This window comes from Mycobacterium tuberculosis complex sp. N0072, assembly GCF_030323725.1.
GTDB classification, from domain to species: Bacteria; Actinomycetota; Actinomycetes; order Mycobacteriales; family Mycobacteriaceae; genus Mycobacterium; species Mycobacterium tuberculosis.
This window is the reverse complement of record NZ_CP040689.1, coordinates 1,609,893-1,667,563: the sequence shown is the minus strand read 5'-3', so window position 1 is coordinate 1,667,563 and position 57,671 is coordinate 1,609,893. Positions and strand designations below refer to the sequence as shown.

Sequence of the window (57,671 nt, the reverse complement as noted above, 5' to 3'; positions counted from 1 at the left end):
TGCGGCCATCATCCGATCGGCGCGGCGCAACATGTTCTGGGCCGCAACGGCTTTGGTGGCCTTGGCGCCCAACTTGGCGGCCTGTGCACGCAGCGCGGCCGCCTTGCGTTCGGCGTTAGCGCGTTCCCGGATGCGACGTTGCTCGTCGGTGGCCCGAGCGTCGACGTAGCGCTGCCAGCCCATGTTGTAAACATCGACCTGGCCGCGCACGGCATCCAGGAACCACACTTTATTGACGACATCGGCCACCAGGTCCACGTTGTGGCTGATGACCACCAGCCCGCCCGTATGCAAGCGCAGGAAGTCCCGCAGCCAGCCCAGCGAATCAGCGTCGAGGTGGTTAGTCGGCTCGTCGAGCAACAAGGTGGTGGAATTTCCAGCGCCACTCTCGGACGCGGCGAACAAAATGCGGGCTAGTTCCACCCGGCGGCGCTGACCTCCGGAAAGGGTACGCAGCCGCTGGGTCAGCACCCGCTCGGGCAAGCCTAGGCTGGCGCAGATGCGGCCGGCTTCGCTTTCGGCGCCATAGCCGCCCAGCGCGACGAATCGCTCCTCGAGCTGACCGTAACGGCGGATGGCGCGGTCACGCTCGTCCTCGTCGGCGACCTCGGCCATCAACGCCTGCTGCTTCTCCAGATCAGTGAGCAGGACGTCCAGTCCGCGGGCGGACAGCACCCGGTCACGGGCCAGCACGTCGAGATCGCCAACTTTGGGATCCTGTGGCAGGTAGCCGATTTCGCCGGCACGGGTAACCGACCCGGCATAGGGTTCGACCTCCCCCGCCAGAATGCGCAGCGTGGTGGTCTTGCCGGCACCGTTACGTCCGACCAGCCCGATACGATCGCCGGGCTGCACACGCAGGTCGGGGCCGTCGGGTGCGAGCAGGATGCGCGCGCCAGCGCGGACCTCGAGGTCCGTAGCTGTGATCACATTCGCTCCCTGGTCGTCGGTTGTCTTGGGCGCTGTTACGTGTCATCGGTGAACACCGGCGCCCGCTGCTCGGCCCGTGCGGCAACCGCTTCTTCGAAGTTGGCGGTGAGCAGCCGGACGAAGAGCTGCCCCAAGCCCTCGGCCTGCATGTGCGCCTCCAGACTGGCGGCGTCCAGTCCACTCCACAGCGTACGTTTGGTCAACTCAATTCCCGGCCGCGAGAATCCCGCCATCCGTGCGGCGATCGCGTAGCAGGCATCTAGCAGCTGTTCATCGGGTACCTGACGGGATACCAGCCCGATCCTCTCGGCTTCCTCGGCGCTGACGTCGCGACCGGTCAACATGATCTCGAACGCACGTGAGGATCCAATGGCCCTGGGCAACAGGTAGCTCAGCCCCAATTCGCTGGCGGTCAGCCCGTTGTTGATACCGGCGGCCCGGAAGTAGGCGCTACTCGAGGCCACCCGAATGTCTGCAGCCAGTGCCAGGCACAGCCCACCACCGATGGCGGGGCCGTTGACCGCGGCGATCACCGGCTGGTGCAGCCGTCGCAGCATTAAGATGACGTCATCGAGGAGCTCCATCGAACGCAGCGCGTAGGTGGGCCGAGTCAAGTTCTCGACGTGCGGCACCACCCCCGCCGACTTGTGATCCGCACCCGAAGAAAACCCTCGACCCGCGCCGGTCAGCACCACCACCCGCACCGAGTTGTCGTAGCTGACCTGCGCTAAGGCCTCTTTGAGCGGCACCATGGCATCGAATGCCATGGAGTTCATCCGCTCCGGCCGGTTGAGGGTAATCTGCGCGATCTCGGGCCGCGGGTGTTCGACGAGGACCAAACTCACCGTTGAACGGTACCCGGCGACGACTTGCGCCGCGCAGCGGTGGGGCACAGCCGGGCGCCTGGCGCCCGGTCAGGCTTGTTGGGCTCGCCCGTTCTGGGTGGTGGCTTCGCCGGCCTCCACCTCGTAGGCCTTGAGCTGCTGCACCAGGCTCTCCAATGCTGCCGGCGGCAGCGCGCCGGCCTGGTTGAACAACAACTTGCCGTTCTTGAAGGCCATGATCGTGGGGATGGATCGGATCTGAGCGGCCGCTGCAAGCTCTCGTTCGGCTTCGGTGTCGACCTTGGCGTGCACCACGTCGGGGTGTTTTTCCGACGACTCGGCAAAGGTCGGCGCGAACGCGCGGCACGGGCCGCACCAGGAGGCCCAATAATCGACGAGCACCATGTCGCTGCTTTGGATGGTTTCGTTGAACTGTGCGGCAGTGAGGTCTCGGGTAGTCACGCCTGCCTCAACGCCTCAGGATGAAGTCTTTGTTCCAGGGCCGATACCTTCGCCGGCCGGGGACTTGAAGGTGTATGCCCGGAGTTGTTGCACCAGATTGTCCATGATCGCGGGATTGGCGATGCCGGCTTGTTTGAAGACCAGCTTGCCTTTCTTGAAGGCCATCAGCGTGGGCAACAACTTGACCCCGGCGATCGAGGCCAGATCTTTCTCGGTTTCGATGTTGACTTTGCCATGCACGACGTCAAAGTGTTTCCGCGACGACGCCTCGTAGGTCGGTGTGAACAGGTCGCACGGGGCGCACAGCGGTGCCCAAAAGTACACAAGCACGTTGCTGTTGGCGGAGATGGTCTGTTGGAAATACGCCGCCGTGAGGTCTCGAGTGGTCACGGGCACCCCTAACGCAGCCCTGGTCAGTTCTGCGACATCGAGCCTAACGCGCAGCCGAAGCCGCGGCCCGCCACGACCGGTTGGTCAATAGCCGCATGCCGTTGAGGGCCACCAGCACAGTGGACCCTTCGTGACCCACCACACCCAGTGGCAGCGGCAGCTGCCCAAAAAGGTCCCACAGCACCAGGACGGCGATGAAGGTGGCCGCGATGGCCAGGTTGACGGTGACCACCCGGCGCGCCTGCCGTGCCAACCCGATGATCGTCGGGATGGTGTGCAGTTCGTCCCGTATGGTCACCCCGTCTGCGGTCTGTAGGGTCAGATCGGCGCCGGCGCCCATGGCGACAGCGGCGCGGGCGGCGGCCATGGCGGGAGCGTCGTTGACGCCGTCGCCGACGAGCAGCACCTGGTGACCACCGGCCTGCAGGTTGCGCACGACTTCAAACTTCTGCTCGGGCAGCAATGCGGCTCGCACATCGGTGATCCCGGCGTTCCGAGCGACCCGCCAAGCCGCTCGCCCGTTGTCACCCGTGAGCAGCACCGGTGGTGCGGCGGTCAATGCAGCCATCGCCGCGACGGACTCCACGGCATCCGGACGAAGCTGATCGGTGAGCCCGAGCACACCGATGGCAACTCCATCCAACAAGACGATGGCGGCAGTGGCGCCGGCAGAAAGGAGCGGCGCCAGCTCTGCTAGCGGTGCACCGCGGTAGCTTTGCGGGCTGGCGATCTCGACGAAATCGTTGCCCACCAGGGCGTGGACCCCGCAGCCCGGGACCGCGCGGAAGTCCTTGGCGGGCGGTATGGCGATACCACGCCGACGAGCTTCCGCGACGATCGCCCGGCCAAGCGGGTGCTCGCTGGATTGTTCTGCGGCAGCTGCCAATTGCAACAATCGCCGGGCATCGACCACGTTGGGGTCCAGCGGTGCGACGGAAGCCAGTCGCGGGATGCCACGGGTCAGCGTACCGGTCTTGTCCAAAGCGACGATGCTGGTATCGGCCAGGCGTTCGACGACCACCGCGGATTTGACCAGCACCCCATGACGGCCTGCGTTGGCGATCGCCGAAAGCAGCGGCGGCATGGTGGCCAGCACCACCGCGCATGGCGATGCCACGATCATGAAGGTCATGGCGCGCAGCAGCACCGGCCGCAGGTCGGCGCCGAACATCAGCGGAATAACGATGAGGGCAAGGGTGGCCGCGACCATGCCCAGGGAGTAGCGTTGCTCGATTTTCTCAATGAACAGTTGGGTTTTGGCCTTCGTCGCCGAAGCGTCGGCGACCAGTTCGACGATGCGGGCTACCACGGTCTGGCTCGGGTCACGGGTGACCACCAGATGCAATACACCCGATCCGTTCACGGTGCCGGCGAACACCTCGTCACCGCGGGCCTTGGCCACCGGCATCGATTCACCGGTGATCGAGCGTTGGTCGACGTCGCTAGCCCCCGACAGCACCGCACCGTCTGCGGGTATCCGGTCCCCCGGCCGCACCACCACCCGGTCCCCCACCACCAGCTCGCTGGCCGCCACCACCCGTTCGCTGCCGTCGCCCTGGACCACCACCGCCTGATCCGGCGCGAGGTCCAGCAGGCCTTTGACCGATTCCGCGGTGTGTCTGGTGGCAATGTCATCCAGCGCACCGGACGTGGCGAAGATCACGATCAGCAGCGCGCCGTCGAAGATCTGCCCAATCGCGACCGCTCCGACCGCCGCGGCAATCATCAGCAGATCCACATCAAGTGCCTTGTTCCGCAACGCTTGTGCGCCCGCCCATGCCGAGCCCCAGCCGCCGGCCAGATAACAGGCCAGGTAAAGCGTCCACCACATGGCCTCGGGAGCACCGTTCAGTTGCGCCACTAGTCCGGCGAGAAACAGCAGCAGCGCCACGGTGGCCCAGCGCACGGAGACTACCGACCACAGCGCGGCTCCCCAGCTCAATGGGTGGGGAATGGTCTTTGAAACGCGGTCGAAAGGAGCCTCCGCGGCAGTTACTTCACAAGCGGTCAAGGTCATTCCGGCGGCCTCACGACAGGGGTGCGAATTCGTCAGGATGAACCGAGTGTAGGGACGCAGGAACGACCAAAAATCTCGATTGCATTGCGGTATGCGATTGAATTGGTCACTGGCACAAGGCAAGCGGGGCCACTAACGGATTAACCATTCTGGCGGGGTGCGTTACCCCGAAACGGGTGAAGCGGCCGCTGGATCGCGATAAGATACGTCGGTCGCTAGCTCTTCATTGCGGAGGTGCCAGATGTCGTTCGTGGTCGCGAATACGGAGTTCGTGTCGGGAGCGGCGGGGAATCTCGCGCGCCTCGGTTCGATGATTAGCGCGGCCAACTCGGCCGCGGCGGCCCAGACGACCGCTGTCGCGGCCGCAGGCGCCGATGAGGTGTCGGCGGCGGTCGCGGCGTTGTTCGGCGCGCACGGCCAGACCTATCAGGTGCTCAGCGCCCAAGCCGCGGCGTTTCACAGCCAGTTCGTGCAAGCCCTGTCCGGCGGCGCGCAGGCGTACGCCGCCGCGGAGGCCACCAACTTTGGCCCCTTGCAGCCGCTATTCGACGTCATCAACGCGCCCACCCTGGCGCTGTTGAACCGTCCGCTGATCGGCAACGGCGCCGATGGGACCGCGGCGAACCCCAACGGCCAGGCCGGCGGACTCCTGATCGGCAATGGCGGCAACGGCTTCTCGCCCGCTGCCGGCCCCGGCGGCAACGGCGGCGCCGCCGGACTGCTGGGCCACGGCGGCAACGGCGGCGTGGGCGCCCTGGGCGCCAACGGCGGCGCCGGCGGCACCAGCGGGTGGCTGTTCGGCAACGGCGGGGCCGGCGGCAATAGCGGCGGTGGCGGCGGTGCCGGCGGCATCGGCGGCTCCGCCGTGCTCTTCGGGGCCGGCGGCGCGGGTGGCATCAGCCCCAACGGCATGGGAGCCGGTGGCTCTGGAGGCAACGGCGGGCTGTTTTTTGGCAACGGCGGTGCTGGCGCCAGCAGCTTCCTCGGCGGAGGTGGCGCCGGCGGCAGGGCCTTCCTGTTCGGCGACGGTGGTGCCGGCGGGGCAGCCCTATCCGCGGGTAGCGCTGGGCGTGGCGGCGATGCCGGGTTCTTCTATGGCAACGGCGGCGCCGGCGGCAGCGGAGCCGGGGGGGCATCGAGCGCCCACGGCGGGGCCGGCGGCCAGGCCGGGTTGTTCGGCAACGGCGGGGAAGGCGGCGATGGCGGCGCGTTGGGCGGCAACGGCGGCAACGGTGGCAACGCCCAGCTGATCGGTAACGGCGGTGACGGCGGCGACGGCGGCGGGGCCGGCGCCCCCGGGCTCGGCGGCAGGGGCGGGCTGCTGCTCGGCCTGCCCGGCGCGAACGGAACATAGTCGCCGCAGTTCCGCCCTCCCACCGCAGGTTACGGTTGCGTACGTTCTTCCCGCTCGGAGAGACTGGGCCCGATCAGGGCCGATCAGCCACCTGAAGGGAACCGCATTGGGACACTACATCGCCAATGTCCGCGATCTCGAGTTCAACCTGCTCGAAGTCCTTGATATCGGCGCGGTCCTGGGCACCGGACGCTACAGCGATCTGGACGTCGACACGGTCCGCACCATCTTGGCCGAAGCGGCGCGGCTGGCCGAGGGTCCGATCGCCGAATCCTTCGGCTACGCCGACCGCAACCCACCGGTCTTCGACCCGAACACCCACTCCATCAGCGTGCCCGACGAGTTGGCCAAGACAGTGCAGGCAATCAAGGAGGCCGGCTGGTGGCGGCTGGGCCTGGCCGAGGAGATCGGTGGCATGCCAGCGCCGCCGCCGCTGGCATGGGCCGTCAACGAAATGATCTACTGCGCCAACCCGTCGGCGTGCTTTTTCAACCTGGGCCCGGTGCTGGCCCAGTCCCTTTACATCGAGGGCAATGATGAGCAACGCAGGTGGGCGGCCGAGGGCGTGCAGCGCGGCTGGCAGGCCACCATGGTGCTCACCGAGCCCGACGCCGGTTCCGATGTCGGCGCGGGTCGAACCAAAGCGTTCGAACAACCCGACGGCACCTGGCACATCGAGGGCGTCAAGCGGTTCATCTCCGGTGGGGATGTCGGCAATACCGCGGAGAACATCTTCCATTTGGTGTTGGCCCGACCTGAGGGCGCCGGCCCAGGCACCAAGGGGTTGAGCCTGTTCTACGTTCCCAACTACCTCTTCGACCCCGATACGTTCGAGCTCGGCGCCCGCAACGGCGTCTACGTGACCGGCCTGGAACACAAGATGGGCTTAAAGTCCTCTCCGACATGCGAATTGACGTTCGGCGGTGCCGACGTGCCCGCCGTTGGCTATCTGGTCGGCGGCGTGCACAACGGGATTGCGCAGATGTTCACGGTGATTGAGCATGCTCGCATGACCATCGGAGTTAAGTCCGCCGGCACATTGTCGACGGGCTATCTCAACGCACTCGCCTTCGCCAAGGAGCGGGTGCAGGGCGCGGATCTGACCCAGATGACGGATAAGACGGCGCCGCGGGTCACAATCATGCACCACCCCGACGTGCGGCGCAGCCTGATGACCCAAAAGGCCTATGCCGAAGGCCTGCGGGCGCTGTACCTGTATGCCGCTGCTCACCAGGACGACGCTGTGGCCCAACGGGTTTCGGGTGCCGATCACGACATGGCGCACCGCGTGGACGATCTGCTGCTGCCCATCGTCAAGGGCGTGGGTTCAGAACGCGCCTACGAAATCCTCACCGAGTCGCTGCAGACGCTGGGCGGCTCGGGCTTTCTGGTCGACTATCCCCTCGAGCAGTACATCCGTGACGCCAAGATCGATTCCCTCTACGAGGGCACCACGGCGATCCAGGCACTGGACTTCTTCTTCCGCAAGATCGTGCGCGATCACGGCAAGGCTTTGCAATTTGTGCTGGCTCAGGTCACCCACACCGTCGAGAACATTGACCCGTCGCTAAAACCGCAAGCCGAGCTGCTGCGCACCGCGCTCGACGACATCACGGCAATGACGGGCGCGCTGACCGGGTACCTGATGTCCGCCGCGCAGCACTCCAGCGACATCTACAAGGTGGGGCTCGGATCCGTGCGCTATTTGCTCGCCGTGGGCGACTTGCTCATCGGCTGGCGGCTGCTCGTGCTGGCCGGGGTCGCACACGCCGCACTGGCCGACGGGCCATCGCAGAACGATGAAGCGTTCTATCGGGGCAAGATCGCGGTCGCGGCGTTCTTTGCGAAGAACATGCTGCCGAAACTGACCGGGGTGCGCAGTGTCATCGAAAACATCGACGACGACATCATGCGCGTGCCCGAAGACGCCTTCTGAGGCGGGTTTCGCTCGCACCGCCCGCCGAACGTGAACTCACGGCGGTATTTTGCCGGATTCTCCGCCCTCAGTTCACGTTCGGCGACGCGCCGGTTCAGACGGTGAAGCCGAGCGCCCGCAATTGTTCGCGGCCGTCTTCGGTGATCTTGTCCGGGCCCCACGGCGGGTTCCACACCCAGTTGATGCGGATGTCGTCGACCAGGCCACTGCCGACCAGCGCGCTGCGCGACTGATCCTCGATGACATCGGTCAGCGGGCACGCCGCCGACGTGAGGGTCATGTCGATCAGCGCGACGGTCCCTTCGTCACCGTCTTGCACGTCCAAGCCGTAGACCAGGCCCAGGTCAACGACGTTGATCCCCAGCTCCGGGTCGACGACGTCGCGCATCGCCTCCTCGACGTCGGCGAGCAATTCCTCAGCCGGTGCGCTGGTTTCGCTCATCTGTAACCTCCTCGAAGGCTTCGCTGGCTTGGGCCAGCGCATCTTTGAACGCCATCCATCCGAGCAGCGCGCATTTCACCCGGGCCGGGTATTTGGCCACCCCGGCGAACGCGACCCCATCGCCTAAGACGTCCTCGTCGCCTGGCACGGTCCCGCGGGAGGACACCATTTCGGTGAAGGCGTCGACGATGTTCAGCGCCCGCGGCACGCGTTGTCCGATTACCTGTTCGGTGAGCACCGAGGTCGCGGCCTGGCTGATCGAACAGCCTTGTCCGTCATAGGAAACGTCGGTGACCCTGGTGCCGTCCTCGGACAACGCGACCCGCAGCGTGACCTCGTCGCCGCAGATCGGGTTCACGTGATACACCTGGGCGCCGAACGGCTCCCGCAGCCCCCGATGCTGCGGATGCTTGTAGTGATCGAGGATCACGTCCTGATAGATCTGCTCCAGACGCAACGTCACGCTCTTCCAAAGAAATGCCGGGATCGCCGCACGCCGGCCACCAAGCGGTCCACCTCGTCTGCGGTGTTGTACACCGCGAACGACGCCCGCGCGGTGGCGGCCAGACCGAACCTGCGGTGCAGCGGCAGCGCGCAGTGGTGCCCGACCCGCACCGCCACGCCGCCGTCGTCGAGTACCTGACCCACGTCGTGCGCGTGCACGCCCTCGACGACGAACGCCACCGGCGACCCTCGGTCCCGCATCGACATCGGGCCAAGGATCCGCACACCGTCGATGCCGGACAGGCCTTCGATGGCCGCGGCTACCAGCTCCCGCTCGTGGGCCTCCACCGCGGCCATGCCGATCGCGCCGAGATAGCGGGCCGCGGCGGCCAACCCGACCACCTGGGAGGTCATCGGGGTACCGGCCTCGAACCGTTGCGGCGCCGGCGCGTAGGTGGCGCCTTCCATGGTCACCGTTTCGATCATCGAACCGCCGGTGAGAAATGGGGGCATCTGCGCTAGCAGCTCACGGCGGCCGTACAGCACACCGATTCCGTTGGGGCCCAGCATTTTATGTCCGGAAAACGCGGCGAAGTCGACGCCGAGTTCGTGCAGGTCAACCGGCTGGTGCGGCACCGACTGGCAGGCGTCCAGCACGGTCAGCGCACCCGACTGGTGGGCGCGGGAGACCAGCTCGCTCACCGGTGTCAGCACCCCGGTCACATTGGAATGATGGGTGAACGCAACGACTTTGACACGGTCGTCCAGATACAGCGAGTCCAGGTCGATGCGCCCGTCGTCAGTCACCCCGTACCAGCGCAATGTGGCCCCGGTGCGCCGGGCCAGCTCCTGCCACGGGATCAGGTTGGCGTGATGCTCCAGCTCGGTGGTGACGATCACGTCGCCGGGGCCGACGGCACGCTCGAAACGGCTGTCCCCCAGCACATATGACACCAGGTTGAGCGCCTCGGTGGCATTTTTGGTGAACACCAGCTCGTCCGTGTCGGCGCCGACGAATAACGCGATGTCCGCGCGGCCCTGCTCGTAGGCGTCGGTCGCCTCCTCCATCAGCTGGTGCGCGCCACGATGGACCGCGCCGTTGGACGCGGTCAGGAACTCGCGCTCGGCGTCGAGGACCTGCAGCGGGCGTTGTGAGGTGGCGCCGGAGTCCAAATACGCCAACGGGTTTCCACCCCGCATGATGCGCTTGAGGATGGGGAAATCGGCGCGAATCGCCGCCAGATCGAGCGAGTTCACCGAGGCCGTCATGTCAGGCTCCGGTTGGCGCGGGTTGGTGGGGGTACCGCCCGCTTGCGGGGGAGAAACGCACGTAGCCGTTCTGGTCGAGTTCGTCGGCGAGCTCCGAACCACCGGACTCGACGATGCGGCCGCCGACGAACACGTGCACGTATTCCGGGTGGATGTAGCGCAGGATGCGGGTGTAGTGCGTGATCAGCAGGATGCCGCCGTGCTGGGATTCGGCGTAGCGGTTCACCCCCTCGCTGACCACGCGCAGCGCGTCGACGTCCAGGCCGGAGTCGGTCTCGTCCAGGATGGCGATCTTGGGCTTGAGCAGTTCTAGCTGCAGGATCTCGTGGCGCTTCTTCTCGCCACCGGAGAAACCCTCGTTGACGCTGCGCTCGGCGAAGGCCGGGTCGATGTCGAGCGCGGCCATCGCGGCCTTGACCTCTTTGACCCAGTGCCGCAGTTTCGGCGGCTCGCCGCGAATGGCGGTTGCCGCCGAGCGCAGGAAGTTCGACATCGAGACACCGGGCACCTCGACGGGATATTGCATGGCCAGAAACAGGCCGGCCCGCGCACGTTCGTCGATGCTCATCGCCAGCACGTCCGCGCCGTCGAGGGTAATGGTGCCCGACGTCACGTGGTATTTGGGATGGCCCGCGATGGCGTAGGACAGCGTCGACTTGCCCGAGCCGTTGGGTCCCATCAAGGCATGTGTCTCACCGGATTTCACGGTGAGGTCGACGCCGCGCAGGATCGGGATCTCGTGGTCCGCCTCCGCGGGGTTCTCCACGCTGACGTGCAGGTCCTTAATTTCCAAAATGGTCATGAGACTGTTGTCTTTTCCGTTGATTCCGTGATTTCCAGCTCGTGTTCGATGGCTGCGGTCAGGCGCTCGCGTACCTCGGGCACCGCGATCTTGGCGATGATCTCACCGAAGAAGCCGCGGACCACCAGCCGGCGGGCCTGTGCTTCGGGAATACCGCGCGAACGCAGGTAGAACAATTGCTCATCGTCGAAGCGACCGGTGGCGCTGGCGTGTCCGGCGCCGACGATCTCGCCGGTCTCGATCTCCAGGTTGGGCACCGAGTCGGCACGCGCGCCGTCGGTGAGCACCAGGTTCCGGTTCACCTCGAAGGTGTCGGTGCCGGTGGCCTGCGCACGGATCAGCACGTCACCCACCCAGACCGTGTGTGCGTCGGGCAACGACGACGCCGGATCACCTTGCAGTGCACCCTTATACAGCACGTTCGACTTGCAGTCGGGGTGGGCGTGGTCCACCAGCAGCCGCGACTCCAGGTGCTGGCCGTCGTCGGCGAAATACAGCCCCAGCAGTTCCGCGTCCCCACCCGCACCGCAGAACCGCACGCCCGCCGACATTCGCACCACGTCGCCGCCCAACATGACGGTGACGTGGCGCAGCACCGCGTCCTTGCCGATCCGAGCATGGTGCGCGCTGAGGTGAACGGTGTCGTCGGCCCAGTCGGCGATCCACACGGCGGTCAGCCGAGCGGCGTCGTCGACAACGAACTCGACGTTGTCGGCGTAGGTTCCGCCGCCCCGGTGGTCGATGACCACGACCGCCTCGCCAAGCTCCTCGATACGCACCTGCAGGTGCCCATAGGCCACCGCGCCCTCCCCCGGCCCGGTCACGGTGATGCCTACCGGCTCGACGACCTGGGTGTCGCGCTCGACGGTGACCAGAGTCGCGGAGTTGAACGACGAAAACGCTTGGGCGGCAACGCGGTCGGTGGGTACGCCGCCCTCGCCCAGTCGTGGATCGCCGCGGCGCACGGTCTGGGTGTATACGCCCGGCCGCTCGCTGACCGTGATCGTGGCGCTACCGGTGGCCCGCGCGGAGCCGTCGTGCAGGCCACGCAGCCGCCGCAACGGGGTGAACCGCCAGATCTCGTCGCGGCCGTGCGGAACCTCGAACGCGTCCACGTCAAAGGAGGCGAACAGCTCGCCCTTGTTGTGTGCGATCCCCTCGACGGCTGCTGTCAGTCCCGGAGCCGTCATCCGACCGCGCCCTCCATCTGCAGCTCGATCAGCCGGTTGAGCTCCAGCGCGTACTCCATCGGCAGCTCCTTGGCGATCGGCTCGACGAAGCCGCGCACCACCATCGCCATCGCCTCGTCCTCGGTCAGCCCGCGGCTCATCAGGTAGAACAGCTGGTTCTCGCTGACCTTGGACACGGTGGCCTCGTGGCCCATGGTGACGTCGTCCTCGCGGATGTCGACGTAGGGGTAGGTGTCGCTGCGGCTGACCGTATCCACCAGCAGCGCATCGCATTTCACGCTGGACCGCGACCCATGCGCCCCCTTGTTGACCTGCACCAGGCCACGGTAGGAGGTGCGGCCGCCGCCGCGGGCCACCGACTTGGACACGATGTTGCTCGACGTGTTCGGCGCCAGGTGCAGCATCTTGGCGCCGGTGTCCTGGTGCTGGTCTTCGCCGGCGAACGCCACCGAGAGCACTTCGCCCTTGGCGTGCTCGCCGGTCATCCAGACCGCCGGGTACTTCATGGTCACCTTGGACCCGATGTTGCCGTCGATCCACTCCATGGTGGCCCCGGCTTCGGCGCGGGCCCGCTTGGTGACCAGGTTGTAGACGTTGTTCGACCAGTTCTGGATGGTGGTGTAACGCACGCGCGCATGGGGTTTCACGATGATCTCGACCACCGCTGAGTGCAATGAATCCGATTTGTAGATCGGTGCGGTGCAGTTGTGCACGGCGAACCCGTAGGCGAGGTAGCTGTCCGGATTCTCGACATCGAGGTTGTAGACGGGCTCATGTGCTTCGCGGACCGCTCGCTTCTTGATTGGCACCGCAAAGTAGTCGCCGCAGTCGCGGGCCTGCTTCGGTCCGCGGCCGCCCTCGGTCCACTGCACCTGGTAGATGTCCTTGCGAACGACGTTGCGGCCCATGATCACACCAGGGCCGCCCGGTCGGCGCAGTTCAACAGTGGCGTAGTGACCCAGACGCGCCAGGATGGACTGCAACTGGAACGCCCAGAGGCGCGATGTCGTATGTACCCGCTTCCACACCGCCCCGTTACGGCGCGTGACGTTGCCGTCTCCATTCACATAGGCGTCGACCAGCTCACGCAAGAACGTCTCGTCTTGACGCATCAACAGATCCGACAGCTTCTTATTCGACGATCCAATGCCGACGTTGTCGCGCATCGCCGCATAGCCCGCCTTCGTGTACACGGTGACGCGCGCCGAATGCTTGTGCTCCTCGATCAATACCGATCCCGACTTCTCGTACAGCGACTTGCACGCTTGGCGCACATCCTCGACGTACTCGAACTCATCGCTGTGGAACGAGAAGATCAGCGACTCACAGCCATTGGTGAGACACGCGTGACCCTCCGCCAGGTAGTAGCCCGCCAGGCGCGCAAACTCGAGCGGCAAAACCGTCCTGTGGGGGATCGGCTTCGGCTTGGGGTAGATCAGGAAGTCACCCTCGGCCACATCCTTCGCCGCGATCCATCGCGGCTCGGCGCTACGCAGCTTGGTGCTGTTGACTTCAGCCTTCCACCCATTGCGTTCCTTCCGCATAACACGCACCTCGTCGCGGGGAATAGCGAGAAGGGGGTGCTCGGCGGTGACAGAGAATGCGTTGGCAGGCGACATCGGTGTGAAGGTGAACAGCTCGCCATCGAGGTCACGCACCTGTACAGCGGTGACGCGGTGTGGCCGCCCGTCGTGGTCGGTGACGAAGTCACCGACGCGAATCGACTCGATGGGCCGCAAATCGCCGTCGGCGGTCGTGATGAGCTCGCCGGCGGGCAGGCAGCCCTCTACGTAGTGCACGTAAGAGCCCTCATCGGCGATGATCAGCGTCCGCTCGAACTGGCCCATGTTCTCGGTGTTGATTCGGAAGTAGGCCTGCAGCGGAATGTCGACGTGAACACCGGGCGGGACGTAAATAAAGGACCCACCACTCCAAACTGCAGTATTCAATGCAGAAAACTTATTATCGCCGGCAGGGATTACTGTACCGAAATATTCCTTGAAAATATCCGGGTGTTCTCGCAAACCAGTATCAGTGTCTAAAAATATGACTCCTTGAGCCTCCAGATCCTCTCTGATCTGGTGATATACAACTTCACTTTCGTATTGTGCGGCTACTCCAGCTACTAATCTCTGCTTCTCGGCCTCCGGGATTCCCAACCGGTCGTAGGTGTTGCGGATGTCCTCTGGCAAATCATCCCAGCTCGCGGCCTGCTTCTCGGTGGAGCGCACGAAGTACTTGATGTTGTCGAAATCGATGCCATCGAGGTTGGAGCCCCACTTCGGAATGGGCTTGCGGTCGAAAATGCGCAGCGCCTTCAGCCGCGACTGCAGCATCCAATCGGGCTCGTTCTTCTTCGCGGAGATGTCGCGGACCACCGCCTCGGAAAGCCCGCGCTGCGCGTTGGCACCCGCGACGTCGGAGTCCGCCCAGCCGTAGCCGTACCGGCCCAGCGACGCGATCGCCTCTTCCTGGGTCAGGGGAGCCTGGGTCGGGGGCTGGGCAACGCTCTTGCTGGCCTCTGGGGTGAGTGTCATCGGGACGCTCCTTCGGTGCTGGTGGCGGGTGGGCGCGGGCTGGGCGCCGGCGACAGGGGTACGTGGGTGGTGCAGGCGCAGTCTCCGTTGACGATGGTCGCCAACCGCTGGACGTGGGTGCCGAGCACCTCGGCCATGGCCTGCTGCTCGGTTTCGCACAATTCGGGGAATTCCTCGGCGACATGGGATACCGGGCAATGGTGCTGGCAGATTTGCACACCGTGAATCGGCCCGCCCACCCGCGTGGTGGTGGCGACGTAGCCGGCTTTGCTGAGCGCCGTTGCGATCCGCTCGGCGGCCGCCTCGAGCGCGGCGTCGTCGGGACCGTCGGCCGGCGCGACGTCGGCCAGGATGGCGTCGATACGGCGCCGGGCAAACGTCCGCACCGCCTCCTCGCCGCCGATCTCCCGCAGCTGCCGCATGGCCGCCGACGCCAGGTCGTCATAGGAGTGGTCGAGCTTGGCCCGGCCGGCCGCGGTCAGCCGGTAGCGCTTGGCGGGCCGCCCGCGTCCCACCTGCTGCCACGGCGCGGCCGCCGACGCTTCCGCGTCACCCGCCTCGATCAGCGCGTCCAGATGACGCCGCACACCGGCGGCCGACAGGCCCAGCCGGTCACCGATCTCGCCGGCGGTGATCGATCCGGATTCCAGCAGCAAGCGCACAATGGCCCGACGAGTGTGACCGTCCGAGACTGCCGCGGGGACAGTGGTAGAGACCGCCGGGATTTTCACAACATCAGTGTGACAAAATTCCGTTGATCGGTCTACCAGGGATGCCCTATGCGGCAGGGTTGTGCTGGTCACATTGAGATCGCCTAAGCAATTCCCGGGCATGCCGTTAGGCTGCACCAATGGCAGCCCGCCACCATACGCTGAGCTGGTCGATCGCCAGCCTGCATGGCGACGAGCAGGCGGTGGGTGCACCGCTGACCACTACCGAGCTCACCGCGCTGGCGCGCACCCGCCTGTTTGGGGCCACCGGCACCGTCCTGATGGCCATCGGCGCCCTGGGCGCCGGGGCCCGACCCGTCGTCCAGGACCCCACCTTCGGGGTCCGGCTGCTCAATCTGCCGTCACGAATCCAAACGGTGTCGTTGACCATGACCACGACCGGGGCGGTCATGATGGCGCTGGCCTGGCTGATGCTCGGCCGGTTCACGCTGGGCAGGCGGCGGATGTCGCGCGGCGAACTGGACCGCACCCTGCTGCTCTGGATGCTGCCGCTATTGATCGCACCACCGATGTACAGCAAGGATGTCTACTCATATCTAGCCCAAAGTGAGATCGGCAGGGACGGACTCGACCCTTACCGGGTGGGTCCGGCGTCCGGCTTGGGCCTCGGCCACGTGTTCACCCTGTCGGTGCCCAGCCTGTGGCGGGAGACACCGGCGCCATATGGTCCGCTGTTCTTGTGGATCGGCCGCGGAATCTCGTCGCTGACTGGGGAAAACATCGTCGCTGCCGTGCTCTGCCACCGGCTTGTGGTGTTGATCGGTGTGACCCTGATCGTGTGGGCGACCCCTCGGCTAGCTCAGCGCTGTGGCGTCGCCGAGGTCAGCGCGCTGTGGCTAGGCGCGGCCAATCCGCTGCTGATCATGCATTTGGTCGCCGGCATCCACAACGAAGCGCTGATGCTCGGGCTGATGCTGACCGGCGTCGAATTCGCGCTGCGCGGCCTTGATATGGCGAATACCCCACGCCCGTCGCCCGAAACCTGGCGGTTGGGCCCCGCCACAATACGGGCCAGCCGGCGGCCCGAGCTGGGGGCATCCCCGCGTGCGGGCGCGAGCCGGGCAGTCAAACCCCGTCCGGAATGGGGGCCCCTGGCCATGCTGCTGGCGGGTTCCATCCTGATCACGCTGTCGTCGCAAGTGAAGCTACCCTCGCTGCTGGCGATGGGCTTCGTCACGACAGTGCTGGCATACCGCTGGGGTGGCAACTTGCGAGCACTGCTGCTCGCCGCCGCTGTGATGGCGAGTCTAACGCTGGCGATAATGGCCATCCTGGGTTGGGCCAGCGGTCTCGGATTCGGCTGGATCAACACGCTGGGCACCGCCAATGTGGTGCGCAGCTGGATGTCGCCGCCGACACTGCTGGCCCTGGGCACCGGGCACGTCGGCATCCTGCTGGGCCTGGGTGATCACACCACCGCCGTGTTGTCACTCACCCGCGCCATCGGCGTGCTGATCATCACGGTGATGGTGTGCTGGCTGTTATTGGCCGTGCTCCGCGGCCGGCTGCACCCGATCGGCGGCCTGGGCGTTGCGCTAGCTGTCACCGTGCTGCTGTTTCCCGTCGTGCAGCCCTGGTACCTGCTGTGGGCGATAATTCCGCTGGCCGCCTGGGCAACCCGCCCAGGATTTCGGGTAGCGGCAATCCTGGCCACCCTCATCGTCGGAATTTTCGGTCCGACCGCCAATGGTGACCGCTTCGCGCTGTTTCAGATCGTGGATGCGACCGCGGCCAGCGCCATCATCGTGATCCTCCTGATTGCCCTGACCTACACCCGGTTACCATGGCGGCCACTTGCAGCCGAGCAAGTGGTCACCGCCGCGGAGTCGGCCAGCAAGACCCCTGCGACCCGCCGGCCGACGGCAGCGCCCGACGCCTACGCTGATTCCACGTGAGCCGCGCCGACGACGATGCAGAGCGAAGCGATGAGGAGGAGCGGCGCTCGTGAACCGCGCCGACGACGATGCAGAGCGAAGCGATGAGGAGGAGCGGCGCTCGTGAACCGCGCCGACGACGATGCAGAGCGAAGCGATGAGGAGGAGCGGCGCTCGTGAACCGCGGCCCAGACACCCCCGAGGTGGTACTGCGGCTTCGCGGGGTATGTAAGCGATACGGGTCAATAACCGCCGTTTCCAACCTCGATCTCGACGTGCATGACGCCGAAGTGATGGCGCTGCTGGGCCCCAACGGCGCGGGCAAGACCACGACCGTCGAGATGTGCGAGGGCTTCGTCCGCCCGGACGCCGGCAGCATTGAGGTACTTGGACTGGACCCGATCACCGACAACGCACGCCTGCGCGCACGCATCGGCGTGATGTTGCAGGGTGGCGGCGGCTACCCGGCGGCACGCGCCGGCGAAATGCTGGATCTGGTCGCGTCCTACGCCGCCAACCCGCTGGACCCGCACTGGCTACTGGACACCTTGGGTCTCACCGAGGCCGCCCGCACCACCTATCGACGGCTCTCCGGCGGGCAGCAGCAACGACTCGCGCTGGCCTGCGCGCTGGTCGGGCGTCCCCAACTGGTGTTCCTCGACGAGCCCACCGCGGGCATGGATGCCCATGCCCGGGTACTGGTGTGGGAGTTGATCGACGCGCTGCGCCGCGATGGCGTGACCGTGGTGCTGACCACGCATCATCTCAAGGAGGCCGAGGAACTCGCCGATCGGTTGGTGATCATCGACCACGGGGTGACGGTGGCCGCAGGCACACCGGCAGAACTGATGCGCAGCGGCGCCAAAGACCAGTTGCGGTTCACCGCGCCGCCGCGGCTCGACCTGTCGCTGCTGGCCTCGGCACTGCCCGAGGGCTACCAGGCCACCGAGCTGACCCCGGGCGAGTACCTGGTCGAAGGTCCGGTTGACCCGCAGGTGCTGGCGACGGTCACCGCGTGGTGCGCACAAATCGACGTGCTAGCCACCGACATGCGGGTCGAGCAACGCAGCCTCGAAGACGTGTTCCTGGATCTCACCGGCAGGAAGTTGCGGCAGTGACCCAAACCAATCGCCCCGCTTTTCCCGCGGGCACCTTCAGCCCGGACCCCCGCCCCAACGCCGTCCCCCTGATGCTTGCCGCACAGTTCAGCCTGGAATTGAAGCTGCTGTTACGCAACGGCGAGCAACTGCTGTTGACCATGTTCATCCCGATCACCCTGCTGGTCGGGCTGACTTTGCTGCCGATGGGCTCGTTCGGCCACAACCGCGCCGCCACCTTTGTTCCGGTCATCATGGCGCTTGCGGTGATCTCCACCGCATTCACCGGGCAAGCCATCGCGGTCGCGTTCGATCGCCGCTACGGCGCCCTCAAACGACTCGGTGCTACCCCGCTGCCGGTTTGGGGGATCATCGCCGGCAAGTCGCTGGCAGTGGTTGCCGTGGTGTTCTTGCAGGCCATCATCTTGGGCGCCATCGGCTTTGCGCTCGGCTGGCGGCCGGCGCTGACGGCCCTGACATTGGGCGCCGGGATCATCGCGCTGGGTACCGCGGGCTTTGCGGCGCTCGGCCTGCTACTCGGCGGCACCTTGCGAGCCGAGATCGTTCTCGCCGTCGCCAACCTGATGTGGTTCGTATTCGCCGGTTTCGGTGCGCTGACCTTGGAGTCGAACGTGATCCCGACGGCGTTCAAATGGGTGGCTCGGGTTACCCCGTCGGGCGCGCTCACCGAGGCGCTGTCGCAGGCCATGACCGTGTCGGTGGACTGGTTCGGGATCGTCGTCCTAGCGGTGTGGGGCGCGCTGGCCGCACTGGCCGCACTGCGCTGGTTCCGGTTCACCTGAACCGGCCGCCCGGCTTCGCGACACTGCAACCACGCACAAGACACGCCGACGCATCGGTGCGTGGTTGCAGTTTCGACACCGGTCCGCCCGTACTACAGCGTGTAGTTTTTGGTGCCTTACGATCGGGCGGTGTCTCCCAGCCTGCGTGTCCAGCGGGTCATCGCCGCAATCGTCATCCTCACCCAGGGCGGCATCGCCGTCACCGGGGCAATCGTCCGGGTTACCGCCTCAGGCCTGGGGTGTCCGACCTGGCCGCAGTGTTTTCCGGGTAGCTTCACCCCGGTGGTGGTCGCCGAGGTGCCGCGGGTCCATCAGGCGGTCGAGTTCGGCAACCGGATGGTCACGTTTGCGGTGGTGATAGCCGCGGCACTGGCCGTGCTGGTCGTCACCCGGGCGCGCCGGCGCACGGAAGTCCTGGCCTACGCGTGGCTGATGCCGGTGTCGACGGTGGTGCAGGCGATGATCGGTGGCATCACCGTACGCACCGGGCTGCTGTGGTGGACGGTGGCCATCCACCTGCTGGCGTCGATGACGATGGTGTGGCTGGCGGTGCTGCTCTACGTCAAGATCGGCCAGCCCGATGACGGAGTCGTCCACGAACTGGTGGTCAGCCCGTTGCGTGCGCTCACGGCGCTCAGCGCGCTGAACCTGGCCGCGGTGCTGGTGACGGGCACGCTAGTCACGGCGGCAGGCCCGCACGCGGGAGATCGCAGCCCCAGCCGGACCGTGCCGCGGCTGAAAGTCGAAATCACCACCTTGGTGCATATGCATTCGTCGCTGTTGGTTGCCTACCTTGCGCTGCTGATCGGGTTGGGTTTCGGGCTGCTGGCCGTGGGTGCCACCCGGGCGATTCTGGTGCGACTCGCCGTGCTGCTCGCCCTGGTTGCCACGCAAGCCGCCGTCGGTACCACGCAATACTTCACCGGGGTACCCGCCGCCCTGGTCGCCATTCACGTGGCCGGTGCCGCGGCGGTTACGGCGGCCACCGCCGCGCTATGGGCGTCGATGGGAGAACGGGCCCAGCCCCAGCCGCTCCAACGCTGACTGGACGCATAGCGCGAAGTCACGCTGGGCAAGATTGCGGATGTCTGGGTCCAGCCACTGCCAGCCCAGCGACGGGTCCACCAATTGCAATTCCAGCAACCGGGGATCTCGGCTTCCACCTGTGATGTGGGCCCGCGCGTAGAGCAGCTCACCTGGGTCAACACCCACCTGCGCGGCCGCGCCGGCCACGGCGGCCGCACCCACGTCCCAGATTTCGAAGTCGGGCTCGGTCTGGCGCCAAGTGTCGGCCTGCTTGGTAAACGCATGCGACGGCTCACCGCCAAGGAAGACCAACACGGTCTCGTCACCGGAACCTCCGGGCTGAACGAGCACCGCCTGGCCGGCCGCGTGCAGTTGCGCGACGAACTCGGCAGCGAACCGGGCACTACAGCGCCGTGTCCCGGTACCGATGGTCGGACCGACGAAGACCTGGCCTTTGCGTGGCAACCGGACCGGCTCTCCCGGCACATACACCTCGCCGGGCACGGTCGGCACCCCCCGATCCATCAGGTCACGTAGGTAACGGCGCTCGACATTCCAGGCCACCACCGGCCGCGAGTTCAGCAGATTGGCCACGCGGGTAGTCCAGGCCAAAAACTCGTCGAGCCGCGCGGGGTAATCGCGGGTAGCCCGCAAAATCACCAGATCCGCGTGGACTATTTCGGGATCGTCCCAAGACAGCCAACCAGCATGCAAGCCGCGGTGGCGCAGGGCCGCAACCAGCCCAGCATCGTCGCCGTCACCGGCGGGCTGCTGTGGCCAACCCGCCAAAACGACGCGCGGATGGAAGACGTCCGGCCGGGCAAGCTTCATGCCCGGGCATGATAGCCACATGCACGCAATCGAAGTCACCGAAACCGGCGGGCCAGGCGTCTTACGCCACGTCGACCAGCCGCAACCTCAACCCGGCCACGGCGAGCTCCTGATCAAGGCCGAGGCCATCGGTGTCAACTTCATCGACACCTACTTCCGCTCCGGGCAATATCCGCGCGAACTCCCGTTCGTCATCGGCTCCGAGGTATGCGGCACGGTGGAGGCCGTCGGCCCAGGAGTTACCGCAGCCGACACCGCCATCAGCGTCGGCGACCGCGTGGTCAGCGCCTCAGCCAACGGCGCCTACGCCGAATTCTGCACAGCGCCAGCATCTCTGACCGCCAAGGTCCCCGACGACGTCACGTCTGAGGTAGCGGCTTCGGCGCTGCTGAAGGGCCTGACGGCGCATTACCTACTGAAGTCGGTGTACCCGGTGAAGCGTGGTGACACCGTCTTGGTGCATGCTGGCGCCGGCGGCGTCGGCTTGATCCTGACACAATGGGCCACTCACCTGGGGGTGCGGGTGATCACCACCGTTTCGACGGCGGAGAAGGCCAAGCTGTCCAAGGATGCCGGCGCGGACGTGGTTCTCGACTACCCGGAGGATGCCTGGCAGTTCGCCGGGCGGGTTCGCGAACTGACCGGCGGCACCGGTGTGCAAGCCGTTTACGACGGTGTCGGCGCCACCACCTTCGACGCCAGCCTAGCCAGCCTGGCTGTCCGCGGGACATTAGCACTGTTCGGCGCCGCCAGCGGTCCGGTTCCACCGGTCGATCCGCAGCGCCTCAATGCCGCCGGATCGGTGTACCTCACCCGTCCCTCGCTGTTCCACTTCACCCGCACCGGCGAGGAGTTCAGCTGGCGGGCCGCTGAGCTGTTCGACGCGATCGGCAGCGAAGCGATCACCGTGGCGGTCGGCGGACGTTACCCGCTGGCCGACGCCTTGCGCGCCCATCAGGACCTGGAGGCTCGCAAGACGGTCGGCTCGGTCGTGCTGCTGCCGTAGCGTAGCGGTCTGTGCTGCGCTGTCTTGCTAGCGCATCTTGGTGCCATTCGACTCTTTCTTTGCCGGAGGATCGCTGGTTTGCTTCTCCCGCCACTGCTGGGCTTCGAGTGCGACGGCGACGTGAATGGTGGTGTCGGCGAGAGGGCGGGGCAGAAGTCGTTGCGCGGTCTCGAGTCGGTTCATCAAGGTGTTGCGGTGGGTGAAGAGAAGTCTCGCGGCCCGAGAAGCGTTGCACTGCTGGTTGATGAAGGTCAACAGCGTCGTTTTCAGAGCCGGGCTGGCCGACTCGAGGTTTCCGAGGGTGCGTTGGATGAAGTCGTCGGCACCCTCGGCGTTTTCGGTGAGCAACGCGACCATCTCGACGTCGGTGAAAAAGGCGACTCGGTGCGGTGATTCCAGCCGGATAATCATCCGAGCGGTGGTGAGTGCGTCTCGGTGGCTGCGCCGGAACCCCTCGATTCCCGGCGCGGTGGCCCCGATGGCGATACGCGCGTCGGGTATGTCATGGAGCACCTCGTGAATCAGGTCGATGTCAAACCCGGGGGCGTCTTTTACCCACACCCAGCGAGTCGCGGCGCCGGCTACCACGACCAGCGGGTGCGGGCATCCGCCGGCATGGCCGAACGCGTCGGCGACTCGGTCCAGGTGGCTGTGGTCGCCCTGGGCCTGGTCACCCCAGATGACGGCGGCGGTGTGGGATCGGTCGAGAGGGTAGCCCAATCGCGCTTCGGCGTGCTCACGGCTGATGGGGGCACCGTCGATGAGCAGCTGGACGATTTTGCGGCGTTCGGCAGGAACGTCGCGGGTGAGCTTGTCGCGTTCCAATTGCATCTCGGTGGTGATGCCCGCAAGGGTGGTGTCGACGAACTCGTTGGCTGTCCGAAATGGCACATCCAGTAATTCGTGCAACTCGTCGGGGTCGGAGGTCAGTCCGAACGCGATGTCCGTCCAGCGCCGCCAGGCCACGTTTTGTCCGATGCGGTAGATGTCGAGGGCCAAGGCATCTAAACCGACGCGCACGAGATCACGGGCCATGCGCAGCGGCTCGGGACCAAGGTTCGCGGGCACCGGGGCGCCGGGATTGCGCAGGTTGGCGGCCGCGAAATGGATGAGATGCGCCCGATTGGAACGCTTGACAACGGTGGCCAGGGCGGGGTCGGCAGCGATGGATGGGTTGGCGGCCAGAATGGCACGGTCGAATTCGTCGAGCCATTCCTGGGTCGGGTTGAGGGCGATTCGCGCTGCCTCGCGGATCAGCTCATGTATTCGCGGTGAGGTTTCCCGCAATGCCACGAGCCGATAGTAGGGCAAATGTGCACTGTGCACAGCAGATTCGTGCTGGTTATGGGGATTTTGACCTGGAATCGGACAAGGTGGCGGCGCGACCCTTATCTGGCAGGAGTGTGACCTGCCGAAGGGGCAGGGGCGTGGCGGGTGGACTGTGATGTCGTTGGTGATCGTAACCCCGGAGACGGTGGCCGCGGCGGCCTCGGATGTGGCGCGCATCGGGTCATCGATCGGTGTAGCCAACAGCGCGGCGGCGGGGTCAACCACCAGCGTGCTGGCCGCGGGCGCCGATGAGGTGTCGGCGGCGATCGCGACGCTGTTTGGCAGCCATGCTCGGGAGTATCAGGCGATCAGCACGCAGGTGGCGGCGTTTCATGACCGATTTGCGCAGACGTTAAGCGCCGCGGTCGGCTCGTATGTCAGCGCGGAGGCGACCAACGCCGCACCGTTGGCGACGCTGGAGCACAACGTGCTCAATGCCCTCAATGCGCCCACCCAGGCGTTGCTGGGTCGCCCGTTGATCGGTGATGGGGCGGCTGGAGCACCCGGCACCGGGCAGGCCGGCGGGGCCGGCGGGATCTTGTGGGGCAACGGTGGGGCCGGCGGCTCGGGCGCGCCCGGCCAAGTCGGCGGGGCCGGCGGGGCCGCCGGGTTGTTCGGCACCGGCGGGGCCGGTGGGGCCGGTGGGGCCGGCGCCGCCGGTGGGGCCGGGGGTAGCGGCGGCTGGCTGCTGGGCAATGGTGGAGTCGGCGGGGCCGGCGGGCAGAGCCTGCTGGGCGGGGCAACCGGCGGGGCCGGCGGCAACGCCGGACTGTTCGGGGTCGGCGGAACCGGCGGGCCCGGCGGGCCCGGCGGGCCCGGCGGGGTCGGCGGTACCGGTGGTGCCGGTGGCCTGGGCGGGACCCTCTACGGGGCCGGCGGGCACGGAGGTGCCGGCGGGCCCGGCCCGATCGGTGGTGTGGGTGGACACGGCGGTGTCGGGGGTGCGGCCGGGCTGTTGGGCGTGGGCGGGCACGGTGGTGCCGGCGGACACGGCGCTGCGGGTATCGCCGGCGCCGCCGGTAAGGGCGGTATCTTCCCAGACGGTAGCAACGGTGGGGTCGGCGGCGACGCCGGCGATGGCGGCACCGGGGGCCGGGGTGGCTGGCTGGCCGGTGCCGGCGGGGCCGGCGGGGACGGCGGTATCGGCGGGGCCGGTGGGGCCGGCGGGGGCGGCCATTCTCTGGTGATTGCCACCGGACAGGCCGGCGGTGCCGGTGGTAGCGGCGGTGCCGGTGGGGTCGGCGGGGTCGGCGGGGCCGGCGGCCTGATCAGCCTGTTGGGCGGCCAAGGCGCCGGCGGTGACGGCGGGGACGGCGGCGCTGGTGGCGTCGGCGGTGACCGCGGAGCCGGCGCCAACGGCAACCAGGCCGTCAACGGTGGTGCCGGCGGTCACGGCGGCAACGGCGGCAACCCCGGCACCGGCGGGGCCGGAGGCACCGGCGGAGCCGGCTCCATCACCGGCGCTCAGGGCACCATCGGCGCCACCCCCACCAGCGGCGGCAACGGCGGTGCCGGCGGCAACGGCGCCAACGCCACCACCGCGGGCACCAACGGCGCCAACGGCGGACCCGGCGGCCATGGCGGGCTGGTCGGCAACGGCGGCGCCGGCGGGGCCGGCGGCAACGGCGCCAACGGCGCCGCAGGGACGAACGCGAGCGATTCGGGCGCAGTCGGTGGCAAAGGCAATAGCGGCGGCAACGGCGGCCAGGGGGGCGCCGGCGGCGACGGCGGAACTCTCGCCGGCAATGGCGGGGCCGGTGGGACTGGCGGCCGCGGCGCAGACGGCGGGCTCGGTGGTAGTGGTGCCGAGGGTGCCAATGCCACCACCGCGGGCGAGCGTGGCCAGGACGGTGGTAAAGGCGGCAACGGTGGGGTCGGCGGGACCGGCGGCAACGCCGTCGCACCCGGTGCCAACGGCGGCCATGGCGGCAACGGCGGCAATCCTGGCTTCAGCGGCGCTGGCGGGCTCGGGGGGCTCAGCGGTGACGGCGTGACCCGCGCCGCGCAGGGTGCGACCCCCGACTTTGCAGACACCGGGGGCAAAGGCGGCAACGGCGGTAACGGCGCCAACGCCGTTGCACCCGGCGGCACCGGCGCCAGTGGCGGAGCCGGCGGGAACGCTGGGGCTGGCGGCAAGGGCGGGGAAAACATCATCGGCGATGGCGGCGGCGGCGGAAACGGCGGGGCCGGCGGCCAGGGCGGCGACGGCACCGCCGGAGCCGGCGGCGACGGCGGGGCCGGCGGCAAGGGCGGTGACGGCGGCGACGGCGGCAGCGACCCCACCGAAGGGAGGGGCTTCGGTGGATTGGGCGGCGCCGGCGGGGCCGGCGGCAAGGGCGGCGCCGGCACCCTGCTAGGTCTCACGGTATTTGGCGACAATGGCGGCGCCGGCGTCCTCGGCGACTCGACGGACCCAGATGGCAGCGGCGGTGCTGGTGGCGCGGGCGGCGCCGGTGGCGCCGGTGGCGATCCAACCATCTGACTACGTTGGCCGAGCAGGGCCGGCACCGCAGCGGAACTGGGCCCCCAATCAGTGCAGCGTGGGCAGCGCGATCACCGAGTCGACGGCCAGTGCGCAGAACACCACCGCCAGATAGTTGTTCGACTGCAGAAACAGCCGCAGCGGCCTGACCGGCTCGCCGGCGCGCACCCCGGCATACAACTGGTGGGCCATCGTCAGGAACCACCCACCGGCCACCAGGGCCACCGCGCCGTAAAGCCAACTGGTCGCCAACGCCAGCACCAGCGTCGCGGCCACGGTCAGCCAGGTGTAGATCAAGATCTGCTTGGTGACCTGACGCTCGGTCGCCACCGCCGGCAGCATCGGCACCCCGGCCACTTGGTAGTCCTGCTTGTAGCGCATCGCCAATGCCCAGGTGTGTGGCGGCGTCCAGAAGAAGATGATCGCGAACATCGCCAGCGCCGGCCAGGCTATGGTGCCGGTGATGGCCGACCAGCCGATCATCACCGGCATACAGCCGGCCGCCCCACCCCACACCACGTTCTGTGACGTGCGTCGCTTGAGCCAAAGCGTGTAGACGAACACATAAAACGCGACGGTGACCAGGGCCAGCACCCCCGCCAGCAGGTTCGTGGCGCACCATAGCCAGAAGAACGAGATCACCGTCAACGTCAACCCGAGTGCCAACGCGTTTCGGGTCGGCACCGCTTCCCGCGCCAAGGGCCGGCGCGCGGTTCGCTTCATCACCTTGTCGATATCGGCGTCGGCGACGCAGTTGAGCGTGTTGGCGCCGGCGGCGGCCATCATCCCGCCGACGAGCGTGTTGAGCATGAGCAGCGGATGAATGGCGCCGCGGTCGGCCAGCAGCATCGCCGGTATCGCGGTGACCAACAGCAGCTCGATGACTCGCGGCTTGGTTAACGCCAGGTAGGCCAGCAGGGTGCTCATTGCCCTACCAGTCACTCGGCGCGGCGCGACGCGCCCGCGAACGTTCACGCACTAACTCCTCGGGAATCGCAGCCGCGCGCAGCTTCTACTACGCACGATGGTAGACCGGGTAACTGTGGCAGCAGAGCCGCAGGGTCGATTCACACGACTTCGCCGGCATATCGGCACCGCTCGCCAGCCCGAACCGCGGTCAGGACAATTTTCACACCAGCCCGATGAAAATCGCTATCTGGGATTGATCAGTGTGACGCCCTAAGGATTGGGCCCGAAGACCAACCGTTGCTAGCCGCAATGCCACGAGCCGATAGTAGGGCGAATGTGCACTGTGCACAGCAGATTCGTGCTGGTTATGGGGATTTTGACCTGGAATCGGACAAGGTGGCGGCGCGACCCTTATCTGGCAGGAGTGTGACCTGCCGAAGGGGCAGGGGCGTGGCGGGAGGTCTGTGATGTCGTTGGTGATCGTAACCCCGGAGACGGTGGCGGCCGCAGCCTTAGATGTGGCGCGCATCGGGTCATCGATCGGTGTAGCCAACAGCGCGGCGGCGGGGTCAACCACCAGCGTGCTGGCCGCGGGCGCCGATGAGGTGTCGGCGGCGATCGCGACGCTGTTTGGCAGCCATGCTCGGGAGTATCAGGCGATCAGCACGCAGGTGGCGGCGTTTCATGACCGATTTGCGCAGACGTTAAGCGCCGCGGTCGGCTCGTATGTCAGCGCGGAGGCGACCAACGCCGCACCGTTGGCGACGCTGGAGCACAACGTGCTCAATGCCCTCAATGCGCCCACCCAGGCGTTGCTGGGTCGCCCGTTGATCGGTGATGGGGCGGCTGGAGCACCCGGCACCGGGCAGGCCGGCGGGGCCGGCGGGATCTTGTGGGGCAACGGTGGGGCCGGCGGCTCGGGCGCGCCCGGCCAGGTCGGCGGGGCCGGCGGGGCCGCCGGGTTGTTCGGCACCGGCGGGGCCGGTGGGGCCGGTGGGGCCGGCGCCGCCGGTGGGGTCGGGGGTAGCGGCGGCTGGCTGCTGGGCAATGGTGGGGTCGGCGGGGCCGGCGGGCAGGGCCTGCTGGGCGGGGCAACCGGCGGGGCCGGCGGCAACGCCGGGTTGTTCGGGGTCGGCGGAACCGGCGGGCCCGGCGGGCCCGGCGGGCCCGGCGGGGTCGGCGGTACCGGTGGTGCCGGTGGCCTGGGCGGGACCCTCTACGGGGCCGGCGGGCACGGAGGTGCCGGCGGGCCCGGCCCGATCGGTGGTGTGGGTGGACACGGCGGTGTCGGGGGTGCGGCCGGGCTGTTGGGCGTGGGCGGGCACGGTGGTGCCGGCGGACACGGCGCGGAGGGTGTGGCCGGCGCAGCCGGTGAGGACTTGTCCCCGCACGGTACGTCCGGTGGGGTCGGCGGCGACGCCGGCGATGGCGGCACCGGAGGGCGGGGCGGCTGGCTGGCCGGCGCCGGTGGGGCCGGCGGGGCCGGTGGGGTTGGCGGGACCGGCGGGGCCGGCGGGGCCGGATTTTCTCGTGCCTTGATTGTCGCTGGGGATAACGGCGGTGATGGTGGTAACGGCGGGATGGGCGGGGCTGGCGGGGCTGGCGGCCCCGGCGGGGCCGGCGGCCTGATCAGCCTGCTGGGCGGCCAAGGCGCCGGCGGGGCCGGCGGGACCGGCGGGGCCGGCGGTGTTGGCGGTGACGGCGGGGCCGGCGGCCCCGGCAACCAGGCCTTCAACGCAGGTGCCGGCGGGGCCGGCGGCCATGGCGGTGACCCCGGCGCCGGCGGGGCCGGAGGCACCGGCGGAGCCGGCTCCACGATCGGTGCCCACGGCGCGGCCGGGGCCAGCCCCACCAGCGGCGGCAACGGCGGGGCCGGCGGCAACGGCGCCCACTTCTCATCGGGCGGCAAAGCCGGCGGTAACGGCGGGGCCGGCGGGGCCGGCGGGCTGGTCGGCAATGGCGGCGCCGGAGGTGCCGGCGGCAACGGCGCCCCCGGTGCCCCGCCTTCTGGCGGCGACCCTAACGGCGGTGGCGGCGGAGCTGGCGGCGCTGGCGGTAAGGGCGGCGACGGCGGAGCCCAAGCAGGCGACGGCGGTGCTGGCGGCGCCGGCGGTAAGGGCGGCAACGGCGGCAACGGCGCCACCGGCGCCACCGGCCTTAACGGCCTGGGGGCAGGCGCGGATGGCACCGACGGCGGCAAGGGCGGCAACGGTGGAGCCGGCGGTGGCGGTGGAGCCGGTGGGCAAGGCGGTAAGGCGCTTGCAGCCACCCACCAGGACGGCAGCATGGGTGCCGGCGGGGCCGGCGGAAACGGCGGCGCCGGCGGCATGGGCGGTGATGGCGGCAACGGTGCCAAGGGCACGTTCGATAACGGCGGCGATGGAGTTGGTGGCAACGGCGGCAACGGCGGTAGCCGCGGCATCGGTGGTGCTGGTGGGATCGGCGGCGCCGGATCCACCGCGGGTGCAGACGGTGCCCGCGGCGCCACCCCGACCAGCGGCGGCAACGGCGGCACCGGCGGCAACGGCGCGAACGCCACCGTCGCCGGCGGGGCCGGCGGGGCCGGCGGCAAGGGCGGCAACGGCGGGCTTGTTGGTAATGGCGGGGCCGGCGGCAAAGGCGGGGACGGCATGGCCGGTGTCGCCGGTTCCTCGCCCACCACCGCGGGCGAATCCGGCACGAGCGGCCAGAACGGCGGGGCTGGCGGGGCGGGCGGGGCCGGCGGCCGGGGCGGAGACTTCGGGGGCGACGGCGGGACCGGTGGGGCCGGCGGCAACGGCGCCGACGGTGGGGCCGGCGGCAACGGCGCCAACGGCGCCAACGCCACCACGCCGGGCGCCAAGGGCGGCGACGGCGGCCACGGCGGGCCCGGCGCGCAAGGCGGTAACGGCGGCCAAGGCGGGCCCGGCGGTTTGGCGGGGAACCTCTTTGGCCAGAACGGAATCCAGGGTGTCGGCGGGTCCGGCGGCAAAGGGGGGGCCGGCGGGCTCGCCGGTGACGGCGGCAACGGCGCCAACGGCAACTTCGCCTTCGGCGATGGTAACGGCGGTCACGGCGGTAACGGCGGTAACCCCGGCGCCGGCGGGCAGGGCGGTAGCGGTGGCGCCGGCTCTACCCCAGGCGCCAAGGGCGCCCACGGCTTCACTCCAACCAGCGGCGGCGACGGCGGCGACGGCGGCAACGGCGGCAACTCCCAAGTGGTCGGCGGCAACGGCGGCGACGGCGGCAATGGCGGCAACGGCGGCAGCGCCGGCACGGGCGGCAACGGCGGCCGCGGCGGCGACGGCGCGTTTGGTGGCATGAGTGCCAACGCCACCAACCCTGGTGAAAACGGGCCAAACGGTAACCCCGGCGGCAACGGTGGCGCCGGCGGGGCCGGCGGGGCCGGCCTGAACGGCGGTAACGGTGGCGCCGGCGGCAACGGCGGCCTCGGCGGATTCGGCGGCAACGGCGCCGCCGGTGCCAACGGCGTGGCCGTGGGTGCGCCCGGACAACCCGGCGGTGCCGGCGGGCACGGCGGCGCCGGCGGCAACGGCGGGGCCGGCGGCAACGGCGGTCAAGGCGTAGTCAGCGACGGCGCGGGCGGTGCCGGTGGGGCCGGCGGCGACGGCGGTGCTCCCGGTGACGGGGCCAACGGCGGCAACGGCCAGGGAGCAGGGGCCTTCGCCGGCGGCGGCGGCGGGCGAGGCGGCGACGGCGGCAACGCCGGCAACGCCGGTGCCGGCGGCCCCGGCGGCACCGGCTCCACCGCAGGCAAGGCGGGGCCGGCCGGCAGCATCCTGCACGACGGCGGCAACGGCGGTCACGGCGGCCACGGCGCTGCCAGCGGCGGAAACGGCGGCCCCGGCGGCCACGGGGGTAACGGCGGTAACGGCGGCACCGGCGCCAACGGCGGCAACGGTGGCATCGGCGGGACTGGCGGCGCCGGCAGCACCGGCGCCAAGGGCGTCCTCGGCACCAACGAGGGCGATGGCGGTGACGGCGGCAGAGGCGGCAACGGCGGCAGAGGCGGCAACGGCGGCCAAGGCCTCACCGGAGCCGGCGGCAACGGTGGGACCGGCGGGACACCCGGCAACGGCGGCAACGGTGGCAACGGCGCCAGTGGCGACCTTGTCACCTCACCTGGTGACGGCGGCGGCGGGGGCCGCGGAGGCGATGCAGGACGCGGAGGCGATGCAGGACTTGGCGGTTCCAGCGGCCCAGGTGGCACCCCCGGCGACTGGGGCACCGGCGGCACCGGCGGCACCGGCGGCACCGGCGGCCAGGGTGCCAACGGCGGCCTCACCGGCGGCAGAGGCGGCACTGGCGGCAACGGCGGCAACGGTAACACCGGCGGCACCGGCGGCGCTGGCGGCACCGGCGGCACCGGCCACAACGGCTCTCAGCCTGGGATGGGTGGCAACGGAGGTGCGGGCGGCTTTGGCGGCAATGGTTTTGCCGGCGTCGGTGGCCGGGGCGGGATGGGTGGCTCCGGGGGCACCGGCGGCACCGGCGACGCGGGGCCCTTTGGAACAGGCACCGGTGGGACCGGTGGCCACGGGGGGCAGGGCGGTGGCGGCGGCTTCAGCATCCTCCTTGGTCTCGGCGGTCTCGGCGGCCTCGGTAGCCCGGGGTCCATCGCCACAGGTACCGCCGGCGGCGCCGGTGGCGGCGGTGGCTTCGGCGGGCTCGGCGGCGGCGAATTCGTGTAGACCCCGAGGCTCGCCACGCCGGCATGCCGCGATGCTTCTTCCGGTCGGGCGGTACCCACCAACATCCCGCCATGGGATCGGCAGGCGCACCGGCTTGCCCGGCTCGCCGACGCGAGGCCCGGCGAACAGCATCACCAGCGCCGGCCAACCGATGATGCCGGTGATCGCCGACCAACCGATTATCACCGCGATTAAGCCGGCCGCCCGACCCGCACCACACTTCTGCGACGTACGGTGTTCGACGTAGCCCCAGCAGCAGAGCCGCAGGGTCGATGACGGTGATTTTTCGGCATATCGGCACCGAATGCGAAGCGTGGGTAGCGCGCGGGTTACGTTTCACAGGGCCCGGATGGGTACCCGGATATGCGGCACTGCAAGCGCCGGGATTCCCGCACTAGGGTGAGGACTGATCATCTTGCTGACTCGAGGACTGAATTTGTGACCACACTCGAAGAGATCTCCGCGCTTACCCGACCGCGCCATCCCGACGACTGGACCGAGATCGATTCGGCTGCCGTCGACACCATCCGGGTATTGGCCGCCGATGCCGTCCAAAAGGTCGGCAACGGTCATCCTGGAACGGCGATGAGCCTGGCTCCGTTGGCCTACACGCTGTTTCAGCGGACAATGCGTCACGATCCCAGCGACACACACTGGCTGGGCCGCGATCGGTTCGTTTTGTCGGCCGGGCACAGCAGCCTGACCCTCTACATCCAGCTCTACCTCGGCGGCTTCGGCCTGGAACTGTCCGACATTGAGTCGTTGCGCACCTGGGGATCCAAGACCCCCGGACACCCGGAGTTCCGCCACACCCCCGGCGTTGAGATCACCACCGGCCCGCTGGGGCAGGGACTGGCGTCGGCGGTCGGGATGGCGATGGCCTCGCGCTACGAGCGCGGCCTGTTCGACCCGGACGCCGAACCGGGCGCCAGCCCCTTCGACCACTACATCTATGTCATCGCCTCCGACGGTGACATCGAAGAAGGGGTGACCTCGGAGGCGTCGTCGCTGGCCGCGGTCCAGCAACTGGGCAACCTCATCGTGTTCTACGACCGCAACCAGATCTCGATCGAGGACGACACCAACATCGCGCTGTGTGAGGACACCGCGGCCCGCTACCGCGCGTACGGCTGGCACGTGCAAGAGGTTGAGGGCGGTGAGAACGTCGTCGGCATCGAGGAGGCCATCGCCAATGCGCAGGCGGTCACCGACCGGCCCTCGTTCATCGCGCTGCGCACCGTCATCGGCTATCCGGCGCCGAACCTGATGGACACCGGCAAGGCGCACGGCGCGGCGCTGGGCGACGACGAGGTGGCCGCAGTCAAGAAGATCGTCGGCTTCGATCCGGACAAGACGTTCCAGGTCCGCGAGGACGTCCTCACCCACACCCGAGGGCTGGTGGCCCGCGGCAAACAGGCCCACGAACGCTGGCAGCTCGAATTCGATGCCTGGGCGCGGCGTGAACCCGAGCGCAAGGCGCTGCTGGACCGGCTGCTCGCGCAGAAGTTGCCCGACGGCTGGGACGCCGACTTGCCCCACTGGGAACCGGGGTCCAAGGCGCTGGCCACCCGTGCGGCCTCGGGTGCGGTGCTGTCCGCGCTCGGGCCGAAACTGCCCGAGTTGTGGGGCGGTTCGGCCGACCTGGCGGGCAGCAACAACACAACGATAAAGGGCGCCGACTCCTTTGGCCCGCCCTCGATTTCCACCAAGGAGTACACCGCGCACTGGTATGGTCGCACCTTGCACTTCGGTGTTCGCGAGCACGCGATGGGTGCCATCCTGTCCGGCATCGTGCTGCACGGACCCACCCGGGCTTACGGCGGCACCTTCCTGCAGTTCTCCGACTACATGCGCCCGGCGGTGCGGCTGGCGGCGTTGATGGACATCGACACCATCTACGTCTGGACGCACGACTCGATCGGCCTCGGCGAAGACGGGCCCACCCATCAACCGATCGAGCACCTCTCGGCGCTGCGCGCGATCCCCCGGCTGTCGGTGGTGCGCCCGGCAGATGCCAACGAGACAGCCTACGCCTGGCGCACGATCCTGGCCCGCCGCAACGGCAGCGGGCCGGTCGGGTTGATCCTGACCCGCCAGGGTGTGCCGGTGCTGGACGGCACCGACGCCGAGGGGGTTGCCCGCGGCGGTTACGTGCTGAGTGACGCCGGTGGTCTGCAACCGGGCGAGGAACCCGACGTCATTCTCATCGCCACCGGCTCGGAGGTGCAGCTGGCGGTCGCGGCGCAGACGTTGCTGGCGGACAACGACATCCTCGCTCGGGTGGTGTCGATGCCGTGCCTGGAGTGGTTCGAGGCCCAACCCTACGAGTACCGCGACGCGGTGCTGCCCCCGACGGTGTCGGCGCGGGTGGCCGTCGAAGCCGGCGTCGCGCAATGCTGGCACCAGCTGGTTGGCGACACGGGCGAGATCGTCTCGATCGAGCACTACGGCGAATCCGCGGACCACAAGACCTTGTTCCGCGAGTACGGCTTCACTGCCGAGGCCGTGGCCGCCGCCGCCGAACGAGCGCTGGATAACTGAGGAAGGGTGATTACCGATGACCGCTCAGAACCCCAACCTGGCCGCATTGAGCGCCGCGGGGGTATCGGTGTGGCTGGATGACCTGTCGCGGGACCGGCTGCGCTCGGGCAATCTGCAGGAGCTGATCGACACCAAGAGCGTCGTCGGGGTGACCACCAACCCGTCGATCTTTCAGAAGGCGCTGTCGGAGGGCCACACCTACGACGCCCAGATCGCCGAGCTGGCCGCGCGCGGCGCCGACGTGGATGCCACCATCCGCACCGTCACCACTGACGACGTGCGCAGCGCGTGCGACGTGCTGGTCCCCCAGTGGGAGGACTCCGACGGGGTCGACGGCCGGGTGTCGATCGAGGTCGACCCGCGGCTGGCACACGAAACCGAAAAAACGATCCAACAGGCAATCGAGCTGTGGAAGATCGTCGACCGGCCGAACCTTTTCATCAAGATCCCGGCCACTAAGGCCGGTCTGCCCGCCATCAGTGCCGTTCTGGCGGAAGGGATTTCGGTCAACGTTACGCTGATCTTCTCCGTGCAGCGGTACCGCGAGGTGATGGACGCCTACCTGACCGGGATGGAAAAGGCCCGGCAAGCCGGACACAGCCTGTCCAAGATCCATTCGGTGGCATCGTTTTTCGTCTCCCGGGTGGACACCGAAATCGACAAGCGGCTGGACAGAATCGGCTCGCGGCAAGCGCTCGAACTGCGCGGCCAGGCCGGTGTCGCCAATGCCCGCCTGGCCTATGCCGCCTACCGGGAGGTCTTCGAAGACAGCGATCGTTATCGGTCCCTCAAGGTCGACGGCGCCCGGGTCCAGCGCCCGTTGTGGGCTTCCACCGGCGTGAAGAACCCCGATTACTCGGACACCCTCTACGTCACCGAGTTGGTCGCCCCACACACCGTGAACACTATGCCGGAAAAGACAATTGACGCCGTCGCTGATCATGGCGTGATCCAAGGCGACACGGTCACCGGAACTGCATCCGATGCCCAGGCGGTGTTCGACCAGCTGGGGGCGATCGGCATCGACCTCACCGACGTGTTTGCCGTCCTCGAGGAGGAAGGCGTGCGGAAGTTCGAGGCCTCCTGGAACGAGCTACTCCAGGAAACCCGGGCGCATCTCGACACCGCTGCCCAATGAAACCGGCCCACGCCGCGGCGTCGTGGCGCAACCCGCTACGAGACAAGCGGGACAAGCGATTACCCAGAATCGCCGGCCCGTGCGGCATGGTGATTTTCGGCGTCACCGGCGACCTGGCCCGCAAGAAGGTGATGCCGGCCGTCTACGATTTGGCCAACCGCGGCCTGCTGCCGCCCACATTCTCGCTGGTGGGGTTTGCCCGCCGAGACTGGAGCACCCAGGATTTCGGTCAAGTGGTGTACAACGCCGTCCAAGAGCACTGCCGAACACCGTTTCGGCAACAGAACTGGGACCGGCTGGCCGAGGGATTCCGTTTTGTGCCAGGCACTTTCGACGACGACGACGCGTTCGCCCAACTCGCCGAGACGCTGGAGAAGCTCGACGCCGAGCGCGGCACCGGCGGCAACCACGCCTTCTACCTGGCGATCCCGCCCAAATCCTTCCCGGTGGTGTGTGAGCAGCTGCACAAGTCCGGCCTGGCCCGCCCGCAAGGCGACCGGTAGAGCCGAGTCGTGATAGAGAAGCCGTTCGGCCACGACCTGGCCAGCGCACGCGAGCTGAACAAGGCGGTCAACGCGGTCTTCCCGGAGGAAGCGGTCTTCCGCATCGACCACTACCTGGGCAAAGAGACGGTGCAGAACATCCTGGCGCTGCGGTTCGCCAACCAGCTGTTCGACCCGATCTGGAATGCGCACTACGTCGACCACGTACAGATCACCATGGCCGAAGACATCGGCCTGGGCGGGCGCGCGGGCTATTACGACGGCATCGGCGCGGCCCGCGATGTCATCCAGAACCATCTCATGCAGCTGCTGGCGCTGACCGCGATGGAGGAGCCGGTCAGCTTCCACCCGGCAGCGTTGCAGGCCGAGAAGATCAAGGTGCTCTCGGCCACCCGCCTTGCCGAGCCACTCGACCAGACCACCAGCCGCGGCCAGTACGCCGCCGGCTGGCAAGGCGGGGAGAAGGTGGTTGGGCTGCTCGACGAGGAGGGGTTCGCCGAGGACTCCACCACCGAAACCTTCGCCGCTATCACCCTGGAAGTCGATACGCGCCGGTGGGCCGGCGTGCCGTTCTATCTGCGAACGGGAAAACGATTGGGCCGCCGGGTGACCGAGATCGCTCTGGTCTTCAGGCGGGCGCCGCATCTGCCGTTCGACGCCACCATGACCGACGAGCTGGGCACCAACGCGATGGTCATCCGCGTGCAGCCCGACGAAGGTGTCACATTGCGGTTCGGCTCCAAGGTGCCGGGCACCGCCATGGAAGTCCGCGACGTCAACATGGACTTCTCCTACGGCTCGGCATTCGCCGAAGATTCACCGGAGGCCTACGAGCGGCTCATCCTCGACGTCCTGCTCGGCGAGCCCTCGCTGTTTCCGGTCAACGCGGAGGTCGAACTGGCGTGGGAGATCCTCGATCCAGCGTTGGAACATTGGGCGGCACACGGGACGCCCGACGCCTACGAGGCAGGTACCTGGGGTCCGGAATCATCCTTGGAGATGCTGCGCCGCACCGGCCGGGAATGGCGGCGGCCATAGTGATCCGCGCCGGCGACGATGCAGAGCGAAGCGATGAGGAGGAGCGGCGCAGATGATTGTCGACTTGCCCGACACCACCACCACCGCGGTCAACAAGAAGCTCGACGAGCTGCGCGAAAAGATCGGCGCCGTCGCGATGGGCCGGGTACTCACGCTCAGCATTGCGCCGGACAGCGAAGCCATGCTGGAAGAGTCCATCGAGGCGGCCAACGACGCCAGCCATGAGCATCCCAGCCGCATCATCGTAACGATGCGGGGCGATCCGTACGCCGACAGACCGCGGCTGGACGCACAACTGCGGGTCGGCGCTGACGCCGGCGCCGGCGAGTTTGTGGTGCTGCGGCTGTCCGGGCCACTGGCCGGCCACGCCGACAGCGTCGTTATCCCCTTCCTGCTGCCCGACATCCCGGTGGTGGCGTGGTGGCCCGACATCGCACCGGCGGTGCCAGCACAGGATGCGTTGGGCAAGTTAGCAATTCGGCGCATCACCGACGCCACCAACGCAATCGACCCGCTGTCGGCCATCAAGAGCCGGCTAGCCGGCTACGGCGCCGGCGACACCGATCTGGCCTGGAGCCGCATCACCTATTGGCGTGCGCTGCTCACGTCGGCCGTCGACCAGCCGCCACACGAGCCGATCGAGTCGGCGCTGGTGTCCGGCTTGAAGACCGAACCGGCGCTCGACGTCCTAGCCGGCTGGCTAGCCAGCCGGATCGAAGGTCCGGTGCGACGGGCGGTCGGCGAACTCAAAGTCGAGCTGGTGCGCAACAGCGAGACCATCGTGCTAAGCCGTCCCCAGGAGGGAATCACGGCCACCCTGACCCGGACGGGCAAGCCCGACGCTCTGGTTCCTTTGGCGCGCAGGGTAACCGGTGAGTGCCTAGCCGAAGACCTGCGCCGGCTGGACCCCGACGAAATCTACTGCGCCGCGCTCGAGGGAATCAAGAAGGTGCAGTACCGGTGAGCAGTAGCATCGAGATCTTCCCCGATAGCGACATTCTGGTCGCGGCCGCGGGTAAGCGCTTGGTTGGCGCCATCGGGGCCGCGGTGGCGGCCAGAGGGCAGGCGCTGATCGTGCTGACCGGGGGCGGCAACGGGATTGCGCTTCTGCGCTACCTCAGCGCCCAAGCACAGCAGATTGAATGGTCCAAGGTGCACCTGTTCTGGGGCGACGAACGCTACGTTCCCGAAGACGATGACGAGCGCAATCTCAAGCAGGCCCGGCGGGCGTTGCTCAATCACGTCGACATTCCATCGAACCAGGTGCACCCGATGGCCGCCAGTGATGGTGACTTCGGCGGCGATCTGGACGCCGCGGCCCTGGCCTACGAACAGGTGCTGGCCGCCAGTGCCGCACCAGGTGACCCGGCGCCGAATTTCGACGTCCACCTGCTGGGCATGGGGCCCGAGGGCCACATTAACTCGCTGTTCCCGCACAGCCCCGCCGTCCTCGAGAGCACCCGCATGGTGGTGGCGGTCGACGACTCGCCGAAACCGCCGCCACGCCGAATCACCTTGACCCTGCCGGCGATTCAGCGTTCCCGCGAGGTGTGGCTGCTGGTTTCCGGGCCGGGTAAGGCCGACGCCGTGGCCGCGGCCATCGGCGGCGCCGATCCGGTTTCGGTACCGGCGGCCGGGGCCGTCGGGCGTCAGAACACGCTCTGGCTGCTGGACCGCGACGCCGCCGCCAAGCTTCCGAGTTAACCGCGTCAGGGTCATAATGACCGTCATGGCAGACAGAAGCGGCCGCCCCGCGCCCGTGCGACGGCGAATGAAAACCCTCACCCAGGCCGCATTGAACGCCGACAAGACGGTGGAGCAGGTCGAAGACGTCCTGGACGGTCTGGGTAAGACCATGGCCGAGCTGAACAGCTCGCTGTCACAGCTGAACAGCACCGTGGAGCGCTTGGAGGACGGTCTGGACCATCTCGAAGGTACCCTGCACAGCCTGGACGATCTCGCGAAACGGCTCATCGTGTTGGTCGAGCCGGTGGAAGCCATCGTCGATCGGATCGACTACATCGTGAGCCTCGGCGAAACGGTGATGTCACCGCTGTCGGTCACCGAGCACGCGGTTCGCGGCGTGTTGGACCGGCTCCGAAACCGGACCGTGCACGAGCCGACGAACTGAGGCGGGTCATCGAGGAGCTGGAGGTCCCTACGCGTTCTCGCGGAACCCGATGTTCCTCGGCCAGGCAACGATCTGGGCAGGTTGGGCGATCCTCTGTGGCAGGCTCCCGGTAGCCACCGGCCTCGCCGTATTCGTCGGCATTTGGTTCGTCGCGTCTCCGTAAGGCGTTTCAGTGGCCTTCGAGGTCGCGCTTCCCCACCCGAAGACACCGAGTGCGGCGCCTGCGACCACGATGACCGAGAGAAAAGTCAGCGGCCCTGACAGAGCAGCTGCGCGGAATCAGTAGCTTCGCGGCAGCGCCGCGACCATCGCCTCGACCTGGGCCCGGGTGAGAACCGTGATGCTGGAGTCTGATAGTCCCAGAATCCTGTCGATTACCAGGCCGTGCTGAATCTGGTTGTCAGGACAGTGATTGCATGATCTCGGGCTGATCCCTTTACCCACACCTTCCGATGTCACCCGCATCAACAGAGGCCGGAACAAATTCTCGCCCGCATTGACGATCTGCCACCTCTGCATCGCAGAACTCAACCCGGGACGGAACGGCCTTTAGGCAGCCACCGAGGCGAGGGAGACGTAGCCCCACCGCGCCGCGTGGTCGGATACGCTGAACCGGTGCTCATTGAACGGCAAAGCGTCGTCGCCGCACCTGCCGAGCAGGTGTGGCAACGGGTCGTCACCCCGGAGGGCATCAACGATGAGTTGCGCCCCTGGATGACGATGTCGGTGCCTCGCGGCGCGAAAGGGATGACCGTCGACACGGTGCCGATCGGCGCGCCGATCGGACGTGCCTGGCTGCGACTGTTCGGTGTGTTGCCATTCGACTATGACCGGCTCAGCATCGCCGAGCTCGAGCCGGGACGGCGGTTTCGCGAGGATTCGACGATGCTGAGCATGCGGCAATGGCAGCACGAACGCACCGTGACGCCCGAGGGTGACACGAAAACGATTGTCCGCGACCGCATCACGTTCCAGACGCGTGCCGGACTCAGGTTTGCCGCGCCGCTCATCGCGGCAGGGTTGCGCGCGCTCTTCGGTCATCGGCACCGGCGGTTGCAGCGACACTTCGCTCAGGGCTAGTGGCGCACGTGGTGCTCACCCGTGCTGCGACTCGAGCCGACACCAGCAGGGCACACTTACGTCGAGTCGTTCGGTCCATTGCGGCGTTTCGCGCCCAACAAGTCGACGTCCGGCGCTAAGCCAGCCGCGGTGGCTCGTGGGCGCGCACCGGCGGCAGTTCGCCAGTGAACCTCTCGATCTGGACCAAGACATGCTGGCCGGTGCTGCCGTGGGCCAGTGACGACGTGCCGGAATCGTTGCTCAGCGCATTGGGATTGCCGTGCACACACATCGAGTCCGGGTCGCGCGGATCGGCGGGATCGAACCACGCACCGGTGGACAGTTGCACCACCTTGGGCCGTAGCCCGTCGTCGATCACCACACCCGCCAGGCAGGCGCCGCGGTCGTTGAACACGCGCACGATGTCGCCGTCAGTAAGCTCACGGGCCGCGGCGTCATCCGGGTGAATCCGGATCGGTTCTCGTCCACGGATTTTCGATGCCATGCTGGCGCCGCCGTGATCGAGCTGGCTGTGCAGTCGGGTCCGCGGCTGGTTGGCGATCAGATGCAGCGGGTAGCGCGCGGCCCGCGGCCCGCCTAGCCATTCGGACGGTTCATACCAGGTGGGGTGCCCGGCACAGTCCGGCAAGGCAAACGCGTCGACCGTGTCCGAGAAGATCTCGATCCGCCCGCTGGGTGTCCCCAACGGATGGGCCGCCGGGTCGGCCCGGAAATCGGCAAGCCACGTCAAACCGGTTCTGGTCGGTAGTTCCAGCCGGCCGGTCCGCCAGAATTCGGCGAATGACGGCACCGGGAAATCCAGCTCGGCCGACCACTTGTCGTACATGTGCTCGAGCCACTCGCGCGCGCTGCGGCCCTCGGTGAATTGCTTGCCGAACCCCAGCCGGTGGGCCAACGCGGAGAACGTGTGGTAGTCGTCGCGGGCGTTGGCATACGGCGGCACCATCGCAGGCATTGCGATCAAGGTGGGATTGGTCTTGCTGGCGGCGAAGTCGTCGCGCTCGAAACTGGTGGTGGTTGGCACCACAATGTCGGCGTGTTTGGCCATCGCGGTCCAATACTGTTCGTGTACCACGATCGTGTCTACCCGAGACAGTGCACGACGCAGCCGCGGCAGGTTCTGGTGGTGGTGGAACGGATTTCCACCGGCCCAGTAGACGCACTTGATGTCGGGCAGCTCCAGCAATCGGCCGTTGTAGGCCAGCCGCTGGCCGGGCCGCTGCAGCAGCTCACTGATCGCCGCCACCGGAATGAACGTCGACACCGGATTGTTGCCTTGCGGCAATGCCGGCAGGCCGCACGCCAACGGCGGGTTGCCGACGCCGTTGCTGCTGTAGCCGTGACCGAAACCCCCTCCGGGAAGCCCGATCTGGCCCAGCATCGCCGCTAGGGTCGCGGCCATCCACACGGTCTGCTCGCCGTGCTCTATCCGCTGTAACGACAGACTGGTGGTGATCAGAGTCCGGTGCTCGGCCATCCGGCGGGCCAGATCTCGCAGATCGCCGGCGGCGAGCCCGGACAGCGCGGCGGCCCATTCGGGTGTCTTGGGAATCCCATCATCCAGGCCCAGCAGGTAGCGCTCGAAGCGTTCGTAGCCGGTGCAATACCTGCCAAGGAACGCGCGATCGGCCAGCGACTCGGTGGCCAGCACGTATGCCAGCCCGAGCATGATCGCCACATCGGTGCCAGGCACCGGCGCAAGCCAGCGACATCGATCGTCGAGCGGACCGGCGATCGCGGCGATGTCGTCACGTAGCGGGCTGACCGACACCAGCCGACCGCCGCGAGCCCGGTACCGGCCGACGTAGTCGCGGTCCGGATGAGCGGTGGTACCGCCGGGCATCACCGCGGTGTTCTTCACCGGCAATCCGCCGAACGCCACCAACAGCGCGGTGTGGTCGACGATGACATCCCAGGTCGTGGTCTCGGCCAGGGCTTCGAACAGGGCCGCGCCGACGATATGCGGGAAGATCACTTCGGACGCGCCGGCGCTGTAGCTGTGCCGGGATGCGGTGTACCCGCCGAGCATGTTGAGGAACCGGTGCACCTGGCTTTGCGCGTGGTGGAACCGTCCGGCGCTGGCCCAGCCGTAGGAGCTGCCATAGATCGCCTCGTTGCCGTAGCGGTCGACGGTACGGCGCAGCTCGGAAGCCAGCAGCTCGATCAACTCGTCCCAGCTGACCTCCACGAACTCTTCGGCGCCGCGAGCCGAGCTGGGCCCCGGGCCATGCTGCAGCCATCCGCGCCGTACGGCGGGGTTGGCGATGCGGCTGCGGTGACGTACCGCGCCGGGCAGGTTTTGCAGCTGCGGAGCCGGGTTGGTGTCACTGGCGAGCGCGGCCACGGCCGCAATGTCGCCGCCGTGCACCCGAGCGGTGAACACGCCCCAGTGCGTTGCCGACGTATAGACCTGCATTTGCAGCAGTCTAGTGCGGCAACCTAGCAGCTAGTTGAGCTCAGAAATGGTAAGCATGTCGATTGTTTTGCGTCGCAACGATGGCACCAGGTTTTAGACTGCAGCGATGTCGAACGTGATGGTAGTCCCGGGAATGTTGTCAGCGGCGGCAGCGGATGTGGCGAGCATCGGTGCGGCGCTTAGCGCGGCCAACGGAGCCGCGGCACCCACGACGGCTGGTGTCCTGGCCGCCGGGGCCGATGAGGTGTCGGCGGCCATCGCGTCGTTGTTTTCTGGCTACGCCCGCGACTATCAGGCGCTCAGTGCCCAAATGGCCAGATTTCATCAACAGTTCGTGCAGGCCTTAACCGCGAGCGTGGGCTCGTATGCCGCCGCCGAGGCCGCCAACGCCTCCCCCTTGCAGGCCCTCGAACAACAGGTGCTCGCGGCCATCAACGCGCCCACCCAGACACTGCTGGGGCGTCCGCTGATCGCCAACGGCGCCGACGGGCTGCCCGGTCAAAACGGTGGGGCCGGCGGGTTGCTGTGGGGCAACGGCGGGAACGGCGGAGCCGGCGACGCCGCCCACCCCAACGGCGGCAACGGCGGGGATGCCGGAATGTTCGGTAACGGCGGGGCCGGCGGTGCCGGTTACAGCCCGGCGGCCGGAACCGGCGCGGCCGGTGGAGCCGGCGGCGCCGGTGGAGCCGGTGGCTGGCTAAGCGGCAACGGCGGCGCCGGCGGCAACGGCGGTACTGGCGCCAGCGGCGCCGACGGCGGCGGCGGCCTCCCCCCCGTCCCCGCCAGCCCTGGCGGTAACGGCGGTGGCGGTGGTGCCGGTGGTGCTGCTGGGATGTTCGGCACCGGCGGCGCCGGTGGGACCGGCGGGGACGGCGGCGCCGGCGGTGCCGGCGACAGTCCTAACAGCGGTGCCAACGGCGCCCGTGGCGGCGACGGCGGCAACGGCGCTGCGGGTGGGGCTGGTGGCCGGCTGTTCGGCAATGGCGGCGCCGGCGGCAACGGCGGCACCGCTGGCCAAGGTGGCGACGGCGGCACGGCGCTAGGCGCTGGCGGCATCGGCGGCGACGGCGGCACCGGCGGCGCCGGTGGTACTGGCGGCACAGCTGGCATCGGCGGCAGCAGCGCCGGCGCCGGCGGCGCCGGCGGCGACGGCGGCGCCGGCGGCACCGGCGGCGGCAGCTCAATGATCGGCGGCAAAGGCGGTACCGGCGGCAACGGCGGCGTCGGTGGCACCGGCGGCGCCAGCGCATTGACCATCGGCAATGGCAGCAGCGCCGGCGCCGGCGGCGCTGGCGGCGCAGGCGGCACCGGCGGCACCGGCGGCTATATCGAAAGCCTCGACGGCAAAGGCCAAGCCGGCAACGGCGGCAACGGCGGCAACGGCGCCGCGGGTGGGGCAGGCGGAGGCGGCACCGGCGCCGGCGGTAACGGCGGCGCCGGCGGCAACGGCGGTGACGGCGGGCCCAGCCAAGGTGGCGGCAATCCCGGCTTTGGCGGCGACGGCGGCACCGGCGGACCTGGCGGCGTCGGTGTGCCCGACGGGATCGGCGGCGCCAATGGCGCGCAAGGAAAGCACGGGTGACCGGTCAGGCCGACTAACCACTGTTTCTGAGCGCGCTGGCCAGCCCGGTCATGGTCAGCAGAATCCTGCGCTGCACCAAGTCGTAATCGGCAATGAGCTACCGCTTCCCCCGGTCCGGTCGGCGGTAGCCGACCAGCGCTAGCGGTATTTGATGAGCAACGCCACGCCGATGATGGACACCAGCCAGATGCCGGTAACGAACAGCGTCAACCGGTCCAGGTTCTTCTCCACCACCGTCGAGCCGGACAGGCTTGACTGCACACCACCGCCGAACAGTGTCGATAGCCCGCCACCCTTGGCCCGGTGCAGCAGTACTAACAACACCACCAGCACGCTCGTGACGATCAGCGTGATCTGCAGGGCCAATTCCATGACAGGTAGCGTACTCCCCCGAACCTGCGGCAGCGGACCGCTGCCTGCCGCGTAGAACCCAGGCCGTCGCGCCTCATCGGCTTTGAGGCGTGCACTGACCGCGGCTGTCACGCCTGCCACCGGCGCTTCCCTTGCGAGGGAATACGCACTGTGCCCGCCTCGAAGCGACAGGCGGTCCACTTCGGTCCGCTCACGAGTTCAAAGGCGCCGGCTAGGTGCATGGCGAGGCTCGACGCCGTGGCGCTGTCGCGATTCCGTTCGTGGCCAAACATGCCGATCCGGGCATGACTTCAACCGAGTTGTCGCGCCGGGGCGGGCAAAATGTGTATTCCCCCGCTGCTGAGACCACTGTGACGGCCGTAGCTTCCTACCGATAAGCAACGATGTCCGCTGAATTCGCCCCCAGGCTTACGCAGTAAGACTGTCGAGCGAACAAACACCGAAAGGGCCATGCAGATGAGCGCATCCAACGCATTCGTCGAAGGGTTCGCCGACTTCTGGAAGGCGCCGTCGCCGGATAGACTGACCGATCACCTTCATCCCGACGTAGTCCTGGTACGGCCACTGTCACCGCCGAGGCACGGCCTGGGGGCGGCCCAGCGGGAGTTCACTCGGATTCTGGGTTTGCTGCCTGACCTGCACGGGGAAGTTGACCGGTGGAGCCAAGCAGGCGACGTGGTGTTCATCGAGTTCCGGCTGATAGCACGGCTCGGCAGCGAGGTCGTCGAGTGGCCAGTCGTCGATCGGTTCCTGCTGCGTGGCGACAAGGCCGTAGAACGCGTGAGCTATTTCGACTCGCTCCCACTGTTGATCAAGGTAGTCAAGCATCCGTCGGCCTGGCGTGGCTGGTTGACAACCATGCGAAGCCGGGCTTGACGTCGAAATGACGGCCAGCAGGCGCTCGGACCACACGGACGCGACGCGTCGAGCCCTCGTCGACGCTGGCCGTTACCTATTCGCGCGGCGCGACTATGGTGACGTCTCGATCGAAGACATCGTCACCCGCGCCCGAGTCACCCGTGGCGCCCTGGACTACCACTTCGACAGCAAGAAAGATCTGTTCCAGACGGTACTCGAGGTTGTCGAAGCCGACCTGGTCGCCGACGTCGAAGCCGCCATAGCGAAGGTCACCGACGCCTGGATCTGCTGGTCGTCGGCTTCCACGCCTTCCTTGACGCGGCGACCAAACCGGATGCGCTGCAGGTCATTGCGATTGACGGCCCGTCAGTGCTCGGGTGGGGCGAATGGCGCCGGATCGACATGCGCTAGGGCTTGGTCTGCTGGTCGGGGCTCTCGAACGCGGGATGGCCGCCGGGGTGATTCAGCGCGTACCGTTGCCACCACTTTCGCATCTGCTGCTGGCCGCGCTAACCGAATCCGCGCTGCAGATCGCGGACGCGACGGACAAAGACCGGACCAGAGTCGAGGTCGAACGCGCATTTATGGCCCTACTCGAAGGTCTACGGGTGTAGCACGCCCGCGATCCGCTACGGCAACGGACCACCGGCCGCAATCGCGGCCAGCGTCGCGAAATGCTCCCCGTCCAGCGACGCCCCGCCGACCAGGCCACCATCGACGTCATCCTGGGCCACGATGTCGCCGACGTTTTTGGCGTTCACCGAGCCGCCGTAGAGCACCCGCACCGTATCGGCAATCCTCGGCGAGGCCAACGAGGCCAACTCTTTTCGGATCGCCGCACACACCTCCTGGGCGTCGGCGGCGCTGGCCACCCGCCCGGTGCCGATCGCCCAGACCGGTTCGTAGGCGATGACGACGCTGCCGATCTGCTCGGCCAATAGCCCGGCCAGCGATCCACGCAACTGTTCGATGTTGTGGGCCACATGATTTCCCGCCTCGCGGACGTCGAGGTGCTCGCCAATACACACGATTGGGGTCAAGCCATGCTTGAGTGCGGTGGCGGCTTTGGCGGCCACCAGCGCGTCATCCTCGTTGTGATAGGTGCGCCGCTCGGAGTGCCCGACGACAACGTAACTGCACCCCAACTTGGCCAGAAAGGCGCCGCTGACGTCACCCGTATAGGCACCGGAGTCATGTGGTGACAAGTCTTGTGCACCATAGGTCAACCGCAGCTTGTCGCCGTCGACCAGGGTTTGCACGCTGCGCAGGTCGGTAAACGGCGGGATCACCGCGACGTCAACCCGGTCGTAATACTTGTCCGGCAACGAGAACGCGATCTTTTGCACCAGCGCGATCGCCTCGTAGTGGTTGAGGTTCATCTTCCAGTTGCCGGCTATCAGCGGCTTGCGGCTCACAAAACTCCTCCGGTTGGCTGCTCACGGCTCAGTACCTCGATGCCGGGAAGCGTCTTGCCCTCAAGGTATTCCAGCGAGGCACCGCCGCCGGTGGATATGTGTGAGAAGGCGCCCTCGGGGATGTTCATCGCGCGCACTGCGGCCGCGGAGTCACCGCCGCCGACCACACTAAACGCCCCTTTGCCGGTGGCGGCGACGATCGCCTCGGCGACGCCTCTGGTGCCGGCCGCATAAGCCGGGAACTCGAATACTCCCATCGGCCCGTTCCAGAAGATGGTCCCGGCGTTGGACAGCAGCGTGCTGAACCGTTTGATCGATCCCGGCCCGATATCCAGGCCCATCAAGCCATTGGGCACAGCGCCGACGTCGACCGTCTGGGGCGGCGAGTCGGCGGCGAACTTCTCCGTGACCACTAGATCCACGGGCAGCCGCAACACGTCGTGATAGGTTTCCAGCAGCCCGCGACAGACTTCGATCATGTCGTCTTCCAGCAGCGATGTGCCAACCGAAAATCCCTGTGCAGCAAGGAATGTGAAGCACATTCCGCCGCCAATCACAATGCTGTCCGCCTTGGTCGCCAGCGACTCGATGACACCCAGCTTGTCGGACACCTTTGATCCGCCGAGCACTACCGCATAGGGCCGCTGGGTCGAGCTGGTCAACTGCTCCAGTACCCGCATCTCGTCGGCGACCAGCGTGCCGGCGTAGTGCGGCAACAGGGTTGCGATGTCATAGACCGAGGCTTGCTTGCGGTGCACCACCCCAAAGCCGTCGGAGACGAAAACGCCTCCCGTTCCGACCAGTTCGACCAGCTGCTTGGCCAGTGCCCGCCGGTCGTCATCGTTCTTGCTGGTTTCGCGTTTGTCGAAGCGGATGTTCTCCAGCAGCAGGATGTCGCCGCCGGTGAGCCCCTCGGCGCGGGCCAGCGCATCGGCGCCGACAACGTCTCCAGCCAGCTGGACGTGCCGGCCGAGTTGCTCACCCAGCGCCACGGCGACCGGCGCCAGCGACAGTGTCGGGTCCGGCCCGTCCTTGGGACGTCCCAAGTGCGCGGCAACCACCACCTTGGCGTCGGCGTCGAGCAACGCCTTCAACGTCGGCGCCGACGCGATGATGCGGCCCGCATCGGTAATGGTGCCGTCCTCGTCGAGCGGAACGTTGAGATCGGAGCGCACCAGCACTCCACGCCCCGAAACACCTTCGGCGAGTAGATCCTTGAGGTTTGCAACGCTCATGGCTAGAGCGACTTGCCGACCAGCGTGACCAGATCAACCAGGCGGTTGGAGTAGCCCCACTCGTTGTCGTACCACGACACCACCTTGGCCTGGTCGTCGATGACTTTGGTCAACCCAGAGTCGAAAATCGAACTGTGCGGGTCGGTGACGATGTCGCTCGAGACGATCGGCGCGTCGTAGTACTTCAGAATGCCCTTGAGCCTGCCTTCGGCCGCGGCTTTGAACGCCGCGTTGATCTCATCGACACTGGCCCGTGTGGATAAGTCGACCGTAAGGTCGGTGACCGAGCCGGTGGGGATCGGCACCCGCAGCGCATAACCGTCGAGCTTGCCCTTTAGCTGCGGCATCACCAGGCCGATGGCCTTGGCCGCGCCGGTGGAGGTCGGCACGATGTTCAGCGCGGCGGCGCGGGCGCGACGCAGGTCCTTGTGCGGCCCGTCCTGCAGGTTCTGATCCTGAGTGTAGGCGTGGATGGTGGTCATCAGGCCCTTGACGATGCCGAACTCATCGTCGAGCACTTTGGCCAGCGGCGCAAGGCAGTTCGTGGTGCACGACGCATTGGAGATGATGTTCTGGCTGCCGTCATACTTGTCGTCGTTAACTCCCAGGACGATGGTGATGTCCTCGTCGGTGGCGGGCGCAGAGATGATCACCTTCTTGGCGCCGGCGTCCAGGTGGCCTTTGGCTTTGGCCGCATTGGTGAACAGGCCGGTGGATTCGACGACGACGTCGACGCCGAGGTCTCCCCATGGCAATGCCGCCGGCCCCTCCCGGACCGCGAGCGCCTTGATTTTCGCGCGGCCGACGACGATGGTGTCGTCGCCTTCGAGGCCGACATCGCAAGGCAGCCGGCCCAGAATCGAGTCGAATTTGAGCAGATGCGCCAGCGTGCTGTTGTCGGTGATGTCGTTGGCGGCGACCACCTCCACGTCGGCGGTGCCCTGCTCCTGTTGGGCCAGTAAGGCCCGGTAGAAGTTGCGTCCGATTCGACCAAACCCGTTGATGCCTACTCGGACCGTCACTTGTCTCTCCTCGGCTTATTTGTTGTCATCCTTGTTGGCTAAACAACCACTGGCCGTCAGCCTAGATCAGTGACACCCGCCGCCTTCGGCCGGTAAGAGTCCCGGGGCTCCCCTCGCTTTGAGAAGCCGGGCGCTCACCCCACCGATCCCAGCCGCCGCGTCCCTACCGCGGACATTGCGCTGGCTTGTGACACCGTTGTGACGTCACCATTTGGAAACGGCCCGGTGCGGCGGGGCTCATGTTCCCCATAGGATGCTGACAATTGAGCCGGTGGTCGAAAAGGAACTCGATACGGCTATGCGGTTCTGCTGAACCAAATTGATTGCGGAAATATCTGCGCGCGAATAGAGGAGAGTTGACGCTGATGGCGATCGTCAATCGGTTCAACATCAAAGTAATTGCCGGCGCTGGGTTGTTTGCAGCTGCTATAGCGTTAAGCCCGGACGCGGCGGCTGACCCGCTGATGACGGGTGGCTACGCGTGCATCCAGGGCATGGCGGGCGACGCGCCGGTAGCCGCCGGCGACCCGGTGGCTGCCGGTGGACCGGCAGCCGCGGGAGCGTGCAGTGCCGCACTTACTGACATGGCTGGTGTTCCGTTCGTCGCGCCTGGGCCAGTGCCGGCAGCTGCACCGGTGCCCATCGGCGCACCGGTACCAATCCCTGGCGCACCGGTACCGATCCCTGGCGCACCGGTACCGATACCGGGCGCACCGGTACCAATCCCCGGCGGACCGGTACCGATACCGGGCGCACCGGTACCGGTACCCGCCGTTCCGGCTCCGGTGATACCGGTCGGAACTCCGCTGATTGCGCTTGGGCCGGTCCTGGCTGGTGCTCCCGGGGATGGTGTGGTCAGTGCTCCCATCATTGGCATGTCCGGGGTCAAGGATGCGCTGACCGATCCGGCGCCAGCTGGCGGACCGGTGCCTGGTCAGCCGGTTCTGCCCGGTCCTTCGGCCTCTGCGCCCGCAGGTGCGCGCTGACGCTGGTCCTCTTCCAGGACGGACTGGGTGTGAGGCCCCGCACCCGCGTACGCGCCGTCGACGCGCTCTGCGGGCGACGCCCGCATCAGCTGCTATTCCTGCACAATGACCGGGTCGCCAATGTCGACCGCGTTGTAATACCACTCTGCGTCCTCGCGGCTCAGGCTTATGCAGCCGTGGCTGACATTTTCAAGTCCCAGTGCTGGAAGGGCCCACGGGGCTGAATGCACGTAGAGGCCGCGGCTGGTGATGCGGACGGCATAATCCACCGAAAGCCGGTAACCATCGGGATCGTCGACGGGGATGCCGACGCTGCTCGAATCCATAATCACCGAGCGTTCCTTGGACAAGACAGTGTAGGAGCCGACCGGCGTCGGGTATTCCGGTCTACCCATCGATGCCGGCATCACCCCATCTTCGCCGAAGTGCACTCGGTGGTGCGGCGCCGGCAGCGGAGGCGGCGGTCCCTCCTCGACTCCGTCGATACTCACGGTGAACGTGTGCTGGGAGATGCTGGCAACCCCGACGACGGCGGGACCCGTCTTGAAATCGCTCGACAGGCTGCCCACCGAAAGCTCCACCGTGCTGTGCGCCGGCCAGAAGCGGTCGGGAACCCACTGCACAACGTCGTTGTCGAGCCATTCGAACTTGCCGGTCATCGCGGGCGTCGATTTGACTTCAACGGCGCGCTCGGCCGCGTGCCGATTGGCTGGGTTAGTTATCGGCGCACTGAACGTCACCACCACGGGGTGCGCCACGCCCACCACCTGGCCGCGCGTTGGTAGCACCGACGCGACGGCGAACCCGTAAGACTGCTTCGCCGCCACCAGGTGTATGTCGGCCGGCCCCGCAACCACGCTCCCAGCGATCCCGACGACGGCAATAGCACACCCAAAAACCGCCCGCATGGCTCCAATTCCCTGTCAACGACACAGTTGCACCAGTGATGGTAGAGGTGCATTGAAGAGTGGAAGTGCAGGCGCGCCTTAGCAATTCGATCAAACCTCCGTCACGTTTTGGCTACGGCACGAGTGGACGTCGCGCTAACGTCGATCTCGGCGATGACCTGCGTCAACGTCGCTTGCGCAGCCACCTCAGCGCCGATTCGGCGGCGTGGTAGCCACACAATCCGTGGATCCCGGCACCGGGTGGCGCGGACTGTGAACACAGATAGACACCCGGCACACCGATCGCATACGGATCGACGGCCACGCGCGGGCGGAAGATGACCTGCAGCCGGTCGTTGGCGCCGCCGATAATGTCTCCGCCGATGAAGTTGCGGTTGTACGTTTGCAGTTCGGTGGTGGAGGTGCTGACGGTTGCCACGATGCGGTCGCGGAATCCGGGGGCGAACCGCTCGATCTGGTCGATGACGGCGGCGGTGGCGTCGCCGGTGTAGCCGAACGGCACGTGCGCGTAGGCCCAGATGGGGTTGATGTTGCCGACCGAGCGGGACGGGTCGGCGAGGTACTGCTGCCCGACGAGCACGAATGGTCGCTGCACCATCGTGCCTTGGGCGCGTTGACGTTCGGTGTCTGCGATTTCCGCGAAGGTCCCGCCCAGGTGGACGGTGCCCGCGCGCCGGCAATCGGGGTTGGTCCACCCAACGTCGCCCTCGATGGCGAAGTCGACCTTGAAGGCCGACGATCCGGCGCGGTAGCGCCGATAGGACCGGTTGATGCGGGTGGGCATCACATCGCCGTAGATCCCGAGCACCGCGGCCGGGCTGAGGTCGAGCATCACGATGTCGGCGTCGGGGATGTCGCGGCGGCTGGTGACGGTCACCCCGGTGGCGACGGTGCCGCCGTACGCGTCCAGGGCCGCGGCCAGCGCCTTCGTGATCGACCCGGATCCGCCCCGGGCGACCGGCCAACCGTGGCGATGGCCGCTGGCCAGGATCATCAACCCCAGCGACGCGGTCAGCGGCCGATCCAACCTGGTGTAGACGTGCGCCGCGGCGCCGCCGAACAACGCGCGCGCCCGCTCGGTGTGAAACCGACGCGCCATGGCGGTGGCCGGCAGCGCCGCGCGCGGACCAAAGCGGGCCAGGCGGATCGGGTGACGCGGCATGTTGAGCACCGGGCGCAGCAGATCCTCGGCCAGCTCATCGAATCCGGCGGCGAGGTCACCCACGGCGCGCTGCCACCGCTTGCCGTCGGGACCCAGGCCGGCGGCGGTGGCTTCGATCGACCGATATAGCACGCCCGCGGTGCCGTCATCGAGTGGGTGTGCGCAGTCGACGTCCGGCCACTTCCACGTCAGCCCGTAGCGTTGCAGGTCGATCGCCGCCCAGAATGGCGACCCGACGCCCAGCGGATGAAACGCCGAACAGTGATCGTGGATGACCCCGGGCACCGTCAGCTCACCGGAGCGTGCTCCCCCGCCGATGGTGTCGCGCGCCTCCAGCACCTGCACGTCGACACCGTGACGGGCCAGGTGGATCGCCGCGGCCAGGCCGTTGGGCCCGGCTCCGACGACGACCGCGGTCGTCATGGCTTTGACGGCGTGCCGCGTTGCGTCGTGACGTGAACCGGGAACTCGTCACCGGGCTCGGGCCATGGCTGGCGGCTCAACATGTCCTCGACCGTGACGTAACCGGCCTCGAACAAACCGGTCTTGGCGTCGACAATGCGATACCACTGCTTCTGAACGTGGATGGGCTGACCTTCGAGAATGATCACCCGCAGATCGCCGTCGGCGAAGTTGCACCGCCGCTGCACGGCGGCCACCAGCTGCTCGTTGTGCAGATGGCCCTCGCCGAAATTCCACCCGACCAGTGGCCCGGCCACGATTTCGCCCTCGCGGATGCGGTAGTGAGCTTCGTCATCGAGAGCGCGGGGCAGCAGGCCGTTGAGCGCCCTGCCGTGGGTGTGCATGGCCCGGAATGCGGCGACCTTGTCGGTCATGATTTCGGCCGTGGCCCCGTCGTAGAGCTTGGCCAGCTGATTGACCACCAGCGCAGAGCTTTTCACGACGCTGGTTTCCATGGTGGCTTCCGCATCACCTCGGAAGCACCAGATGCTGGTGGCCCAGTTGCCGGCGTAGTAGCGCATGGCGGGCAGAAACGAAATCTTTTCGGGCAACAGGTTTCCCATGATCACCACGGCAACCACCGCGATCACGATCGCCAGCAGCAACGGCGACCGAAGGTCGGTGGCAGTGATCGCGCCGTAGTGGCCGAATAGATAGCACAGCGAGAAGATGAAGAACACGTTCCACTCCAACGGGACCCCCATCGGGAGGTTGGACAGGATGTTGAGGTGAAAGAGCACCATGAACCCGATGAGGAACCACCGCCATGGGTGACCGTCGGCGACGAGCACCAGAATCCCGGGCACCAGGAATTCCGCCGTGGTGCCACCCCCGTGGGCCATGAGTTTCGGTAGCCAGGAGGGCCGCAGATCGTTGGCGTGGTCGCGGTAAAGCAGGTGCTTGATCGGGTTGAACACTCTGCTGCGCAACAGGGCGTTGTTGCTGGTCATCACCGCGACGACGTAGGGGAAATGGTGGTTGAGTTTGGAAGTCGCCGCCCCCCACCACAAGCACAGCATGATGATCTTGAACGCCGCGATCTGGTCGGTGAAGGGAAAAAAGAACACGAATAGCTTCAGCCAGTAGTGTTCGCCGCGGGCGGCAAGAAAGATCGTCTTGTCACGCAGCCCCAAGACGCCCAGGGCGACGATCGTCGGCACTACCAGCACCGGGTTGATCAGGCCGACGTCGCCGGCGGCGGTGACCGGCGTTCCCCCCGGACCTGGCGAGCCGGGTGACAACAGCGCCCACACCCCGCCGATCAACACGATGGCATACAAGGCGACGTCGACGACGGTGCGGGTGTCGCCTTGGGTGAACGGGACCTTATCCGGCCAAGCAGGCAGCCGAATTGTGTTGGGCCGCAACCAATAAAGGAAGCCCCCGATGGGTGGCCAAAACCGCCCGGTCAGCGGGCCGGATCCGCAGCCAAAACCCAAAACCTCGAACAGCAACGTGAAGACGATGACCTTCTGGTACACGATCGGCTGTGTCCACCAGTCGCCTATGCGGCTCAGCCCGCCCAGTCCGGGGGTCAGCGAGATGATCGCGGCGCCGGCGGCGACGTACACCGCAATCTTGGTCAGATAGAGCAGGTACACCGCATACGGCGTTCCGAAACCGTGTTCTACCCAGTCCCGTGTCACGACCTGCAATCGTGTCCGGCGTGGCTGGGTCAACCAGGTGTCGTGATCGACGTCGGGAAGATCGGGCTTCAGAAATCCCATGGCGGCCTCGCTTCCTGTCCTGCGCCGGCTGACGAATACAATCTATTCGGACTGGCAACGCCTGGGGTTGTTCTTCACTGGCCGAGCTCGGTACAGCGGGGGCCGGGGGCCTATACCGGAAAATCCTGACCGGTAAGGATGGCGACGGCCGCCACAGCGGGAATTCCGGCCGCGAAGACCAGCAGGGCTATGTTGGTAGCCGGGATGAGTTGCAGGTTTTGGTTGAACCCGCTGAGGTCACCGGCGGCCAAATCCTGAATCGCATCGACCAGGTAATGGGTGTCGGCCGTCACCAAGGCACCGGGGCCTTCCACCAAAATCGGCAACACTTGCTGCCCAATAAAAATGGCATTGGTGACGCCTGCGGGAGCACCGTAGCCGGCCGCGGCCACCGACAGCTCAGCACCGGCCTGATAGATGCCCGACGTTACGACGGGATTGAGTTGATCGTTGATCACGGTGTCGAGCAAGCCATCCAGGGCGGTGAGCGGACCACCGATCGCAGCGCCTATCTGGGGCGGGACTGCGATCGGGTCGATGTGCACCGGGAACAGTGCGGCCGGGGTCGGAACATCGGCGTATCCGGTTCGGTCATAACCCAATTCGATGATCGCGCGCAGGTCTGGCTCGATGAGATCCAGCAGCGGCTCGGGCACAATACCGCGCAGCGGCTGCAGCAGCGGCAGATCCTCGTTGGGAAGCAGAATATAGGTGGTGTTGGTGTCCGGCGAAGACACCGGCAGGACGATACCCGAAGCGACCTGCTCGGGCGTGAGCCCGTAATACAAGCTGTGCGAATAGTAAATACCCAGCAGCGCGTTGACGTCCGCCAGGATGTTGAGCGGGTACTTCGGGAAGTCGGCAAAGCCGTCGTATTGGGTCGTGTAAATGGTGGTCGCGTAGTCGGTGTCCGGGGTCGCACCGTTGAACGTCAGGCCGAGCGACTGCAGGTACAGACCCGGAAACCGGGCGAGGATGCCCCCGTTTGGGTTGTTGGGGTTGCCCAGCAATACGAACGAGAGCTGATCCGGACTCGGCGCGACGCCGGCCGGCAGGCTTGCCAGATGGCGCATTTCCAGGGTGGCGACCGACGCGCCCTGCGAGAAACCCAACACCACAACGTCATTGCCGGCCGCGACTTGCTGCATGATCGCGGTGTGAAGATAGCCGGCGCCTTCGGCGACCGATTGGTCGTAGGTCAGGCTGGGGATGCCGGTCCACGGCTGAAACTGCGCGGGCGTGTACAGGCCGGAAAACGCATAGCCCAAGTAGTGGGGTGCGATGTAGCGGTCGTAGACCTGCTGCATGTAGTCGAAGGGCGGTCGCGGGGTTCCGGTGGAGCCCAGAATCAGCGCCGTGCGCCCACCTGACCCCAACTCCGACGCGCCGGTGGCCGCGGTGTCCACCAGCGCGGCGTTGGCGGCCTCGGCGTCGACATACCAGCCCGCTGCGGCGCTTAGGGCCCGCACGAACCGGTCATGAAACGCCGATGCCTGGGCGCTGAGCGCTTGAAATTCTTGGCCGTGCGCACCGAACAACTCCGCGATGGCCGCCGACACCTCATCGGCGGCCGCGGCCAGTACTTGTGTGGTGGGGATAGCCGCCGCCGCGGTGGCCTCGCTCAGCGCCGCTCCGAGGCTGGCCAAATCGGAAGCGGTTGCCGCCACCATCTCTGGCACCGCGAAAACGAACGACATACCGACCTTCCGACCAACCCCGTGGCAACGGATGATAGCGCCCAACTAGAACCGAGCGACGCGAATTGGGTATACGCCGGGTCCGCCCCCCTCTGGCGGACCCGGCTGGCTTTCTGGTCGGGTTGTTTGACGTGGGCAAACGTTAGGCGCCGAATCCGTCGGAGACCATATGCGCCGACACCGAAGCTCACGACCACGATTGTGCGCACGGCATGAACGGACCGGCGGTTACCGAGACACTATTGTTTGGCGCGGAGCACCGCCGGTGCCATCCAGCGGCAGACCTCCAGCGCCATCTGCACCCGAAACGCGGCATCGGGATCGTCGAGATTCTGTCCGCATAGTTCCATCGCCTGGATCACCCGGTATTGAATGGTGTTGCGGTGCAGGATCATCGCGTCGGCCGTGGCGACGTAGCTGCGGTTACGCAGCAAGAACTCCCGTAACGTCTCGCGTAGCCAGCTATTGCGCTCGTCGTCAACACTCAGGTCACCCAGCACATCGGTGACGAACCGCCGCAGTTCCTCTAGATCGTCGGCCAGCAACGCGACTGGCGCGACATCGTCATAAAACATGACCCGGCCGCCGGGCCGGGCGCCACCGGCCAGGGCCAACGCCTTCACTCGTTCGGCCTGTTTCAACGACGCCCGGAACCCACGCAGCCCGTCCCCTACCCGACCGCACGCCAAACGCGCCCGGATTCCCGCCGACTCGAACGCCGCGCGAATCCGCGACGGGGCGAAGGCCCGCGTGGGCGCGGGCGAAAACCACAGCCGTGCCTCGCGCTCATCGGTCGGCACCATCAGCGAGTTCGCCACGGGGCCCAGTTCGGGGCCCAGCTCCCCGGCCAGCAAGCAGCGCACCTGGTCGAATTGCGCCACCACATCACCGATGGGCACCGCCGAATCGACCCATACCACCGCGGCGATATGCACACCGTCCAACCGATAGCCCAACGCGCGCTCGGCCCGCGGAACGTCGACCGGGGTATCGGCGAGCAGCTCGCTGACCCATTGCTGTTGCAGACCGCTGCGGCGACTCAGCCAGCGATCGTGTTCGTGCTCATAGGCGACAATCAACTGGTCGGCCACCAGGTCAACGAGGCGAGCGGAGCGATTCACCAGCTCGATGATCGTCGACACCCGGTCAGCGGGCTCCAGCAGCGACACGTACTGCATCGCCACCTCCAAGAAACGCGCATGCCCGAGCCGGTGCGCCCGAACCAACCCGGACAACGGAATATCACGCTGCGCCGCGGCGCGGGCGTATGCCAGCGCGGCCGCTGGAGCCTCCACCAAGGACTGCGGCGTATCGCGATCCAAATAGTGAACGGCCGTCACGAAATTCTCGGTGATGCTCGCCCGCCACAGGTCCGCCATCCGCGCGTCGTAATCCAGCCCCCGAATCTCCGCCTTCATCTTGTCAAACAACTCGGAGATGAAGTCATCGCGAATCAACTGCATATGCCGGGCGATCACCGAAATGGGCCCGCCACCAGCTTCAGCCACTCTGGACCACCTCTCGTCCTTGCTAGCAGACCTGCCGCGTGTGCCTATCCACCGTGCATCGCTACCATCTAAAGACCCGACGCGGCAATGAGGCCTCGGAGGCCTCGAGGGAGAACAGTTGAGCGAAACCGATAGCCCTGGTAACGGGGACGATGCAGGTATCGGCGACATCGGCAAATTCGACCCTGGCCTAACCCAGCGCCTGATAAGTGTGCTGCGTCCAGTCTTGAAGACCTACCACCGGTCGCAGGTGCATGGCCTGGACTCCTTCCCGCCGGGTGGCGCACTGGTCGTGGCCAACCACTCCGGTGGCATGTTCCCGATGGACGTGCCGGTCTTCAGCGTCGACTTCTACGACAAGTTCGGCTACGACCGACCGGTCTACACGCTCAGCCACGACATCTTGTTCATGGGCCTGACCGGGGACTTGTTCCGACGCACCGGCTACATTCGCGCCACCCGAGAAAACGCGGCTAAGGCGTTGCGGTCCGGGGGTGTGGTGGTCGTTTTTCCC

48 protein-coding genes and 2 pseudogenes (2 of these 50 cut by a window edge) are annotated in these 57,671 nt (G+C 67.3%); 23 read left to right on the top strand and 27 right to left on the bottom strand.

The features are described from left to right. The 5 genes in view from FF952_RS07825 to ctpD are tightly spaced (at most 43 nt apart) and all read right to left on the bottom strand, a layout consistent with a single transcriptional unit that may run on beyond the window. Positions 1-930, bottom strand: the 5' portion of a protein-coding gene (locus FF952_RS07825) for a macrolide ABC transporter ATP-binding protein (RefSeq protein WP_003407507.1). 699 nt of this gene lie to the left of the window's left edge; 930 of the gene's 1,629 nt are visible here — the first part of the coding sequence; its start codon is at positions 928-930; the stop codon falls past the left edge of the window. 35 nt (positions 931-965) lie between these two features. Continuing rightward, the gene (locus FF952_RS07820) at positions 966-1,823 is read right to left on the bottom strand and encodes an enoyl-CoA hydratase (protein ID WP_003903471.1); all 858 of its coding nucleotides are present in this window, start codon (positions 1,821-1,823) and stop codon (positions 966-968) included. A gap of 21 nt (positions 1,824-1,844) precedes the next feature. After that, positions 1,845-2,216, bottom strand: a complete 372-nt coding sequence (gene trxA / locus FF952_RS07815; RefSeq protein WP_003407501.1) for a thioredoxin — start codon at positions 2,214-2,216, stop codon at positions 1,845-1,847. Between the two features lie 15 nt (positions 2,217-2,231). Next, on the bottom strand, positions 2,232-2,606 hold the full coding sequence (locus tag FF952_RS07810) for a thioredoxin family protein (protein ID WP_003900345.1): 375 nt from the start codon (positions 2,604-2,606) through the stop codon (positions 2,232-2,234). A 43-nt stretch (positions 2,607-2,649) separates the two neighbouring features. After that, entirely contained in the window at positions 2,650-4,623 is a 1,974-nt protein-coding gene (gene ctpD / locus FF952_RS07805) for a cobalt-translocating P-type ATPase CtpD (protein ID WP_003904631.1), read from the bottom strand. 241 nt (positions 4,624-4,864) lie between these two features. Here ctpD and FF952_RS07800 point away from each other — a divergent pair, with 241 nt between their 5' ends. Beyond that, positions 4,865-5,977 carry a PE-PGRS family ubiquitin-binding protein gene (locus FF952_RS07800; RefSeq protein ID WP_003904630.1) on the top strand — a complete coding sequence of 371 codons (1,113 nt, stop codon included), beginning with the start codon at positions 4,865-4,867 and terminating at the stop codon, positions 5,975-5,977. A gap of 106 nt (positions 5,978-6,083) precedes the next feature. Next, a complete protein-coding gene (locus tag FF952_RS07795) occupies positions 6,084-7,913 on the top strand; it encodes an acyl-CoA dehydrogenase (RefSeq protein WP_003900343.1) in 1,830 nt (609 codons plus the stop codon). Positions 7,914-8,007: 94 nt separating this feature from the next. Here the strand turns inward: FF952_RS07795 and FF952_RS07790 are convergent, their stop codons facing one another. The 7 genes from FF952_RS07790 to sufR are packed head-to-tail and all read right to left on the bottom strand — an operon-like array spanning position 8,008 to position 15,400. Further along, a complete protein-coding gene (locus tag FF952_RS07790; protein ID WP_003407492.1) occupies positions 8,008-8,355 on the bottom strand; it encodes a metal-sulfur cluster assembly factor in 348 nt (115 codons plus the stop codon). Next, positions 8,330-8,818 carry a Fe-S cluster assembly sulfur transfer protein SufU gene (sufU, locus tag FF952_RS07785; protein ID WP_003407491.1) on the bottom strand — a complete coding sequence of 163 codons (489 nt, stop codon included), beginning with the start codon at positions 8,816-8,818 and terminating at the stop codon, positions 8,330-8,332. Before sufU ends, FF952_RS07790 begins: the two co-directional genes overlap by 26 nt. Next, the gene (locus FF952_RS07780) at positions 8,815-10,068 is read right to left on the bottom strand and encodes a cysteine desulfurase (protein ID WP_031680782.1); all 1,254 of its coding nucleotides are present in this window, start codon (positions 10,066-10,068) and stop codon (positions 8,815-8,817) included. The genes sufU and FF952_RS07780 overlap by 4 nt, the downstream gene beginning before the upstream one ends. 1 nt (position 10,069) lies before the next feature. Continuing rightward, positions 10,070-10,870, bottom strand: a complete 801-nt coding sequence (gene sufC, locus FF952_RS07775; protein ID WP_003407489.1) for a Fe-S cluster assembly ATPase SufC — start codon at positions 10,868-10,870, stop codon at positions 10,070-10,072. After that, positions 10,867-12,060 carry a Fe-S cluster assembly protein SufD gene (sufD, locus tag FF952_RS07770; protein ID WP_003407487.1) on the bottom strand — a complete coding sequence of 398 codons (1,194 nt, stop codon included), beginning with the start codon at positions 12,058-12,060 and terminating at the stop codon, positions 10,867-10,869. Before sufD ends, sufC begins: the two co-directional genes overlap by 4 nt. Further along, complete coding sequence (gene sufB, locus FF952_RS07765; protein WP_003903466.1) at positions 12,057-14,597, bottom strand: intein-containing Fe-S cluster assembly protein SufB; 2,541 nt, start codon at positions 14,595-14,597, stop codon at positions 12,057-12,059. The genes sufD and sufB overlap by 4 nt, the downstream gene beginning before the upstream one ends. Then, positions 14,594-15,400: a suf operon transcriptional regulator SufR gene (sufR, locus tag FF952_RS07760; RefSeq protein ID WP_003902080.1), complete on the bottom strand. Its 807-nt coding sequence runs from the start codon at positions 15,398-15,400 to the stop codon at positions 14,594-14,596. The genes sufB and sufR overlap by 4 nt, the downstream gene beginning before the upstream one ends. Positions 15,401-15,447: 47 nt before the next feature. On the opposite strand from sufR, the gene mptB reads away from it, so the two are divergent. The 4 genes from mptB (at position 15,448) to FF952_RS07740 (ending at position 20,146) form a co-directional block, all read left to right on the top strand. Next, positions 15,448-17,223: a polyprenol phosphomannose-dependent alpha 1,6 mannosyltransferase MptB gene (mptB, locus tag FF952_RS07755; protein WP_003407479.1), complete on the top strand. Its 1,776-nt coding sequence runs from the start codon at positions 15,448-15,450 to the stop codon at positions 17,221-17,223. A gap of 155 nt (positions 17,224-17,378) precedes the next feature. Next, positions 17,379-18,320 carry an ABC transporter ATP-binding protein gene (locus FF952_RS07750; protein WP_003903464.1) on the top strand — a complete coding sequence of 314 codons (942 nt, stop codon included), beginning with the start codon at positions 17,379-17,381 and terminating at the stop codon, positions 18,318-18,320. Beyond that, positions 18,317-19,102, top strand: a complete 786-nt coding sequence (locus FF952_RS07745) for an ABC transporter permease (protein ID WP_003407475.1) — start codon at positions 18,317-18,319, stop codon at positions 19,100-19,102. Before FF952_RS07750 ends, FF952_RS07745 begins: the two co-directional genes overlap by 4 nt. A 111-nt stretch (positions 19,103-19,213) precedes the next feature. Then, entirely contained in the window at positions 19,214-20,146 is a 933-nt protein-coding gene (locus FF952_RS07740; protein WP_003407466.1) for a COX15/CtaA family protein, read from the top strand. Here the strand turns inward: FF952_RS07740 and FF952_RS07735 are convergent. Continuing rightward, complete coding sequence (locus FF952_RS07735; RefSeq protein ID WP_003900341.1) at positions 20,096-20,959, bottom strand: DcsG N-terminal domain-containing protein; 864 nt, start codon at positions 20,957-20,959, stop codon at positions 20,096-20,098. The genes FF952_RS07740 and FF952_RS07735 overlap by 51 nt on opposite strands. Positions 20,960-20,978: 19 nt before the next feature. Here FF952_RS07735 and FF952_RS07730 point away from each other — a divergent pair, with 19 nt between their 5' ends. After that, complete coding sequence (locus FF952_RS07730; protein ID WP_003407462.1) at positions 20,979-21,965, top strand: quinone oxidoreductase family protein; 987 nt, start codon at positions 20,979-20,981, stop codon at positions 21,963-21,965. Between the two features lie 27 nt (positions 21,966-21,992). Here the strand turns inward: FF952_RS07730 and FF952_RS07725 are convergent, their stop codons facing one another. Beyond that, positions 21,993-23,258 (bottom strand): Rv1453 family transcriptional regulator, encoded by a 1,266-nt coding sequence (locus tag FF952_RS07725; protein ID WP_003904629.1) that lies wholly within the window; start codon positions 23,256-23,258, stop codon positions 21,993-21,995. A gap of 151 nt (positions 23,259-23,409) precedes the next feature. On the opposite strand from FF952_RS07725, the gene FF952_RS07720 reads away from it, so the two are divergent. Next, on the top strand, positions 23,410-25,776 hold the full coding sequence (locus FF952_RS07720; RefSeq protein WP_031680781.1) for a PE family protein: 2,367 nt from the start codon (positions 23,410-23,412) through the stop codon (positions 25,774-25,776). Between the two features lie 48 nt (positions 25,777-25,824). On the opposite strand, the gene FF952_RS07715 is transcribed toward FF952_RS07720, so the two are convergent. Continuing rightward, the gene (locus FF952_RS07715; RefSeq protein WP_003898882.1) at positions 25,825-26,751 is read right to left on the bottom strand and encodes a heme o synthase; all 927 of its coding nucleotides are present in this window, start codon (positions 26,749-26,751) and stop codon (positions 25,825-25,827) included. Positions 26,752-27,152: 401 nt separating this feature from the next. Between FF952_RS07715 and FF952_RS07710 the strand changes: the two genes are divergently transcribed. From FF952_RS07710 to FF952_RS07680, 7 genes and pseudogenes are all read left to right on the top strand, one after another. Then, positions 27,153-31,376: a PE family protein gene (locus FF952_RS07710; protein ID WP_031687413.1), complete on the top strand. Its 4,224-nt coding sequence runs from the start codon at positions 27,153-27,155 to the stop codon at positions 31,374-31,376. A gap of 438 nt (positions 31,377-31,814) precedes the next feature. Then, positions 31,815-33,917, top strand: coding sequence for a transketolase (tkt, locus tag FF952_RS07705; protein ID WP_003407451.1), 2,103 nt, complete (start codon positions 31,815-31,817; stop codon positions 33,915-33,917). A gap of 16 nt (positions 33,918-33,933) precedes the next feature. Further along, the gene (gene tal / locus FF952_RS07700) at positions 33,934-35,055 is read left to right on the top strand and encodes a transaldolase (protein ID WP_003407447.1); all 1,122 of its coding nucleotides are present in this window, start codon (positions 33,934-33,936) and stop codon (positions 35,053-35,055) included. Continuing rightward, positions 35,052-36,596, top strand: a pseudogene (gene zwf, locus FF952_RS07695) (glucose-6-phosphate dehydrogenase). Before tal ends, zwf begins: the two are co-directional and overlap by 4 nt. A gap of 52 nt (positions 36,597-36,648) precedes the next feature. After that, on the top strand, positions 36,649-37,560 hold the full coding sequence (opcA, locus tag FF952_RS07690; protein ID WP_003904624.1) for a glucose-6-phosphate dehydrogenase assembly protein OpcA: 912 nt from the start codon (positions 36,649-36,651) through the stop codon (positions 37,558-37,560). Continuing rightward, positions 37,557-38,300, top strand: coding sequence for a 6-phosphogluconolactonase (gene pgl / locus FF952_RS07685; protein WP_003407433.1), 744 nt, complete (start codon positions 37,557-37,559; stop codon positions 38,298-38,300). Before opcA ends, pgl begins: the two co-directional genes overlap by 4 nt. Positions 38,301-38,316: 16 nt before the next feature. Next, a complete protein-coding gene (locus FF952_RS07680; RefSeq protein WP_003898881.1) occupies positions 38,317-38,727 on the top strand; it encodes a hypothetical protein in 411 nt (136 codons plus the stop codon). Between the two features lie 279 nt (positions 38,728-39,006). Here the strand turns inward: FF952_RS07680 and FF952_RS20750 are convergent, their stop codons facing one another. Continuing rightward, a complete protein-coding gene (locus FF952_RS20750; RefSeq protein WP_003407426.1) occupies positions 39,007-39,246 on the bottom strand; it encodes a hypothetical protein in 240 nt (79 codons plus the stop codon). Between the two features lie 96 nt (positions 39,247-39,342). Between FF952_RS20750 and FF952_RS07675 the strand changes: the two genes are divergently transcribed. Beyond that, the gene (locus FF952_RS07675; protein WP_014584749.1) at positions 39,343-39,807 is read left to right on the top strand and encodes an Rv1443c family protein; all 465 of its coding nucleotides are present in this window, start codon (positions 39,343-39,345) and stop codon (positions 39,805-39,807) included. Positions 39,808-39,922: 115 nt separating this feature from the next. Here FF952_RS07675 and FF952_RS07670 read toward each other — a convergent pair whose 3' ends face one another. Beyond that, entirely contained in the window at positions 39,923-42,223 is a 2,301-nt protein-coding gene (locus FF952_RS07670) for a molybdopterin guanine dinucleotide-containing S/N-oxide reductase (protein WP_003407419.1), read from the bottom strand. A gap of 106 nt (positions 42,224-42,329) precedes the next feature. Between FF952_RS07670 and FF952_RS07665 the strand changes: the two genes are divergently transcribed. Continuing rightward, positions 42,330-43,805, top strand: a complete 1,476-nt coding sequence (locus FF952_RS07665; RefSeq protein WP_031653814.1) for a PE family protein — start codon at positions 42,330-42,332, stop codon at positions 43,803-43,805. 138 nt (positions 43,806-43,943) lie between these two features. Here FF952_RS07665 and secG read toward each other — a convergent pair whose 3' ends face one another. Continuing rightward, a complete protein-coding gene (gene secG / locus FF952_RS07660) occupies positions 43,944-44,177 on the bottom strand; it encodes a preprotein translocase subunit SecG (protein WP_003407407.1) in 234 nt (77 codons plus the stop codon). A 450-nt stretch (positions 44,178-44,627) separates the two neighbouring features. Between secG and FF952_RS07655 the strand changes: the two genes are divergently transcribed. The 4 genes and pseudogenes from FF952_RS07655 to FF952_RS07650 all read left to right on the top strand — a co-directional run bounded on the left by FF952_RS07655 (position 44,628) and on the right by FF952_RS07650 (position 45,649). Next, positions 44,628-45,053 carry a nuclear transport factor 2 family protein gene (locus FF952_RS07655; protein ID WP_003407404.1) on the top strand — a complete coding sequence of 142 codons (426 nt, stop codon included), beginning with the start codon at positions 44,628-44,630 and terminating at the stop codon, positions 45,051-45,053. A gap of 7 nt (positions 45,054-45,060) precedes the next feature. Beyond that, positions 45,061-45,183, top strand: a pseudogene (locus FF952_RS20745) (TetR/AcrR family transcriptional regulator); the annotation flags it as partial. A 131-nt stretch (positions 45,184-45,314) separates the two neighbouring features. Continuing rightward, positions 45,315-45,446: a TetR family C-terminal domain-containing protein gene (locus FF952_RS20740; protein WP_349875721.1), complete on the top strand. Its 132-nt coding sequence runs from the start codon at positions 45,315-45,317 to the stop codon at positions 45,444-45,446. After that, complete coding sequence (locus FF952_RS07650; protein WP_003407402.1) at positions 45,422-45,649, top strand: TetR family C-terminal domain-containing protein; 228 nt, start codon at positions 45,422-45,424, stop codon at positions 45,647-45,649. Before FF952_RS20740 ends, FF952_RS07650 begins: the two co-directional genes overlap by 25 nt. A gap of 15 nt (positions 45,650-45,664) precedes the next feature. Here the strand turns inward: FF952_RS07650 and tpiA are convergent, their stop codons facing one another. The 3 genes from tpiA to gap are packed head-to-tail and all read right to left on the bottom strand — an operon-like array spanning position 45,665 to position 48,707. Beyond that, positions 45,665-46,450 carry a triose-phosphate isomerase gene (gene tpiA, locus FF952_RS07645; protein WP_003407398.1) on the bottom strand — a complete coding sequence of 262 codons (786 nt, stop codon included), beginning with the start codon at positions 46,448-46,450 and terminating at the stop codon, positions 45,665-45,667. Next, positions 46,447-47,685 (bottom strand): phosphoglycerate kinase, encoded by a 1,239-nt coding sequence (locus FF952_RS07640; protein ID WP_003900339.1) that lies wholly within the window; start codon positions 47,683-47,685, stop codon positions 46,447-46,449. Before FF952_RS07640 ends, tpiA begins: the two co-directional genes overlap by 4 nt. A 2-nt stretch (positions 47,686-47,687) precedes the next feature. Continuing rightward, the gene (gap, locus tag FF952_RS07635) at positions 47,688-48,707 is read right to left on the bottom strand and encodes a type I glyceraldehyde-3-phosphate dehydrogenase (protein ID WP_003407390.1); all 1,020 of its coding nucleotides are present in this window, start codon (positions 48,705-48,707) and stop codon (positions 47,688-47,690) included. Positions 48,708-49,063: 356 nt separating this feature from the next. Here gap and FF952_RS07630 point away from each other — a divergent pair, with 356 nt between their 5' ends. Further along, the gene (locus FF952_RS07630; RefSeq protein WP_003898878.1) at positions 49,064-49,693 is read left to right on the top strand and encodes a hypothetical protein; all 630 of its coding nucleotides are present in this window, start codon (positions 49,064-49,066) and stop codon (positions 49,691-49,693) included. Here FF952_RS07630 and FF952_RS07625 read toward each other — a convergent pair. The 6 genes from FF952_RS07625 to FF952_RS07600 all read right to left on the bottom strand — a co-directional run bounded on the left by FF952_RS07625 (position 49,642) and on the right by FF952_RS07600 (position 57,157). Next, positions 49,642-49,779: a hypothetical protein gene (locus FF952_RS07625; RefSeq protein ID WP_003908693.1), complete on the bottom strand. Its 138-nt coding sequence runs from the start codon at positions 49,777-49,779 to the stop codon at positions 49,642-49,644. The two genes, FF952_RS07630 and FF952_RS07625, sit on opposite strands and share 52 nt — an antisense overlap. 6 nt (positions 49,780-49,785) lie before the next feature. Then, entirely contained in the window at positions 49,786-50,601 is an 816-nt protein-coding gene (gene ldtMt3, locus FF952_RS07620) for a L,D-transpeptidase LdtMt3 (RefSeq protein WP_003407384.1), read from the bottom strand. A 163-nt stretch (positions 50,602-50,764) separates the two neighbouring features. Further along, the gene (locus FF952_RS07615) at positions 50,765-52,186 is read right to left on the bottom strand and encodes a phytoene desaturase family protein (protein WP_003407382.1); all 1,422 of its coding nucleotides are present in this window, start codon (positions 52,184-52,186) and stop codon (positions 50,765-50,767) included. Beyond that, complete coding sequence (locus FF952_RS07610; protein ID WP_003901159.1) at positions 52,183-53,952, bottom strand: DUF3556 domain-containing protein; 1,770 nt, start codon at positions 53,950-53,952, stop codon at positions 52,183-52,185. The genes FF952_RS07615 and FF952_RS07610 overlap by 4 nt, the downstream gene beginning before the upstream one ends. Positions 53,953-54,062: 110 nt before the next feature. Next, a complete protein-coding gene (locus FF952_RS07605) occupies positions 54,063-55,649 on the bottom strand; it encodes an esterase PE16 (protein ID WP_003407378.1) in 1,587 nt (528 codons plus the stop codon). A 239-nt stretch (positions 55,650-55,888) separates the two neighbouring features. Next, positions 55,889-57,157: a PucR family transcriptional regulator gene (locus tag FF952_RS07600; protein WP_003407376.1), complete on the bottom strand. Its 1,269-nt coding sequence runs from the start codon at positions 57,155-57,157 to the stop codon at positions 55,889-55,891. A 118-nt stretch (positions 57,158-57,275) separates the two neighbouring features. On the opposite strand from FF952_RS07600, the gene FF952_RS07595 reads away from it, so the two are divergent. Then, a protein-coding gene (locus FF952_RS07595) for a lysophospholipid acyltransferase family protein (protein WP_003903449.1) crosses the window boundary here: on the top strand, positions 57,276-57,671 show its 5' portion. It continues 432 nt past the right edge of the window; only the first 396 of its 828 coding nucleotides appear in the window; the start codon lies at positions 57,276-57,278; the stop codon falls past the right edge of the window.

Bases quoted from the DNA above. Each gene is read 5' to 3' on its own strand.
- ctpD (WP_003904631.1), bottom strand. From the start codon at position 4,623: ATGACCTTGACCGCTTGTGAAGTAACTGCCGCGGAGGCTCCTTTCGAC.
- FF952_RS07800 (WP_003904630.1), top strand. From the start codon at position 4,865: ATGTCGTTCGTGGTCGCGAATACGGAGTTCGTGTCGGGAGCGGCGGGG.
- FF952_RS07790 (WP_003407492.1), bottom strand. From the start codon at position 8,355: ATGAGCGAAACCAGCGCACCGGCTGAGGAATTGCTCGCCGACGTCGAG.
- FF952_RS07780 (WP_031680782.1), bottom strand. From the start codon at position 10,068: ATGACGGCCTCGGTGAACTCGCTCGATCTGGCGGCGATTCGCGCCGAT.
- sufC (WP_003407489.1), bottom strand. From the start codon at position 10,870: ATGACCATTTTGGAAATTAAGGACCTGCACGTCAGCGTGGAGAACCCC.
- sufD (WP_003407487.1), bottom strand. From the start codon at position 12,060: ATGACGGCTCCGGGACTGACAGCAGCCGTCGAGGGGATCGCACACAAC.
- sufB (WP_003903466.1), bottom strand. From the start codon at position 14,597: ATGACACTCACCCCAGAGGCCAGCAAGAGCGTTGCCCAGCCCCCGACC.
- mptB (WP_003407479.1), top strand. From the start codon at position 15,448: ATGGCAGCCCGCCACCATACGCTGAGCTGGTCGATCGCCAGCCTGCAT.
- FF952_RS07735 (WP_003900341.1), bottom strand. From the start codon at position 20,959: ATGAAGCTTGCCCGGCCGGACGTCTTCCATCCGCGCGTCGTTTTGGCG.
- FF952_RS07730 (WP_003407462.1), top strand. From the start codon at position 20,979: ATGCACGCAATCGAAGTCACCGAAACCGGCGGGCCAGGCGTCTTACGC.
- FF952_RS07720 (WP_031680781.1), top strand. From the start codon at position 23,410: ATGTCGTTGGTGATCGTAACCCCGGAGACGGTGGCCGCGGCGGCCTCG.
- FF952_RS07710 (WP_031687413.1), top strand. From the start codon at position 27,153: ATGTCGTTGGTGATCGTAACCCCGGAGACGGTGGCGGCCGCAGCCTTA.
- tal (WP_003407447.1), top strand. From the start codon at position 33,934: ATGACCGCTCAGAACCCCAACCTGGCCGCATTGAGCGCCGCGGGGGTA.
- opcA (WP_003904624.1), top strand. From the start codon at position 36,649: ATGATTGTCGACTTGCCCGACACCACCACCACCGCGGTCAACAAGAAG.
- FF952_RS07680 (WP_003898881.1), top strand. From the start codon at position 38,317: ATGACCGTCATGGCAGACAGAAGCGGCCGCCCCGCGCCCGTGCGACGG.
- FF952_RS20750 (WP_003407426.1), bottom strand. From the start codon at position 39,246: ATGCAGAGGTGGCAGATCGTCAATGCGGGCGAGAATTTGTTCCGGCCT.
- FF952_RS07670 (WP_003407419.1), bottom strand. From the start codon at position 42,223: ATGCAGGTCTATACGTCGGCAACGCACTGGGGCGTGTTCACCGCTCGG.
- FF952_RS07665 (WP_031653814.1), top strand. From the start codon at position 42,330: ATGTCGAACGTGATGGTAGTCCCGGGAATGTTGTCAGCGGCGGCAGCG.
- secG (WP_003407407.1), bottom strand. From the start codon at position 44,177: ATGGAATTGGCCCTGCAGATCACGCTGATCGTCACGAGCGTGCTGGTG.
- FF952_RS07655 (WP_003407404.1), top strand. From the start codon at position 44,628: ATGCAGATGAGCGCATCCAACGCATTCGTCGAAGGGTTCGCCGACTTC.
- FF952_RS07650 (WP_003407402.1), top strand. From the start codon at position 45,422: ATGGCGCCGGATCGACATGCGCTAGGGCTTGGTCTGCTGGTCGGGGCT.
- FF952_RS07640 (WP_003900339.1), bottom strand. From the start codon at position 47,685: ATGAGCGTTGCAAACCTCAAGGATCTACTCGCCGAAGGTGTTTCGGGG.
- FF952_RS07625 (WP_003908693.1), bottom strand. From the start codon at position 49,779: ATGCGGGCGTCGCCCGCAGAGCGCGTCGACGGCGCGTACGCGGGTGCG.
- ldtMt3 (WP_003407384.1), bottom strand. From the start codon at position 50,601: ATGCGGGCGGTTTTTGGGTGTGCTATTGCCGTCGTCGGGATCGCTGGG.
- FF952_RS07615 (WP_003407382.1), bottom strand. From the start codon at position 52,186: ATGACGACCGCGGTCGTCGTCGGAGCCGGGCCCAACGGCCTGGCCGCG.
- FF952_RS07610 (WP_003901159.1), bottom strand. From the start codon at position 53,952: ATGGGATTTCTGAAGCCCGATCTTCCCGACGTCGATCACGACACCTGG.
- FF952_RS07605 (WP_003407378.1), bottom strand. From the start codon at position 55,649: ATGTCGTTCGTTTTCGCGGTGCCAGAGATGGTGGCGGCAACCGCTTCC.